Origin of the sequence: Patulibacter brassicae (assembly GCF_033949425.1) — a bacterium.
In the GTDB taxonomy this organism is placed as follows: domain Bacteria; phylum Actinomycetota; class Thermoleophilia; order Solirubrobacterales; family Solirubrobacteraceae; genus Patulibacter; species Patulibacter brassicae.
This window is the reverse complement of sequence record NZ_JAXAVX010000007.1, coordinates 56,053-112,090: the sequence shown is the minus strand read 5'-3', so window position 1 is coordinate 112,090 and position 56,038 is coordinate 56,053. Positions and strand designations below refer to the sequence as shown.

Annotated in this window: 52 protein-coding genes (2 of these 52 running past the window's edge); 28 read left to right on the top strand and 24 right to left on the bottom strand. The window is 76.5% G+C overall.

Features of this window, described 5'->3' with window-relative positions:
- The 4 genes in view from SK069_RS13865 to SK069_RS13850 are tightly spaced (each overlapping or abutting the next) and all read left to right on the top strand, a layout consistent with a single transcriptional unit that may run on beyond the window.
- Positions 1-327 carry the 3' end of a hypothetical protein gene (locus tag SK069_RS13865; protein ID WP_319954842.1) on the top strand. 1,323 nt of this gene lie to the left of the window's left edge, so 327 of the gene's 1,650 nt are visible here — the last part of the coding sequence; its start codon lies off the left edge, out of view; its stop codon occupies positions 325-327.
- The gene (locus SK069_RS13860; protein WP_319954841.1) at positions 324-947 is read left to right on the top strand and encodes a hypothetical protein; all 624 of its coding nucleotides are present in this window, start codon (positions 324-326) and stop codon (positions 945-947) included. Before SK069_RS13865 ends, SK069_RS13860 begins: the two co-directional genes overlap by 4 nt.
- Positions 944-1,876 carry a phosphotriesterase family protein gene (locus SK069_RS13855; protein ID WP_319954840.1) on the top strand — a complete coding sequence of 311 codons (933 nt, stop codon included), beginning with the start codon at positions 944-946 and terminating at the stop codon, positions 1,874-1,876. The genes SK069_RS13860 and SK069_RS13855 overlap by 4 nt, the downstream gene beginning before the upstream one ends.
- Entirely contained in the window at positions 1,864-2,952 is a 1,089-nt protein-coding gene (locus SK069_RS13850; RefSeq protein WP_319954839.1) for an LLM class flavin-dependent oxidoreductase, read from the top strand. Before SK069_RS13855 ends, SK069_RS13850 begins: the two co-directional genes overlap by 13 nt.
- A gap of 42 nt (positions 2,953-2,994) precedes the next feature.
- Here the strand turns inward: SK069_RS13850 and SK069_RS13845 are convergent, their stop codons facing one another.
- Positions 2,995-3,672, bottom strand: coding sequence for an HAD family hydrolase (locus SK069_RS13845; protein WP_319954838.1), 678 nt, complete (start codon positions 3,670-3,672; stop codon positions 2,995-2,997).
- 183 nt (positions 3,673-3,855) lie between these two features.
- Here SK069_RS13845 and SK069_RS13840 point away from each other — a divergent pair, with 183 nt between their 5' ends.
- The 3 genes from SK069_RS13840 to SK069_RS13830 all read left to right on the top strand — a co-directional run bounded on the left by SK069_RS13840 (position 3,856) and on the right by SK069_RS13830 (position 7,551).
- Positions 3,856-5,058, top strand: coding sequence for a CaiB/BaiF CoA transferase family protein (locus tag SK069_RS13840; RefSeq protein WP_319954837.1), 1,203 nt, complete (start codon positions 3,856-3,858; stop codon positions 5,056-5,058).
- Positions 5,059-5,230: 172 nt separating this feature from the next.
- Positions 5,231-6,790 carry a class I adenylate-forming enzyme family protein gene (locus SK069_RS13835; RefSeq protein ID WP_319954836.1) on the top strand — a complete coding sequence of 520 codons (1,560 nt, stop codon included), beginning with the start codon at positions 5,231-5,233 and terminating at the stop codon, positions 6,788-6,790.
- Entirely contained in the window at positions 6,787-7,551 is a 765-nt protein-coding gene (locus SK069_RS13830) for a crotonase/enoyl-CoA hydratase family protein (protein WP_319954835.1), read from the top strand. Before SK069_RS13835 ends, SK069_RS13830 begins: the two co-directional genes overlap by 4 nt.
- 64 nt (positions 7,552-7,615) lie before the next feature.
- Here the strand turns inward: SK069_RS13830 and SK069_RS13825 are convergent, their stop codons facing one another.
- Positions 7,616-8,245, bottom strand: a complete 630-nt coding sequence (locus tag SK069_RS13825) for an HAD-IA family hydrolase (RefSeq protein WP_319954834.1) — start codon at positions 8,243-8,245, stop codon at positions 7,616-7,618.
- A 186-nt stretch (positions 8,246-8,431) separates the two neighbouring features.
- Here SK069_RS13825 and SK069_RS13820 point away from each other — a divergent pair, with 186 nt between their 5' ends.
- Both SK069_RS13820 and SK069_RS13815 read left to right on the top strand, forming a co-directional pair.
- Positions 8,432-9,472 carry a phosphotransferase family protein gene (locus SK069_RS13820; protein ID WP_319954833.1) on the top strand — a complete coding sequence of 347 codons (1,041 nt, stop codon included), beginning with the start codon at positions 8,432-8,434 and terminating at the stop codon, positions 9,470-9,472.
- 43 nt (positions 9,473-9,515) lie between these two features.
- A complete protein-coding gene (locus SK069_RS13815) occupies positions 9,516-10,274 on the top strand; it encodes an SDR family NAD(P)-dependent oxidoreductase (RefSeq protein WP_319954832.1) in 759 nt (252 codons plus the stop codon).
- Between the two features lie 114 nt (positions 10,275-10,388).
- Here SK069_RS13815 and SK069_RS13810 read toward each other — a convergent pair whose 3' ends face one another.
- Both SK069_RS13810 and SK069_RS13805 read right to left on the bottom strand, forming a co-directional pair.
- The gene (locus SK069_RS13810; RefSeq protein ID WP_319954831.1) at positions 10,389-12,251 is read right to left on the bottom strand and encodes a helix-turn-helix domain-containing protein; all 1,863 of its coding nucleotides are present in this window, start codon (positions 12,249-12,251) and stop codon (positions 10,389-10,391) included.
- A gap of 107 nt (positions 12,252-12,358) precedes the next feature.
- Positions 12,359-13,150: an enoyl-CoA hydratase/isomerase family protein gene (locus tag SK069_RS13805; RefSeq protein ID WP_319954830.1), complete on the bottom strand. Its 792-nt coding sequence runs from the start codon at positions 13,148-13,150 to the stop codon at positions 12,359-12,361.
- Between the two features lie 231 nt (positions 13,151-13,381).
- Here SK069_RS13805 and SK069_RS13800 point away from each other — a divergent pair, with 231 nt between their 5' ends.
- Positions 13,382-14,467, top strand: a complete 1,086-nt coding sequence (locus tag SK069_RS13800; protein WP_319954829.1) for a phosphotransferase family protein — start codon at positions 13,382-13,384, stop codon at positions 14,465-14,467.
- A 139-nt stretch (positions 14,468-14,606) separates the two neighbouring features.
- Positions 14,607-15,512, top strand: coding sequence for an enoyl-CoA hydratase-related protein (locus SK069_RS13795; protein ID WP_319954828.1), 906 nt, complete (start codon positions 14,607-14,609; stop codon positions 15,510-15,512).
- Between the two features lie 137 nt (positions 15,513-15,649).
- On the opposite strand, the gene SK069_RS13790 is transcribed toward SK069_RS13795, so the two are convergent.
- Positions 15,650-16,207 carry a Uma2 family endonuclease gene (locus tag SK069_RS13790; RefSeq protein ID WP_319954827.1) on the bottom strand — a complete coding sequence of 186 codons (558 nt, stop codon included), beginning with the start codon at positions 16,205-16,207 and terminating at the stop codon, positions 15,650-15,652.
- Positions 16,208-16,352: 145 nt separating this feature from the next.
- Entirely contained in the window at positions 16,353-19,718 is a 3,366-nt protein-coding gene (locus tag SK069_RS13785; protein ID WP_319954826.1) for an isoleucine--tRNA ligase, read from the bottom strand.
- A gap of 163 nt (positions 19,719-19,881) precedes the next feature.
- Here SK069_RS13785 and SK069_RS13780 point away from each other — a divergent pair, with 163 nt between their 5' ends.
- Both SK069_RS13780 and SK069_RS13775 read left to right on the top strand, forming a co-directional pair.
- Complete coding sequence (locus tag SK069_RS13780; protein WP_319954825.1) at positions 19,882-20,298, top strand: hypothetical protein; 417 nt, start codon at positions 19,882-19,884, stop codon at positions 20,296-20,298.
- 220 nt (positions 20,299-20,518) lie between these two features.
- The gene (locus SK069_RS13775; RefSeq protein ID WP_319954824.1) at positions 20,519-20,980 is read left to right on the top strand and encodes a hypothetical protein; all 462 of its coding nucleotides are present in this window, start codon (positions 20,519-20,521) and stop codon (positions 20,978-20,980) included.
- An 83-nt stretch (positions 20,981-21,063) separates the two neighbouring features.
- On the opposite strand, the gene SK069_RS13770 is transcribed toward SK069_RS13775, so the two are convergent.
- Both SK069_RS13770 and SK069_RS13765 read right to left on the bottom strand, forming a co-directional pair.
- The gene (locus tag SK069_RS13770; protein WP_319954823.1) at positions 21,064-21,966 is read right to left on the bottom strand and encodes a MerR family DNA-binding transcriptional regulator; all 903 of its coding nucleotides are present in this window, start codon (positions 21,964-21,966) and stop codon (positions 21,064-21,066) included.
- Positions 21,967-22,333: 367 nt separating this feature from the next.
- Positions 22,334-22,993: a metal-dependent transcriptional regulator gene (locus SK069_RS13765; protein WP_319954822.1), complete on the bottom strand. Its 660-nt coding sequence runs from the start codon at positions 22,991-22,993 to the stop codon at positions 22,334-22,336.
- A gap of 112 nt (positions 22,994-23,105) precedes the next feature.
- Here SK069_RS13765 and SK069_RS13760 point away from each other — a divergent pair, with 112 nt between their 5' ends.
- A complete protein-coding gene (locus SK069_RS13760; RefSeq protein ID WP_319954821.1) occupies positions 23,106-23,888 on the top strand; it encodes a polyphosphate kinase 2 family protein in 783 nt (260 codons plus the stop codon).
- Positions 23,889-24,029: 141 nt separating this feature from the next.
- Here SK069_RS13760 and SK069_RS13755 read toward each other — a convergent pair whose 3' ends face one another.
- The 4 genes from SK069_RS13755 to SK069_RS13740 form a co-directional block, all read right to left on the bottom strand.
- On the bottom strand, positions 24,030-25,517 hold the full coding sequence (locus tag SK069_RS13755; protein ID WP_319954820.1) for a hypothetical protein: 1,488 nt from the start codon (positions 25,515-25,517) through the stop codon (positions 24,030-24,032).
- 180 nt (positions 25,518-25,697) lie between these two features.
- The gene (locus SK069_RS13750; RefSeq protein ID WP_319954819.1) at positions 25,698-27,038 is read right to left on the bottom strand and encodes an MATE family efflux transporter; all 1,341 of its coding nucleotides are present in this window, start codon (positions 27,036-27,038) and stop codon (positions 25,698-25,700) included.
- A gap of 190 nt (positions 27,039-27,228) precedes the next feature.
- Positions 27,229-28,161: a serine protease gene (locus SK069_RS13745; protein ID WP_319954818.1), complete on the bottom strand. Its 933-nt coding sequence runs from the start codon at positions 28,159-28,161 to the stop codon at positions 27,229-27,231.
- Between the two features lie 155 nt (positions 28,162-28,316).
- Complete coding sequence (locus SK069_RS13740; protein ID WP_319954817.1) at positions 28,317-28,439, bottom strand: hypothetical protein; 123 nt, start codon at positions 28,437-28,439, stop codon at positions 28,317-28,319.
- Between the two features lie 242 nt (positions 28,440-28,681).
- Between SK069_RS13740 and SK069_RS13735 the strand changes: the two genes are divergently transcribed.
- Positions 28,682-30,010, top strand: coding sequence for a class II fumarate hydratase (locus SK069_RS13735; RefSeq protein ID WP_319954816.1), 1,329 nt, complete (start codon positions 28,682-28,684; stop codon positions 30,008-30,010).
- A 334-nt stretch (positions 30,011-30,344) separates the two neighbouring features.
- Here SK069_RS13735 and SK069_RS13730 read toward each other — a convergent pair whose 3' ends face one another.
- A complete protein-coding gene (locus SK069_RS13730; RefSeq protein WP_319954815.1) occupies positions 30,345-31,025 on the bottom strand; it encodes a hypothetical protein in 681 nt (226 codons plus the stop codon).
- A 64-nt stretch (positions 31,026-31,089) separates the two neighbouring features.
- On the opposite strand from SK069_RS13730, the gene SK069_RS13725 reads away from it, so the two are divergent.
- From SK069_RS13725 to SK069_RS13705, 5 genes are all read left to right on the top strand, one after another.
- Positions 31,090-31,677, top strand: a complete 588-nt coding sequence (locus SK069_RS13725) for a mismatch-specific DNA-glycosylase (RefSeq protein WP_406628297.1) — start codon at positions 31,090-31,092, stop codon at positions 31,675-31,677.
- 114 nt (positions 31,678-31,791) lie between these two features.
- Positions 31,792-32,481, top strand: a complete 690-nt coding sequence (locus SK069_RS13720) for a VOC family protein (protein ID WP_319954813.1) — start codon at positions 31,792-31,794, stop codon at positions 32,479-32,481.
- 93 nt (positions 32,482-32,574) lie between these two features.
- Positions 32,575-33,945, top strand: a complete 1,371-nt coding sequence (locus SK069_RS13715; RefSeq protein ID WP_319954812.1) for a hypothetical protein — start codon at positions 32,575-32,577, stop codon at positions 33,943-33,945.
- Positions 33,942-35,768, top strand: a complete 1,827-nt coding sequence (locus SK069_RS13710) for a hypothetical protein (RefSeq protein ID WP_319954811.1) — start codon at positions 33,942-33,944, stop codon at positions 35,766-35,768. The genes SK069_RS13715 and SK069_RS13710 overlap by 4 nt, the downstream gene beginning before the upstream one ends.
- Positions 35,769-35,838: 70 nt before the next feature.
- Positions 35,839-36,570: a class I SAM-dependent methyltransferase gene (locus SK069_RS13705; RefSeq protein WP_319954810.1), complete on the top strand. Its 732-nt coding sequence runs from the start codon at positions 35,839-35,841 to the stop codon at positions 36,568-36,570.
- A 27-nt stretch (positions 36,571-36,597) separates the two neighbouring features.
- On the opposite strand, the gene SK069_RS13700 is transcribed toward SK069_RS13705, so the two are convergent.
- Together SK069_RS13700 and SK069_RS13695 are read right to left on the bottom strand one after the other, a co-directional pair.
- On the bottom strand, positions 36,598-39,369 hold the full coding sequence (locus SK069_RS13700; protein ID WP_319954809.1) for a LuxR family transcriptional regulator: 2,772 nt from the start codon (positions 39,367-39,369) through the stop codon (positions 36,598-36,600).
- 52 nt (positions 39,370-39,421) lie between these two features.
- The gene (locus SK069_RS13695) at positions 39,422-41,455 is read right to left on the bottom strand and encodes a glycoside hydrolase family 2 TIM barrel-domain containing protein (protein WP_319954808.1); all 2,034 of its coding nucleotides are present in this window, start codon (positions 41,453-41,455) and stop codon (positions 39,422-39,424) included.
- A gap of 125 nt (positions 41,456-41,580) precedes the next feature.
- Between SK069_RS13695 and SK069_RS13690 the strand changes: the two genes are divergently transcribed.
- The gene (locus SK069_RS13690) at positions 41,581-43,116 is read left to right on the top strand and encodes a SpoIID/LytB domain-containing protein (protein WP_319954807.1); all 1,536 of its coding nucleotides are present in this window, start codon (positions 41,581-41,583) and stop codon (positions 43,114-43,116) included.
- Positions 43,117-43,183: 67 nt separating this feature from the next.
- On the opposite strand, the gene ychF is transcribed toward SK069_RS13690, so the two are convergent.
- A complete protein-coding gene (ychF, locus tag SK069_RS13685) occupies positions 43,184-44,284 on the bottom strand; it encodes a redox-regulated ATPase YchF (protein ID WP_319954806.1) in 1,101 nt (366 codons plus the stop codon).
- Positions 44,281-45,054 (bottom strand): phosphatase PAP2 family protein, encoded by a 774-nt coding sequence (locus SK069_RS13680; RefSeq protein WP_319954805.1) that lies wholly within the window; start codon positions 45,052-45,054, stop codon positions 44,281-44,283. The genes ychF and SK069_RS13680 overlap by 4 nt, the downstream gene beginning before the upstream one ends.
- 102 nt (positions 45,055-45,156) lie before the next feature.
- Between SK069_RS13680 and SK069_RS13675 the strand changes: the two genes are divergently transcribed.
- Together SK069_RS13675 and SK069_RS13670 are read left to right on the top strand one after the other, a co-directional pair.
- Entirely contained in the window at positions 45,157-46,026 is an 870-nt protein-coding gene (locus tag SK069_RS13675; protein WP_319954804.1) for a diacylglycerol/lipid kinase family protein, read from the top strand.
- Positions 46,023-46,499: a hypothetical protein gene (locus tag SK069_RS13670; RefSeq protein ID WP_319954803.1), complete on the top strand. Its 477-nt coding sequence runs from the start codon at positions 46,023-46,025 to the stop codon at positions 46,497-46,499. The genes SK069_RS13675 and SK069_RS13670 overlap by 4 nt, the downstream gene beginning before the upstream one ends.
- Before the next feature lie 32 nt (positions 46,500-46,531).
- On the opposite strand, the gene SK069_RS13665 is transcribed toward SK069_RS13670, so the two are convergent.
- Together SK069_RS13665 and mce are read right to left on the bottom strand one after the other, a co-directional pair.
- A complete protein-coding gene (locus SK069_RS13665; protein WP_319954802.1) occupies positions 46,532-46,750 on the bottom strand; it encodes a hypothetical protein in 219 nt (72 codons plus the stop codon).
- A gap of 32 nt (positions 46,751-46,782) precedes the next feature.
- Positions 46,783-47,196, bottom strand: coding sequence for a methylmalonyl-CoA epimerase (mce, locus tag SK069_RS13660; RefSeq protein ID WP_319954801.1), 414 nt, complete (start codon positions 47,194-47,196; stop codon positions 46,783-46,785).
- Between the two features lie 82 nt (positions 47,197-47,278).
- Here mce and SK069_RS13655 point away from each other — a divergent pair, with 82 nt between their 5' ends.
- Complete coding sequence (locus SK069_RS13655; protein WP_319954800.1) at positions 47,279-48,214, top strand: hypothetical protein; 936 nt, start codon at positions 47,279-47,281, stop codon at positions 48,212-48,214.
- A 45-nt stretch (positions 48,215-48,259) separates the two neighbouring features.
- Here SK069_RS13655 and SK069_RS13650 read toward each other — a convergent pair whose 3' ends face one another.
- From SK069_RS13650 to SK069_RS13635, 4 genes are all read right to left on the bottom strand, one after another.
- Positions 48,260-48,853 (bottom strand): NYN domain-containing protein, encoded by a 594-nt coding sequence (locus SK069_RS13650; RefSeq protein WP_319954799.1) that lies wholly within the window; start codon positions 48,851-48,853, stop codon positions 48,260-48,262.
- Positions 48,854-48,894: 41 nt separating this feature from the next.
- On the bottom strand, positions 48,895-50,232 hold the full coding sequence (locus SK069_RS13645) for a M20/M25/M40 family metallo-hydrolase (RefSeq protein ID WP_319954798.1): 1,338 nt from the start codon (positions 50,230-50,232) through the stop codon (positions 48,895-48,897).
- Positions 50,233-50,294: 62 nt separating this feature from the next.
- Entirely contained in the window at positions 50,295-50,690 is a 396-nt protein-coding gene (locus SK069_RS13640; RefSeq protein WP_319954797.1) for a type II toxin-antitoxin system VapC family toxin, read from the bottom strand.
- Positions 50,687-50,923 carry a FitA-like ribbon-helix-helix domain-containing protein gene (locus SK069_RS13635; RefSeq protein ID WP_319954796.1) on the bottom strand — a complete coding sequence of 79 codons (237 nt, stop codon included), beginning with the start codon at positions 50,921-50,923 and terminating at the stop codon, positions 50,687-50,689. The genes SK069_RS13640 and SK069_RS13635 overlap by 4 nt, the downstream gene beginning before the upstream one ends.
- A gap of 95 nt (positions 50,924-51,018) precedes the next feature.
- On the opposite strand from SK069_RS13635, the gene SK069_RS13630 reads away from it, so the two are divergent.
- From SK069_RS13630 to SK069_RS13620, 3 genes are all read left to right on the top strand, one after another.
- The gene (locus SK069_RS13630) at positions 51,019-52,383 is read left to right on the top strand and encodes an AAA family ATPase (protein ID WP_319954795.1); all 1,365 of its coding nucleotides are present in this window, start codon (positions 51,019-51,021) and stop codon (positions 52,381-52,383) included.
- A gap of 89 nt (positions 52,384-52,472) precedes the next feature.
- Positions 52,473-53,453: a CAP domain-containing protein gene (locus SK069_RS13625; RefSeq protein WP_319954794.1), complete on the top strand. Its 981-nt coding sequence runs from the start codon at positions 52,473-52,475 to the stop codon at positions 53,451-53,453.
- A 97-nt stretch (positions 53,454-53,550) separates the two neighbouring features.
- Positions 53,551-54,723, top strand: coding sequence for a pyridoxal phosphate-dependent aminotransferase (locus tag SK069_RS13620; protein WP_319954793.1), 1,173 nt, complete (start codon positions 53,551-53,553; stop codon positions 54,721-54,723).
- Positions 54,724-54,828: 105 nt separating this feature from the next.
- Here SK069_RS13620 and SK069_RS13615 read toward each other — a convergent pair whose 3' ends face one another.
- Positions 54,829-55,686: an oxygenase MpaB family protein gene (locus SK069_RS13615; RefSeq protein ID WP_319954792.1), complete on the bottom strand. Its 858-nt coding sequence runs from the start codon at positions 55,684-55,686 to the stop codon at positions 54,829-54,831.
- Between the two features lie 113 nt (positions 55,687-55,799).
- Between SK069_RS13615 and SK069_RS13610 the strand changes: the two genes are divergently transcribed.
- On the top strand, positions 55,800-56,038 hold the 5' end (the start) of the coding sequence (locus SK069_RS13610) for a precorrin-2 dehydrogenase/sirohydrochlorin ferrochelatase family protein (RefSeq protein WP_319954791.1). It continues 511 nt past the right edge of the window; 239 of the gene's 750 nt are visible here — the first part of the coding sequence; its start codon is at positions 55,800-55,802; its stop codon lies beyond the right edge, outside the window.

The following is a 56,038-nucleotide window of genomic DNA, read 5'->3' as shown; positions in this document are numbered from 1 at the left end:
GTCCGGACCGTCACGACCCTGCCGCCGAAGACCGGCCGGCACCTCTTCGCCTCGGGCCGGCTGACGGAGGACGAGATCAACGCCCGCGCCCGCGCGTACGACAGCCCGCTGCTGCGCTCGCCGTGGCGCAACGTCGACGAGGCGACGGTGAAGTGGCACTGGCAGGACCCGGACGTCGACGCGCTCTACCGCTACGAGCAGGAGCGCTCGCGGCTGCTGCAGGACCGTGGCGCCGCGCTGCGCCGCGCCGACATCGACCGGATCCGGCGCGAGGCCGGCGAGCGGCCGTGGAGCGAGGCCGGCACGCCGGAGCGCCAGCCCGCATGAGCACGATCGAGGAGCGGAGGGACGCGATGCAGGAGCTCGACGCCTGGGACGTGCTGCACGCCCTGCGGGTGAAGGGGATCGCCGGCGTCGACGCGCTGGCCGCGGCGCTCGACGCCGAGCCCGAGGCGGTCGCCGCGGCGCTCGCGCGGCTGCACGACGACGGTCACGCGTTCGAGCGGCCGTCGCGCAAGCGGCCCGGCTGGGTCGTCAGCGAGGAGGGGCGCGACGCGCACGCCGCGTGGCTCGCGGCCGGCGCCGACGACGCCACGCGCGCCGCGCTGGACGAGCACTACGCGCGGTTCCTCGCGGTGAACGCCGAGGTGAAGGGCCTCGCCGCGAAGTGGCAGGCCGCCACGGACGACGCCGCGCGGTTCGACCTGCTGGACCGGGTCGAGGAGATCCACGAGGGCGTCGTCCCCGTGCTCGAGCGCGCCGGCGGGGTGATCGGGCGGTTCGGCCGCTACCCGCGGCGGCTGACCGCCGCCCTGGAGCGGATCGAGGAGGACCAGCGGTACTTCGTCAGCCCGCGGGTCGACAGCTACCACACGGTCTGGTTCGAGGCGCACGAGGACTTCCTCCTGACGCTCGGCCGGACCCGCGCCGAGGAGGGATCGGAGTGAGCACCGTCCACACCGTGCTGGGGGAGATCGCGCCCGAGGAGCTCGGCGCGACCTACGCCCACGAGCACCTGCTGACGAGCCCGGGCGAGCACCTGCTCGGCGGATCGGACGACACGATCCTCGACAGCCTCGACCAGTCGGCCGCCGAGATGGAGCTCTTCAAGCAGGCTGGCGGCGGCGCGATCGTCGAGCTGAGCGCCGCGGAGTACGGTCGCGACGGGGCCGGCCTGGCCGAGCTCTCGCGCCGCACCGGCGTCCACGTGATCGCCGCGACCGGCCACATCATGGAGGGCTACTGGCGCGGCGTCGTCGACGTCGGGGCGATGAGCGACACCGAGCTCGTGGACGAGATGCTCCGCGACCTCACCGTCGGGCTCCCCGAGGCGCCGGACGTCCGCGCCGGGGTCATCAAGGTCGGCACGTCGCGCGACCGCGTCCATCCGGACGAGGAGCGGATGCTGCGCGCCGCGGCGATCGTCCAGCGCGAGACCGGCGCCCCGATCACGACCCACACCACCGCGGGCACGATCCCCACCGAGCAGGTGCGGATCTTCGAGGACGCCGGGGCGAACCTCGAGAAGGTCGTCATCGGCCACCAGGACCGGCGCCTGCACTGGGACGACCACCTCGCGGTCGTCAAGAGCGGCTGCAACATCGGCTACGACTGCATCTCGAAGGAGCACTACGAGCCGGAGTCCCAGCGGATCGCCTTCACGAAGCGGATGATCGAGGAGGGCTACGGCGGGCAGGTCGTGCTGTCGGGCGACATCGCCCGCCGCAGCTACCTCACGAGCTACGGCGGCGGCCCCGGCTTCACGTACATCCTGTGGCGGTTCGTGCCGTGGCTCTGGCAGGAGGGCGTCAGCCGCGAGGCGACCGACCGCCTGCTGATCGACAACCCGGCGCGGATCTTCACGTGGGCGACGTGACCGCGGAGCGGGGGCTCGAGGTCGGCGTCTACGTCGACGCCCACCTCGGGATCGGCGAGCAGGCGCGGGCGCTCGAGGACGCCGGCTTCGACCACCTGTGGGTCTACGACAGCCCGCTCGTCTTCGGCGACGTCTACATGGCGATGCTCGAGGCGGCGCGCGCGACGGAGCGGATCGCGATCGGCCCCGGGGTCACCCAGCCGCTCGCCCGCCCGGCGGTCGCCGCGGCGCAGGCGATGGCGACGCTCGCGAAGGCCGCGCCCGGCAGGACGTTCTTCGGCACGGGGATCGGCAACTCGGCGCGCTGGTCGCTCGGGCAGAAGCCCGCGACCCAGGACGCGATGTTCGAGCACCTGCGGGTCGTCCAGGCGCTGCTGCGCGGCGAGGAGGTCGTCGCCGACGGCCGGCCGATCCGCTTCCTCAACCCCGAGGGGCGCTGGATCGACGTCGCGCACGACGTGCCGGCCTGGGTGTCGGCGTTCGGCCCGCGCGGCCAGGCGCGGGCCGCCGCGGTGGCCGACGGGATCCTCGTGCGCTGGGAGGGCGCCGAGGCGCTGGCGATCGTGCGCGAGCGGGTCGCCGACGCGGCGCGCGCCGCCGGTCGCGACCCGTCCGCGGTGAGGATCGGCCTCGTCACGGCGCTCTACCCGATCGGGTCCGAGGCCGAGCTCGAGGAGGAGGACGCGCGCCTGGCTCTGGGCCCGCTCGTCGTGAGCCGGATGCGGTACCTCACGGCGAACCACGCCTCGGCGGCCGAGGTCCCCGAGCCGTTCCGGCCCGGCTTCGACGCCTACCTCGAGCACCGCGCCGGGCTGCCGGAGGAGACGCGCCACGTCGACAACTACCGCGGCTACCTCACCCACGTGCCGCCGGACCTCGAGCCGTTCGTGCGGCCCGAGACGATGCGCACCATCGCGACGATCGGCAGCCCCGAGAGGATCGCCGCGGAGCTGCGCGCGATGCGCGACGCGGGCGCCGACGCGGTGACCCTGCAGGTCGCCGGCCCGCCGGCGTCCTGGTGCCGCCGGATGGGCGACGAGGTGCTGCCGGCGGTCGCGCCGGCGCTGCGCGGCTGAGCGCGCCGTCGGTCGCCTCGCGGCGACCGACGGCGAGGATCCTCAGGCCCGGCCGCGGGCGCGCCGGACGGCGTCGACGAGGTCCGACGGCCGCTCGACGACGAGGTCCGGGCCGGCCTCGCGGCACTCGTCGGGGTGGAAGCCCCAGGCGACGCCGACGGTGACCGCGCCGGCCGCGCGCGCGGCGAGGACGTCGTTCGGGCCGTCGCCGACGTAGAAGCAGCTCGCGGGCTCGAGGCCCAGCTCGTCGATCGCGCGCGTCACGGGCTCCGGGTCGGGCTTCGCGGCCGTCACGTCGTCGCCGGTGATCGTCACGGCGAAGAGGTCGCGGACGCCGGCGCGCTGCGCGTCGGACTCGAAGCGCGAGCGCGCCTTCGACGTCGCGACCCCGACCTGGACGCCGAGCGCGACGATCTCGCGCAGCGCGTCGGCGATCCCGTCGAAGGGGCTGGCGGACGCCTGGTTGCGCGCGTAGGCCTCGCCGAAGCGGACGCCGACCTGCGCGGCGCGCTCCTCGTCGCCGCGGGCGACGATGAGGAACGACTCCTTCGCCCGCAGCTGGATGAGCTGCTCGAGCTCGCCGTGCTCGGTCGGGTAGGGCTCGCCGTAGATCTCCGTGCTCGCCTCGCGGTAGCTGCGGAGGATCGTCTCCTTCGTGTCCATCAGGGTCCCGTCCCAGTCGAACAGGACGGCGTCGACGGTCGTGGTGCTCGTGGGCACGTGGCCTCCTCGTGGGGTCGTCGCGGTGCCCGCCGTCGGTCGCGCCGACCGGACCGGGCACGGGCGAGTGTCCGGCGCGGCGCCCCCGCCGCGGCCCGGATCCGGCGGCGCGGTTGGAGGCCGCTCCAAGCGCCTCGCGGGCGCGCGGGAGGCGTGCCGCGGGCCCGCGCCTAGCGTGGGCGCATGACCGCCGCCGCGCCGCACGACGACCACGCCGATCCCGCCCCGGCCCGCGGCGGCGCCGGCCGCGGGCCGCTCGCCGGCGTGCGCGTGATCGAGCTCGCCGGGCTCGGACCCGGGCCGTTCTGCTGCATGCTGCTCGCCGACATGGGGGCCGAGGTCCTGCGGGTCGAGCGCACCGCGCAGGTCGGCGGCGGGCAGGCGATCGACCGGCTGCTGAACCGCGGTCGCCGGGCGGTCGCCGTCGACCTGAAGCACCCCGAGGGCGTCGGCCTCGTCCTCGACCTCGCCGCGGGTGCCGACGTCCTCGTGGAGGGCTACCGGCCCGGGGTCGCCGAGCGCCTCGGCGTCGGTCCCGACGACGTCCTGGCCCGCAACCCGCGCCTCGTCTACGGCCGGATGACCGGCTGGGGGCAGGAGGGCCCGTACGCCACGGCGCCGGGGCACGACATCGACTACATCGCCCTCTCGGGCGCCCTGCACGCGATCGGGCCGGCGAGCCGGCCGGTCCCGCCGCTGAACCTCGTCGGCGACTTCGGCGGCGGCGGGGCGCTGCTCGCGCTCGGCATCGTCAGCGCCCTGCTCGAGGCGACCCGCTCCGGCGAGGGCCAGGTGATCGACGCCGCGATGGTCGACGGCGCCGCGCAGCTGGCCACGGCGATCATCGGGATGCGCCAGGAGGGCGCGTGGGCCGACGAGCGCGAGGCGAACCTCCTCGACGGCGCGGCGCCGTTCTACGGCACGTACGAGACGCGCGATGGGCGCTGGGTCGCCGTCGGCGCGGTCGAGCCGCAGTTCTACGCGGCGCTCCTGGAGGGCCTCGGGATCGACGACGAGGCGATCGAGCAGCAGAACGACGAGGCCCGCTGGCCGGCGGTGCGCGAGCGGTTCGCCGCCGCGTTCCGCACCCGCACCCGGGAGGAGTGGTGCGCGGCGCTCGAGCCGCTCGGCGCGTGCTTCGCCCCGGTCCTGTCGCTCGACGAGGCCCCGGGCCACGTGCACGCCCGGGCCCGGGACGCGTGGGTCCCGTTCGACCGCGGCCCGGTCCCGGCGCCCGCGCCGCGCTTCAGCCGCACGCCGAGCCGGATCGGCGCGCCCGCCGTCGACCCCGGCGTGGACAGCCGCGACGCGCTGGCGGCCTGGGGCGTCGCCGAGGACCGCGTCGCCGCGCTCGTCGCCTCCGGCGCCGTCGGCGTCGACGAGTGACGCCGGGGCCGGGGCCCGCCGCGCCTCGCGGCGAGCCGTCGACCGCGGCGGCCGCGACGAGGCCCCGGAGGCCGAGCGCGCCAGGGCACGGCGCGGGCCGAACTGGAGCCGCGCACAGGGGTCGCCGGCACCGGTCCAGCGCGGCGCGGGTCCCGGCGGCGAGGGTGCACCCATGACGCTCTCGCGCAACCTCATGGGGGTCCTCGAACGGCAGCGGGCGACCCGGCGCTTCGACGACGTCGCGGTCGAGCACGGCGGCGAGACGCGGACGTTCGCGCAGCTCGACGAGCACGCCCGGCGGCTGGCCGAGGGGCTGGCGCGCCAGGGCGTGCGGCCCGGCGACCGCGTCGCGGTGCTCCTGCCCAACCGCCACGAGTGGCCCGAGCTGCTCTTCGGCCTCGCGGCGCTCGGCGCGGTCTGCGTGCCGATCAACGTCCTGCTGCGCGCGGCCGAGGTCGACCACGTCATGAGCGACTCGGGCGCCCGCGTGCTCGTCGCCGACGGGCGGTCCTCGGGCCTCGTCGCCGACCTCGCCGAGCAGCCCGAGCTCGTCGTGCGCGTCGACGGGCTCGAGGTCCCGGAGGGCGTGCGCTCCGTGGCCTACGCCGATCTGCTCGCCGACGCGACCTCCGGCACGCCGGCGGTCGTGGACCTGCACGACCTCGCGTGCCTCTATTACTCCTCCGGCACCACCGGCAAGCCGAAGGCCGCCGCGCACACCCACGACGGGATCCTCTGGAACTCGTTCGGGCAGATCCCGGACTTCCGCCTCCAGCGCGACGACGTCTACCTCTGCGTGCCGTCGCTGTCGTGGGCGGCCGGCTTCCACGACGTGACGCTCGCGCTCTGGTGGCTCGGCGGGCGCAACGTCCTGGCGCCGACCGGCGGCACCGGACCGGAGGAGATCGTCGAGCTCGTCGAGCGCCACGGCGTCTCGCACACGCTGCTCGTCCCGACGCTCCTGCGGCAGTTCGCCGCGCGGCCGGACCTGCTCGCGCGCCTGCGCGACTCGTCGCTGCGGTGGGTCATCTCCGGCACCGAGCCGGTGCCCGTCCCGCTGATCGAGACGATGGCCGACGCCCTGCCGGACGTCGCGGTGCTGCAGGGCTACGGCCTCTCGGAGTTCCCGACGGCCGCGACCGTCCTGCAGCCCGAGGAGGCCGTCACGCACTTCGGCTCCGCCGGCCGGCCGATGTCCTACGTCGACCTCGCCCTGCGCGACGCCGAGGGCCGGATCGTCCGCGAGGGCGAGGGCGAGATCCTCCTGCGCTCGCCCGCGACGATGGTCGGTTACCACGAGCGTCCGGAGCAGACCGCCGAGGCGTTCCGCGACGGCTGGCTGAACACCGGCGACCTCGGGCGCGTCGACGCCGAGGGCCACCTGACGATCACCGGCCGGACGAAGGACATGATCATCTCGGGCGGGCTGAACGTCTACCCGAAGGAGATCGAGGAGGTCCTCTACCGCCAGCCGGGCGTCGAGGAGGCGACGGTCGTCGGGCTGCCGGACGAGCGCTGGGGCGAGATCCCGGTCGCCGTCGTCGTGCCGTCGGCCGAGGGGGTCGACGTCGAGGGGGTGCTCGCCGCGTGCCGCACCGGGCTGGCGTCCTACAAGGCGCCGCGCCGGGTGCTCGTGCGGGACGAGCCGCTGCCGCGCACCGCGACGGGCAAGGTCGTCAAGCGCGACGTGCAGCCGTGGGCGGCCGAGGCGATCGCGGGCGCGGAGGCGTGAGCGAGCCGCTGCGCAGCGAGGTCCGCGGCCACGTCCTGCTGCTGACGCTCGACCGGCCCGCGGTCCGCAACGCGATCGACCCGGCGCTGGCCGGGGCGCTCGCGCGGGCCGCCGACCGGCTGGACGACGACCCGGGGCTGCGCGTCGCGGTCCTCGCCGGCGACGCCCGCGCGTTCTGCGCGGGCACCGACCTGCGGGCCGCCGCGCGCGGCGAGCGGGTGTCCGTCGACGGCCGCGGCCACTACGGGATCCTCGGCCGGCCGCCGGGCGTGCCGCTGATCGCCGCCGTCGAGGGCTTCGCGCTCGGGGGCGGGCTCGAGCTGACGCTCGGCTGCGACCTCGTCGTCGCCGGCGAGGGGGCGACCTTCGGCCTGCCGGAGGTCCGCCGCGGCCTGCTGCCCGACGCCGGCGCGCTCTTCCGCCTGCCGCGCAGGATCGGCCGCGGCCGCGCGCTGCGCCTCGGCCTGACCGGTCGCCCGATCGATGCGGCGACGGCTGCGGAGTGGGGGCTCGTCGACGAGCTCGTGCCCGCGGGCGAGGCGGTGGACCGGGCGCTCGCGCTGGCCGAGGAGATCGCCGCGAACGCGCCGCTGGCGGTCGCCCAGACCCTCGCGGGCCTGCGCCGCGGCGGCGCGCTCGACGACGCCGCGGGCTGGGCGATGACCGCCGAGCTGCGCGCGCCGATCCTCGCCTCGGAGGACCTGCGCGAGGGCATCGCGGCGTTCACGGAGAAGCGCGAGCCGCGCTGGACCGGCCGCTGACCGGGGCGGCCATCGGCCGGCCGGCCGCCCCTCGCCGCCCGTCCCGCGCCGGTCCTCGGCGGGGTCAGGCGGCCGCTGCGCCGAGCGGCACGCCGAACGCTTCCTCGAGCGTCGCGACCGTCTCGCGGCTGTCGACGTGGTGGACCGGCAGGATCCCGAGCCGCTCCGCCGCACGGCAGTTCGCGGCCAGGTCGTCGACGAACACGGCGTCCTGCGGCGCCGCGTCGACGAGCGCCAGCGCGTGCTCGTAGATCCGGCGGGACGGCTTGCGGACGCCGAGCTCGTCGGAGAGGACGACGGCGTCGAAGAGCGCGTCGGTGTCCAGCCCGACGTAGGGCACCGGGCCCATGGCGTTGGAGACGAGCACCGTCCGCACGCCCGCGGCGCGCAGCGCCAGCACCGCGGCGAGCACCTCCTCGTCGGGGCGCAGCGCGGCGGTGAGACCGGCGATGAGGCCCTCGGCCGGCACCGCGGGTCCGAGCAGCGGCGCGAGGTCGCGCTCGAACGCCTCGGTCGTGCGCGCGCCCGTCTCGACCTCGACGAGCAGCCGCGCGGCCGCCGGGTCCTCGCCGGTCAGCAGGTCGACGAACCGCGTCGGCGGCAGCCCATGGCCCTCGCAGAACGCGCCGAACGCGTCGAAGACGCTCGTCGTCAGGACGCCGCCGAAGTCGATGAGGAGCACGTCGCGGGCCATCGGCCTCTCCGTGGGTCGGGGATGGGCAGGCGGGACCGCGGTCGCGGCGCGCCTCTCGGACCGGAGCCTCGCAACGGCCGACGCCGCTCCGGCGGCGGGCGCGGAGGGGCGGTGGAGGAACCTCCAAGGCCCGGTCCGCGCACGCGCCCCGGTCGCCCGGTCCTCCGCGAGACTCGGCCCACGAGCATGAGCCCTGCGTCGAGCACCGAGCACCCCGTCGTCCCCGCGTCGCTGGCCGAGTGGCTGAGCGACGCCCTGGGCGACCCCGGACCGTTCGGCCTGGAGCGCCTCAGCGGCGGCAACTCGAACGAGACGCTGCTGCTGACGAGCGACCGCGGCCGCTGGATCATGCGCCGCCCGCCCCAGGCCGCGATCGCCCCCTCGGCGCACAACATGGAGCGCGAGCACCGGATGCTCGTCGCGCTCGCCGGGACCGGCGTGCCGGCACCGGCGCCTGCCGCCGTCTGCGGCGACCACGACGTCCCCGGCGCGCCGTTCCTCGTCATGGAGGCCGTCGACGGTCACTCGCTGACCACCGAGCTGCCGCCGGGCTACGCGCCCGACGCGGCGACGGCCACCCGGATCGGCGAGGCGACGATCGACGCGCTCGCGGACCTGCACTCCGTCGACTGGCGGGCCCGGGGACTGGAGGGCTTCGGCCGGCCCGACGGCTTCCTCGACCGCCAGGTGCCCCGCTGGTCGAAGCAGCTCGAGCGCTACCGCCACCGGGAGCTGCCGCACTTCGACGAGCTCGCCGCGTGGCTGGCCGAGCACCTGCCGCCCGCCGGCGCACCGGGGATCCTCCACGGCGACTTCCACCTCGACAACGTCCTCCTGACGCCCGCGCCGGAGATCCGCGCCGCGGCGATCATCGACTGGGAGATGGCGACGATCGGGGACCCGCTGCTGGACCTCGGGCTCTTCCTCGCGTTCTGGGGCCCGGACCGCCCGGAGCGCCCGGCGCTCGCGAAGGTCCAGGCGATCACCCGCGTCGCGGGCGTGCCCTCCCGCCGGGCGCTCGCGGAGCGCTACGCCGTCCGCAGCGGGCGCTCGATCGAGCACCTCGACTGGTACCTCGCGTTCGGCTTCTGGAAGCTCGCGGCCATCATCGAGGGCGCCTACGCCCAGTACGTCGACGGGCGGCTCAGCTCGCCCTACGCCGCCGGCCTCGAGCACGACGTGCCCGCGCTGCTGCGCGAGGCCGCCGCCTTCGCCCGGATCGCCTGATCGGCGCCGGGCCCCCGTCCAACGACCGAACGGAGCAGCGACGATGACCCACGACCTCGAGGGCAAGGTCGCCCTCGTCACCGGCGGCAGCCGCGGCCTGGGCCGCGAGACCGTCCTGGCCTTCGCGCGCGCGGGCGCCGACGTCGTCATCGCCAGTCGCGACGGCGACAGCTGCGCCGCGCTCGCCGAGGTCGTGCGCGAGGAGACCGGTCGCCGGGCGCTGCCCGTCGCCACCCACGTCGGTCGCTGGGCGGACCTCGACGCGCTCGTCGACGCCGCCTACGGGGAGCTCGGGCGGGTCGACGTGCTCGTCAACAACGCCGGCATGTCGCCGCTCTACGACGACGTCGCCGACGTCTCCGAGGCGCTCTGGCACAAGGTCATCGACGTGAACCTCACCGGTCCGTTCCGCCTGACGGCGGCGATCGGCCGGCGGATGGCCGACGGCGACGGGGGCTCGATCATCAACGTCTCGAGCGTCGCGTCGGTCCGGCCGACCTCCGACGTCATCCCGTACGCGGCGGCGAAGGCCGGCCTCAACGCGCTGACCGAGGGGTTCTCGCGCGCGTTCGGGCCGTCGGTGCGGGTGAACGCGATCCTCGCCGGGACGTTCCTCACCGACATCTCGACCCACTGGGACATGGACGCCTTCGAGCAGGACGCGAAGGCGTTCGCGCTGCAGCGCGGCGCGCAGCCGGAGGAGATCGTCGGGACGATGCTCTACCTCGCCACGGACGCGTCGAGCTACACGACCGGCGCGCTGCTGCGCGTCGACGGCGGGCACACCCACCCGCCGCGCTGAGCGAAGGGCCGGGCCCCGCCCCGCTTCTCGTCTCGGCCGCGGGCCCAGCGTTCGGGAAGCCCCGGCGCAGGGCACCCGGGAGGGGCCGGGTCCCGCCCTGCTTCCCGTCCCGGCCTACTCGTCGTCGCCGTCGGCCGCCCCGGCCGCGGCGACCTCCTGCGGCACGGTCCACGAGAGGCGGCCCTGCAGGCGCAGGATGAGCAGCGCGAGCTGGACGCTGAACTGGTCGTCGGAGCCGCTGCCGACCGCGAGGTCGGTCAGGTCCTCCACCCGGGCGAGCCGGTAGCGGATCGTGTTCTCGTGCACGCCCATCGCGCGCGCCGAGCGCCGCACGCTGCGGTCGTGGTGGAAGAACACCTGCAGCGTGTCGAGCAGGTCCGCCGCCGAGCGGTCCTCGAGCAGCCGGCCGAGCGTGTCGTCGACGAACTGCGCGGCCTCGGCGGCGTTCGAGGTCGAGAGGAAGAGCCGCCCCGCGCCGAGCTCGGTCGCCGTCAGCACGCTGAGGCTCGCCTCCGTCGCGAAGGTCTCCAGGCACTGCACGACCTGCGTGGCCTGCTCGAACCCGCGGACGTAGTCGCCGGGCCGCCGGCAGACGACCGAGACGCCGGCGATGAGGCCGCCGGACGGGTCGAGCCGCCGCAGCGCCGCGGCGACGCGGTGCTTGATCCGCTCGAGGCCCATCGGGCCCTCCTGGCCGGCGGGCACCGGCAGGATCACGGCGACGCCCTCGGTCACGCCGGTGGCCAGCGGGCCCTCGTCGAGCCCGTCGTCGGCGATCGCCTCGGCGAGCGTCCGCGCGTCGGGCAGCTCGGCGGCCGACCCGCGCGACGTCGTCACGAGGCAGAGCACGTGCGGCCCGTCGATCCGCATGCCGACGTGCTCGGCGCGGCGCTCGATCGCGGCCGTGTCGCGGTTGCCGCGGATGAGCTCCGCCGCGAGCGCCCCGCGGACGTTCCACTCGGCGGCGACGGCGCGCCGCTCGGCGCTCATCTCCCAGGCGATGATCGTCGCGCCGCGGCGGGCGACGATCATGTCGTGGCTCGTCAGGCGGGCGCCGTGCTCGAGCAGCACGAGGTAGCCCCAGTGGCCCTCGGCGGTCGCGACCGGCGCGACGAGGTAGCGGTGCTGGACGTCGGCGTAGGGCATCGGCCCGACGACGGCCGGCTGGTTGTCGGAGAGCCCGTCGAGCGCCGCCTGCACCTCGGGGTGGCTGCGCACGTCCGGGTGCAGCAGCCGCGGGCGCGGCGCGTCGGCGGCGCCCTCGGGCCGGGCGACGGCGAGCAGCCGGAACTGCGCGTCGTGGATCGCGCACGGCTTGCCGGTGAGCTGCGTGAGCTCCGCGGCGATCTCCCGCATGTTGCGGCCCTCGAGCACGAGCGCCGTGAGCCGGTCGTCGACGACGGACGCGCGGCGCATGACCGCGTTCTGCTTCGCGACGGTCGCGAGCCGGTCGCGCAGGTCGGTCGTCAGCCGGGCCTGCTGGATGGCGATCGCCGCGAGGTCCGCGAACGCCGAGGCGATCGCGGCGTCGCTCTCGCTGTAGCGCCGCGGGCGGTCGTGGTCGTCGAGGTAGACGATCCCGATGACCTCGCCCTGCAGGACCATCGGCACGCCGAGCATCGAGCGGACCTCCCAGGTCCGCATCGTCGAGCGGATCGGGCGCGGGTCGTTGCGCGGGTCGGTGAGGACGACCGGCGCCTTCGTCTCGACGATCTCGCGCGTGAACGCGTCGCCGGGGCCGCCGCTCGTCAGGCGCTTGACGCCCTCGTCGATGTCGTGGCGCCAGTGGCCGACCTGGCCGCGGTACAGGCGGCTGCGCTCCTCGCGCAGGTAGAGGCTGCAGCGCTGGACCCCGATGAGCCGGCAGATCCGCTCGGCGATGAGGTGCAGGAGCTCGTCGCGGTCGCTGATGTCGCTCAGCGCGGTCGTGACGTCGCTGAAGGCCGCGATGACCTCGGCGTAGGTGGCGCGGGGCATCGCTGCCTCGGCGTCCGCGGCGGCGTCGTTGGTGGCGAATCGCACGGCAGCTCCCGCGTCGACGGTACCAGCAGGGGATCGGCTCACGGTCGGGCTCCGGGGGTGGGTCAGACGTTCGTCGAGAAGCGCGCCGGCCGCCGCTCCAGGAAGGCCGCGAGCGCCTCGCGCTGCTCGGCGGTGCCGGTGGTCAGCACCTGGGTCCGGTTCTCGAGCTCGATCGCGGCGCGCAGCGACGGGGCGTCGACGTTCACGCCGAGCACCTGCTTCGTCATCCGCACGCCGAACGGCGCGTTGGCGGCGATGAGCCCGGCGGTCTCCAGGGCCGAGTCCAGGAGCTCCTCGGCGGGCACGACGCGGTTGACGAGCCCGATCCGCTCCGCTTCGTCGGCGGGCACGAGGCGGCCGGTCAGCAGCATCTCCGAGGCGTGGCCGTAGCCGACGATCCGCGGCAGGAGGTGCGAGGTCCCCATGTCGCAGCCCGACAGCCCGATCCGCACGAACGCGGCGCCGAAGCGGGCCGTCGGCGCCGCGATCCGGACGTCGCAGGCGAGGCTCAGCGCCAGCCCGCCACCGGCCGCCGGGCCGTTGACCGCCGCGATCAGCGGCAGCGTGAGCTCCCGCATCTCGACGATCGTGCTCGCGAACAGCTCCTGGTTGTCGAGGACCTTCTCGCGGTGCGGCGCGAAGGTCTCGTCCTGCTGCAGGTCCAGGCCGGCGCAGAAGCCCCGGCCGGCGCCGGTGAGGATCGCCGCGCGGACGCTCCGGTCCTCGGCGAGCGTCGCCAGCTCGTCGCGCAGCAGGCGCAGCGTGTCCCACTCGAGCGCGTTGAGGCGCTCGGGCCGGTTGAGGGTGATGAGGACCACGCCCTCGGCGGGCCGGGTGAGCAGCAGGTCGGGCACGTCCGCACGCTCGCAGGAGGCTCGGGGCACGCGCGAGAGGGGCCGGCGCGGCCTTCGTAGAACTCGACAAACGACGGCCCGAACGCCCGCCGACCGTTGTCGCGTCGTACGACAAGCTGCGCATCGCCGCCTCGCCGGACCTCGGCCGGCAGCCCCGATCACCATGTGCCCGACTCCCTCGCGACCTCACCGCTCCCGCCGCTCGTCGGCCGTCGACCGAGGGGCAAGCCGGTGACCGCCCCGGACGCCGTGGTCGACGTCGTCCGGCGCCGCGCCGACGTCGCCGGTCCGGTCGAGCCGGTGCTCGTCCTCGACGAGCTGGAGCGGGTGCTGGACGCCCACGGGCTGGGTCACGGCCCCGTCGACGCCGCGCCGATCGGCGACGGCCACTCGAACTTCACGTTCCTCATCCGCCGCGGCAACGACGCCTGGGTCCTGCGTCGCCCACCCCGCGGCCCGCTGCCGCCGTCCGCGCACGACGTCCTGCGCGAGCACCGCGTCCTGGCCGCCGCCGGCGGCACGGCGGTGCGCGTGCCCCGCGTCGTGCTCGCCCACGAGGATCCGGCGGCGATCGGCGCGCCGTTCTACCTCATGGAGCACGTGCCGGGCCGCGTGCTCTCCGACGAGCTGCCGGAGGACCTCGGGGCTCCGGAGGACCGTCGCCGGATCGGCGAGGAGCTCGTCGACGCGCTCGTCGAGATCCACGAGCTGGACTGGCGCGCCGCCGGCCTGGAGCGGTTCGGCCGCGCCGACGGCTACCTCGAGCGGCAGGTGAAGCGCTTCCGCGGGCTGTGGGAGCACAACGCCACCCGCGACCTGCCCGACGTCGCGACGGTCGCGGCACGGCTGGAGGCCGCGATGCCGACCTCGCCCGCCGCGACCCTCGTGCACGGCGACTTCCGGCTGGGCAACGTCATGTTCGCGCCCGGCGTCCCGCCGCGGCTCGTGGCGGTCCTGGACTGGGAGATGGCGACGATCGGCGACCCGCTCGCCGACCTCGGCTGGCTCGTGGCCAACTGGGCGATCCCGGGCGACGCCGACGGCGTGCTGCTGCAGCTCAACGCCGCCTCCGCGGCCCCGGGGTTCAGCACGCGCGAGGAGCTCGCCGCCCGCTATGCGGCGCGCTCGGGCCGCTCGACCGATCGCGTCCAGTGGTACGTCGCCTTCGCGCTGTGGAAGAGCGCGATCTTCATGGAGGGCTCGTACCGTCGCTGGATCGAGGGCCGCGCGTCGGATCCGTTCTTCGCGGCGCTCGAGGAGGGCGTGCCCGAGCTCCTGCGGGGCGCGCTCTCGGCCCTGGACGTCGACCGGGCATGAGGTCCCGGCGGCCGGCGTTGGCCCGTTCGCCGCTCCGCCGGCCGGGACACCGCGAGCGAGCGTGGCTCCGGCCGGGAGCGGGACGGGCCTGACGTCGACGCCGTCGCCGCGCGGCCTCAGCGATGCACGGAGGACCACCATGGAGTTCCGAGAGATCGACCTCGACGTCGCGGACGGGATCGCGACGATCACGCTCGACCGTCCCGACAAGCTCAACGCGTTCACGCACCGGATGGGCGCCGAGCTGCTGGCGGCGCTGGACCGGACCGACGCCGACGACGCGGTCCGCGCCGTGATCGTCACCGGGCGCGGGCGCGCGTTCTGCGCCGGCGCCGACCTCTCCGGCGGCGGCGCGATCCTCCACCGCGACGAGGACGCGTTCCGCGAGCACGGCGACCTCGACCTCGGGGGAACGCTCGCGCGGCGCCTGCTCGAGAGCGCGAAGCCGGTGATCGCCGCGATCAACGGCCCGGCGGTCGGCGTCGGCGTCTCCAGCACGCTGCCGATGGACGTGCGCCTGGCGTCCCACGACGCGCGCTTCGGCTTCGTCTTCACCCGTCGCGGCGTCGTGCCGGAGGCGGCCTCGTCCTGGTTCCTGCCACGGATCGTCGGGATCTCGCGGGCGGTCGAGTGGGTGCTGTCCGGTCGGGTCTTCGAGGCCGAGGAGGCACTGGAGTCCGGCCTCGTGCGGAGCCTCCACGCCCCGGACGAGCTGCTCCCTGCCGCCCGGGCGCTCGCGCACGAGATGACCGACCACAGCGCGCCGGTCGCCAACGCGATCGCGCGTCGGATGCTCTGGACGATGCTCGACGGCTCGCCGGCCGACGCCCACCGCCTCGACTCGCTGGGCCTGTTCCACCTCGGCCGCACGCCCGATGCCGCGGAGGGCGTCGCGTCGTTCGTGGAGCGTCGCCCGCCGCGGTTCCCGATGACCGTCTCCGGCGACCTGCCGGCCTACGTCCACGAGTGGCGCGCGGCGACCGACCAGCGCGCCCCCGAGGGCGCGACCTACGTCGTCGAGGCCCCGGCGGACGACCCGCGGTAGCCGCCCCGTCGGACGGGGCTGGGGCACGGAGCCGTCCGCCGCGACCCGTCGACGGCACGCCGCCCTCGTCCCGCACGGGGCCGACCGGCCGAGAAGGCGCCGAGCGGCGTGGCCGGGGCCCTCGCCAACGCCCGCGGTCAGCGGTCGCGCAGCGCGGTGAGCGGGAGCGCGAACCCCGGCAGCAGCGGCGAGCGCAGGACGCCGTCGGCATCGAGGGCCGTCTCGCCGCCGGGGCGCACGAGGCGCGCGCCGAGCGGGTCGGGCGCGACGAGCCAGACCTCGCGGGCCCCGGCGGCGAGGTACCGGGCGAGCTTCGTCCGGGCGTCGTAGCGCGACGTCGACGGTGACGCGACCTCGACGACGAGGTCGCCGACCGGCCACGGCCGCTCGCTCGTCGGTGGCAGCTCGCGGTCGGCGGCGAACCACTGGAGGTCGGGGCCGAGGATCGTGTCGCGGCCGACGTCGGTGTCGATCGAGAGCAGCACCTGGCCCCGATCCGCGGCCTCGCGCGCCCAGCCGAAGAGCGCGGCGCCGAGCGCCATCACCACCATCTGGTGCCGCGGCAGCGGGTCGTTCATCGTGACCAGCTCACCGTCGAGCAGCTCGAACCGGAACCCCGGCGAGGACTCCGGCAGGCGCAGGTACTCCTCGCGGGTGAAGCGCGCGATCGGCAGCGACGCGGTCACGGTGCTCATCGTAGGTCGGCTCCTCTCCGGTGTCCATCGGCGCCGGGGAGGCTCCTCCGAGCGCCCGTGCCAGATCTGGGGCCGGTCCGCGCCGGCGTCGCGACAGGAGCGCGACGATCCCGCCGGCGCGCGTCGCCGGCGGGGCGCGGGGCCGTCAGTCGGCCTTGGCGACGTGCACGAGCAGGCGGAGGTCCTCGATCTCCGTCGCGTGCGCCTCGTCGCCGAGCCGGCCGCTCGCGTGCTCGACCGCGGTGGCGAGGGTCTCGCCGCTGACGTAGTCGGCGTGCTCGGTCGCGGCGGCCAGCAGCTCCTCGTCACCGTCGAGGACGAGGTGGATCCGGTCGGTGATCTCCAGCCCGGCGGCCTTCCGCGCGGCCTGGATCGCGTGGACGACCTCGCGGGCGAGGCCCTCGCGGCGCAGCTCGTCGTCGATCTCGAGCTCGAGGGCCACGGCGTGGCTGCCCTCGCGCTCGAGCTGGTAGCCGGGCAGCGGCTCCATCCGCAGCAGCAGGTCGTCGGCGGTCAGCTCGTGGTCGGCGCCCTCGACCGTCACGCCGACGGTCCCGCCGGCGCGCAGCGTCTCGGCCACCCGGTTGCCGTCGAGGGCGGCGATCGCGGCCGAGGCCTGCGGCATCGCCTTGCCGAACCGCCGGCCGAGCGTCCGGAAGTTCGGCTTCACCTCGAACGAGCCGAGCTCGTCGGCGTCGGCGACGAACCGCAGCCGATGGACGTTCAGCTCGTCGCGCACGACCTCGCCGAGGCGCTCGATCGCCTCGCGCTCGCGATCGGCGGCCACGACGACGGCCTCGCGCAGGGGCTGGCGGACCTTGAGCTTCGACTGGCCGCGGGCGCCGAGGCCGAGCTGGACGGTCTCGCGCGCGATCGCCATCTGCGCCTCGAGCGCCTCGTCGCGCTGCAGCGCCGGGCCGTTCGGGATCGCCGGGACGCCGATCCGCGGCCAGTCGGTGAGGTGCACCGACGGCTCGGTGCCGTCGAGGTTGTCGTAGAGCTCGTCGGCGACGAACGGCGTGTAGGGCGCCAGCAGCTGGGCGACGACGACGAGGCACTGGTGCAGCGTGGCGAGCGCGTCGCGGTCGCCGTCCCAGAACCGGCGGCGCGAGCGGCGCACGTACCAGTTGGAGAGATCGTCGACGAACGCGGCGATCGCGCGGCCGCCGAAGGTCACGTCGAAGTCCTCGAGCCGTGCGGTGACCTCCTCGACCGTCGCCGCGAGCCGCGACGTGATCCAGCGATCCAGCAGCGCGCCGCCGTCGTCCCCGCCGCCCTCCGGCGGTCGGCCGCCGCCCCGCCGCTCGGCGATGTCGGCGTACGTGACGAAGAACGAGTACGTGCTCCACAGCGTGCGCAGGAACAGCCGCACGCCCTCGCCGATCGCCTCCGTCGAGAAGCGGTAGCCGTCCCACGGCTGCTTGCTCGTGAAGAAGTACCAGCGGAAGGCGTCGGCGCCGTAGCGGTCGATGACCTCCCACGGCACGACGATGTTGCCGCGCGACTTCGACATCTTCTGGCCGTCGCCGTCGAGGATGAGGCCGAGGCAGACGACGTTGCGGAACGGGGCCTGCCAGTCCGCGTCGGCCGGGGCGTCGGCCGCGCGGACCGTCGTCGCCGTCGCCCGGACGGTGCCGTCGGCGTCGGGCCGGTCCGGCTGCTGCAGCAGGACGGCGATCGCGAGCAGGGAGTAGAACCACCCGCGGGTCTGGTCCTGCGCCTCGCAGATGTAGTCCGCCGGCCAGCGGCCCTGGGCCTTCGTCGTGGCGAGGTCCTGCCCGTGCTGGGCGAAGGGCATCGAGCCCGAGTCGAACCAGACGTCGATGACCTCCGGCACGCGGCGCATGGTGCCGCCCTCGCAGCCCTCCGCGGTGCAGGGGAAGGTCAGCTCGTCGACGTACGGGCGGTGCGGATCCGGCAGCTCCTGGCCCGACAGGCCCTCGAGCTCGTCGAAGGAGCCGATGCAGTGCAGGTGGTCGCAGCCCTCGCCGTCGCAGCGCCACACCGGCAGCGGCGTCCCCCAGTACCGCTCGCGCGACAGCGCCCAGTCGACGTTGCCCTCGAGCCACTTGCCGAAGCGGCCGTCCTTCACGTGCTCGGGGTACCAGGAGACGTCGTCGTTGGCGGCCACGAGCCGGTCGCGGATCTGCGACGTGGCGATGTACCAGGACGGCTTGGCGTAGTAGAGCAGCGCCGTGCCGCAGCGCCAGCAGTGCGGGTAGCTGTGCTCGTAGGGCTGCGCGCGCCAGAGCGCGCCGGAGCTGCGCAGGTCCTCGACGAGGTCGGGGTCGGCGTCCTTCACCGCGCGACCCGCGTAGCCGGTGATCCGCTCGTCGTACGTGCCGTCGAGCCGGACGGGGTTCTGGATCGTCAGGCCGGCGGCCGTGCCCAGGGCGTAGTCGTCGGCGCCGAAGGCGATCGCCGTGTGGACGACGCCGGTGCCGTCGGTGGCGGTGACGAAGTCCGCCTCGAGCACCGTGTTGCCGCGCGGGCCCCAGTCCTCGGGCGCGATGAAGGCGAACGGCGGTCGGTACCGCGCCCCGGCGAGCTGCGCGCCGGTCAGCGTCTCGAGCACCTCGACGGTCACGCCGTTGTCGACGAGGTCGTTCGCGGGCCCCGGCTTGCGGATCGGGACGACGCGCTCCAGCAGGTCCTTCGCGACGACGATCACCTCGGCGTCGGCCTGCGGCTCGCCGGCGTCCTTGCTCGCCCCGGCCCACGGGGCGCTGCGCGGGCGCCCCGTCACGCGGGCCCGCACGTACTCGAGCTCGGGGTGGACGGCGAGCGCGGCGTTCGCCGGCAGCGTCCACGGCGTCGTCGTCCAGGCGAGCAGGCTGTCGCCGGGCTGCAGCGCCGAGCCGGCCGGGTCCTCGACGGGGAAGCGGACGTACGCCGAGGTGTCGACGACGTCGGCGTAGCCCTGGGCCACCTCGTGGCTGGAGAGCGCGGTCCCGCAGCGCGGGCAGTACGGGACGACCCGGTGGCCCTCGTAGAGCAGGCCCTTGTCGTTGATCGCCCGGATCGCGCCCCAGACGCGCTCGACGAAGCTCGGATCGAGCGTGCGGTACGCGTCGTCGAGGTCGACCCAGAACGCGATCCGCTGCGTCAGCGCGTCCCAGTCCTCGAGGTACTCCGAGACCGACGCGCGGCACTTCGCGTTGAACTCGGCGATGCCGTAGGCCTCGATCTCGGCCTTCGAGCTCAGGCCGAGCTCCTTCTCGACCGCGATCTCGACCGGCAGGCCGTGCGTGTCCCAGCCGCCCTTGCGCTCGACGAGCTTCCCGCGCATCGTCTGGAAGCGGGGGAAGATGTCCTTGAAGGCACGGGAGAGGACGTGGTGGCTGCCAGGTCGGCCGTTGGCGGTCGGCGGCCCCTCGTAGAAGACCCACGGCTCCGCGCCCTGCCGGCGACGGAGCGACTCGCGGAAGACGTCGCGCTCGCGCCAGCGCTCCAGGACGGCCTCCTCCAGCGCGGGGAACGACTGGTTCGGGTCGACCGGGCGGCGGGGCATCCCCTCCGATTCTAGGAACCGCCGCGTCGGTGGGCCGTGCCGGCCGGGGCGGACGGCCCGGGCCGGTGGAGCGCCGCCCGTCGCGTGTCGCGGCGGGTCCACCGCCCGGTCGCGGACCGGCACGCACGCCGGCGGCGTCCCGAGGGTCGGCTATACAGCGTCCATGCTCCGTCGCCGACCAGCCCCGCGAGCCCTCGCCGCCACCGTCGCGCTCGTGCTCGGCGTCGCCGCGCCGGCCGCCGCCCGCGACCAGGCGCCGCCGGGGTTCCAGCTCGACCTGCGCGGCGGCGTGCACGTCGAGTGCTGGGTCCAGGGCGGCACGCTGCGGTGCCTGGACTACTCGCGCGCGACCTCGCCCGGACGCTGCGACGCAGGCGGCGACGTCCCGACGACCGTGCTGCGCCGGACGGGCCCGATCCGGCGGACGTCGACCTGCGTCGACGAGGGCTACCACGGCTGGTCGCGGCTGCGGGCGACCCGGACCTTCCGCAGCGGCGCCTTCACCTGCCGCGTCCGCGACGCCCGCCGGGCCCTGCGCTGCTCCAACCGCACCGCGACGGTCACGATGGCCCGCGCCTGACCCGCGACCCGGGAGCGGGAGCGGTCGTCGCGGGGCTCCCGCCCCGCGTCGATGCGTGCCTGCGCGTGCTGCGGGGCCGACCCGCTCGAACGTGACGGAGGTCGCGCTCGGGGGATGACATCCGGCCAGGACGGCTCCGCGACCGGGCGCGACGATTGCGTTCCGCCGCCGCAGCGAGGATGCTGCGGCAGCCCCCAACCCCAACGAGACAGGAGCCCCCTTGTCCACCGTCCAGCAGGACTTCACCGCCCTGCCCCTACACCGCAAGCTCATCCTCGGCGCCGGCGCCGTGCTGCTCATCGCGTCGTTCCTGCCCTGGTACAAGGTCTCGATCGGTGGCTTCAGCGCCAGCGCGTCCGGCTGGCACGAGCTCGGCACCGTCGCCTGGCTGTTCCTCATCGCCACCCTCGCCTTCGAGGGCGCGCGGCTGGCGAAGGTCGCGCCGGTCGGCGAGAAGCAGGGCGATCAGATCGGCACCGGCCTCGGGGCCGCGACGGTCCTCTTCGCGATCATCTTCGTGATCCAGCGGATCTCCGACGGGCACTTCGGCTTCGGCTTCTACCTCGGGGTGCTCGCGCTGATCGCCTTCGCGTACGGCGTCTTCCTGCTGTTCCAGTCGATCGGCGGCAAGCAGGCCCTCCGCGACCTGCAGGCGCAGGCGGAGTCCCGCCGCAACCAGTAGTCCCCGCGGCCGGTCGGCGTCCGACGCCGGCCGGTCTCCGCGTCGACCCCGGTGACCCCCGGCCGGTCCGGCGGCGTGGCGCCTCAGCGACCGCGCCGCACGCGGAACGGCTCCTCGCCGTCCAGCAGCTGCAGCAGCCGCGAACGGGCGACGAGCGGCGCGGGGTCCAGGCGCTCGACGCCCTGGGCGCGGCGCTCCGGCAGCGGGCCGTGGAAGTCGACCACGGCCAGCTCGCCGCCGGCCGCTCGCTGCGCCGCGAAGACGAGCCGGCCGAGCCGGTCCAGCGGCACTGCGCGACCACTGAGCACGAGCGCGTCGGGCGTGATCCGCTCGAGCGCGCGGGTGAGCTCGGTCGCCGGCAGGTCGGCGCCGACGTTGATCGGCAGGACGCCGGAGCGGCGCAGCGCGAGCTCGAGGGCCTGCACCCGCAGCGCGTCGAGGCTGCCGGTGGTCGTGCCGTCGAGCAGCAGCACGATCGGCGGTCGATGCACCGGCGGGGCGGTCCGCGCGGCGGCCGCGAGCCAGCGCGACCCCCAGCGCCAGCCGAACGCGTACTCGGCGGACCCCGGGTGGTCCCGGTCGAGCCGCTCGATCGCCGGCAGCAGCACCTCGTCGACGGAGCGCTCGAGCGAGCGCAGGTGCAGCGACTCCTCGACGACGTGGTCGGCCTGCGCCTCGTCGAAGCGCCGCAGCGCGCGGCGCAGGCGGTCGACGCTCGACGGCTCCCGCCCCCCGCCGCTGCTGCGGCCCGCGACCCGACCGCCGTCGTAGGCGTGGTCGCGCCGGGCGAGGGCGACCGCCGTCGCGGCGTCGGAGGCGTGGCCGAGCGACTCGCGCAGCGCCTCGATCTCCTCGAGGTCGTACTGCCGGTGCCCGCCCCCCGTCCGCTGGGGGGTCGGGAAGCCGTAGCGCCGCTCCCACGACCGCAGCGTGCTGGCGGAGACGCCGAGCAGCTCCGCCGCAGCGGTGGTGCGGATCGCGGTCATGACCGCCGGATCCTCCGCTGGGACGCCCACGGAGGCAACCGCGGCAACGAACCGTGCGTGCCGTCCGGACGGGCTGGGACCCGCGCCCCGTGGAGCGGCAGCGGTCTTCGCGGGACGTCCGCGCCGCGCCGAGGCGTGCCCGCGGGTGGTGACGGCCGACGCGCGGGCTGGGGCCCGCGCCCCTTGGAGCGGGAGCGGTCTTCGCGGGACGCCCGCGCCGCGTCGACGCGTGCCCGCGGGTGGTGACGGCCGACGCGCGGGCTGGGGCCCGCGCTCCTTGGAGCGGGAGCGGTCTTCGCGGGACGCCCGCGCCGCGTCGACGCGTGCCCGCGGGTGTGACGGCCGACGCGCGGGCTGGGGCCCGCGCTCAGTCTCCCGTCGGCGTGGACCAGACGGTGATCGTGCCCGCCTGGTCGACGCCGACGGTGGCGTCGCCGCCGTCGTCCAGGCGCAGGACGACCTGGTCCTCGTCGCTCGTCGCGACGGTCGCGGCGATCCCGCGGCGCAGGCCGGCGTCGGCGATCGGGGTGAGCGTCGCGTCGCGCTCGTCCTCGAAGCGCAGGACGGTGACCCGGGTGCCGGGCTCGACCTCGTTGAGGCGGGTCGCGCAGCGCACCCGGGCGCCGGCCTCGATCGGGTGCCCGTGCGGGCAGGTCGTCGCGTTGCCGATCGCCGCGCGCATCCGCTCGGCGACCTCGTCGCTCAGGGTGCGCTCGATCTTCTCGGCCTCGCTGTGGACCCGGTGCCACGGGATGTGGAGCACGTCGGTGAGGAACCGCTCGACGATCCGGTGCCGGCTGGCGGCCTCGCGCGCGATCTCGCCGCCCCGCGCGGTGAACGCGATCCGCTTGCGGGCGTCGCGCTCGATCAGGCCGTCGCCCTCGAGCCGGCGGACCATCTCGTGGACCGTCGGGGCGGACACCGACAGCTCCCGGGCGACGTTCGCCGCCGTCATGTCCCGGCCGGCCTCCTCGAGCTGCAGCAGGGCCATGAGGTAGTCGACCTCGCCCGCGGTGACCTTCGCCATCGCTCGATCGTATCGGGGGCGGCCTCACCGGACCGGTCGATCGCGGGACCACCGGCGCGCGAGCGGCCCGGTGCGGTGGAACGGGGCTGGGGCGCCCCGTAGCCTCCCGCCGATGGGACGCCTCGACGAGCTCGACCTCAGCCTGCGGCTCTCCCGCAAGGAGCAGGATCAGCGGCTCGCGGCGGCCCAGCTGCGCCTGAGCCAGCTGCGCCTGACGCTCGGCGGGCAGACCGGCGCGCGGGGCGCGGAGGGCACGCACCCGCTCGGACCGCCGCTGCTCGTCGTCTTCGAGGGCTGGGACGCGTCGGGCAAGGGCGGCGCGATCAAGCGGCTCACGATGGAGCTCGACCCGCGCCACTACCGGGTGGTCCAGTACGCGGCGCCGACGCCGGACGAGCTGCGCCACCACTGGCTGCACCGGTTCTGGCTGCCGCTGCCGGGCCGCGGCGGCATGGCCGTCTACGACCGCACGTGGTACGGCCGCGTGCTCGTGGAGCGCGTCGAGGAGCTCACCCCGGAGCCGGTCTGGCGACGGGCGTATCGCGAGATCCGCGAGTTCGAGCGGATGCTCCACGACGACGGCACGATCCTCGTGAAGTGCTGGATGCACGTGAGCGACGAGGAGCAGCTGCAGCGGTTCCGCAAGCGGCGCGACGACCCGCTGAAGGCCTGGAAGCTCACCGACGAGGACTGGCGCAACCGCGAGAAACGCGGGGCCTACGAGGCGGCGATCGAGGAGATGCTCGAGGAGACCGATACCGAGGACGCGCCGTGGGACCTCATCCCGGGGGACTCCAAGCGCTGGGCGCGCGTCGCCGTGATCGAGACGGTCGTGCGCCGGATCGAGGAGCGCTGCGCGGAGCTGGGGTTCGCGTTGCCCGATCCGCTCGACTGAGGCGGCGCGGCTCCGGGCCTCCGGCCGTGCGTCGGCGATCCGCCGGCGCGGACGCCCGCTGCGGGTCGCGGCCCGGGATCGCCGGGGAGGACCGGCCGGCGCCCCGGGTGGGCGGGCGCCGGCCGGACCCCGGGTCCTGGATCAGCGGACCCGGATGGTGCGCCGCAGCGTCGTGACCTTGCCGCTGGTCGGGCGCAGGGTGATGCGCAGCACGAGGCGCCGACCGGCGACGGCGCGGGCCTTGCGCCCGGCCGCGGTCAGGCGCAGCGTCGCGCGGGTCGTCCCGGCCTTCGCCTTGGCGCTGCCCCGGCCGAGGATCGTCTTCCCCCGCAGGAGCTCGACCGTGAGCGTGCCGGCGGTGCTCGTCCCGACGGCGATCCGCTGCCCCCGCCGCAGCGTCGACGCGCGCAGGGTCGGGGTCCGCGACAGCGTCAGCCGGGCCGTCGCCGCCGCTCCGCCGTCCTGGGGCGTCTTGCCGTCGCCGCCCTTCCCGCCGTCCGGGGTCGTGCCGCCGTCGGGCGTCGTGCCGCCGTCGGTGCCGGGCCCGGTCGTGCCGCCCGGCTTCTCGGTGCCGGTGCCGGTGCCGGGACCGGGACCGGGCTCCGGCCCCGGACCCGGTCCGGGGCCCGGATCGGTCTCGGGATCGGGATCGGGATCGGGGTCGCCGGGACCGGGACCGGGCGTCGGCAGCGTGTACTCGCTGAACGACGGCATCCCGCCCGTCGCGCTGAGCCGGACGCGGTCGGTCAGGCGGCACGGCGTCTCGGGGGTGTCGGTGCGCTCGACCGTCGCGACGTGGACGCCGGACGCGTCCGACCAGGCGACGCGCCGCCCGTCCGCCGACAGGGCCATGCGCGGGAGGCCGGAGAACGCGTCGTTGCCGTTGGGCTGGATCTGGCAGGCGGTCACCGGACCGCCGGCCGGCGGCTGCCGGCCGTCGAGGGTCGTGAGCTCGAGCACGCCGCTGCCGAACCGCACGAGCACCCGCCGGCCGTCGCGCGACAGGTCGCCGCCGGTGATCGACTGGCCGCCCGCGACGAGCCACGGCTGGAAGGTGCCGTTGACCTCGACGTGCAGCTGCGTGCCGTTCGTGGCCAGCAGGCGCGAGCCGAACCAGCTGCCCTCCGTCCAGCCGGCGATGTTCACCGTCGGCGAGGTCGGGTTGCCCGGCGCGCGCGGGTCGACGACGGCGAGCGTCGGGGTCAGCGCGCTGAAGATGTCGCGGTTGTAGAGGTACCCGTAGGCGAGCGACGTGCCGCTGGGGCTCACGCGCGACCACGTCGGTCCGGCGTTCACGCCCGAGCCGATCCTCCACGGCATGACGTTGCGCTGCGGCGTGGACCCGTCGACCGGGAACCGGACGATCATCCGCGAGGTGCCGCTGCCCTGGATGGCGACGACGTTGCCGGCGTCGTCGGCGGACGGCAGCGTGTAGTAGGCGCTCGCGGATCCGTCGGTCGTGACCTGGCGACGCAGGGTGCCGTCGGGGCTGGCGAGGTGGACGTCGTTCCCGTCGCGGTAGACGACGGTCGTGGCGCCGGCCGGGACGGCGGCGCCGAGGGGGAGCAGGACGCCGACCGCGAGCGACACGGCGGTCGCCCGTCGGCGGACGGGAGCGCAGCGGGACATGGCATCACCCTCGGGCCGGGCGGCGGATCGCGCATCGGGGACCTCCCGCACGTCGAGACCGGTGGTCGTCCGGCGGGCACCGCCGACCTGACCGCTCCACCGCCCGCGCGGCGCGCGCCGGCACCCAGCCCGGAGTGCGCCCGCGTCGGCCGTGCCCTCGGCCGCGGCGCGCGCGGCGCGTCAGCCGCGCCAGGCGCCGGGCCGGGCCCAGCGCCCGCCGCGATAGCGCCACCACGTCCCGGCCAGGCGCGCGGCCATCACCACGACGATCCCGGCCCACACGCCCCGGATCCCGGCACCGGCCGCGTGGAGCGCGAGCATCGACGGGATCCCGACGAGCGCCGCGGCGACCATCGCCAGGCCGAGGAACCGCGCGTCGCCGGCCCCGATGAGGATGCCGTCGAAGGCGAACACCGCGGCCGCGAACGGCAGCATGAGGCAGAGCAGCGGCCACATCGCGCGAGCGCGATCCAGCACGTCGGCCTCGGTCGTGAACGCGTGCAGCAGCGGCTCGCGGACGGCGAGCAGCACGAGCGCGACGAGCGTCCCGCCGGCGACGGTGAGCTCGACCATGCGACGCGACGCGTCGCGCGCCTCGGCGACGCGGGCACCGCCCAGCGCGCGCCCGATCAGCACCTGCCCGGCGATCGCGACCGCGTCGAGCACGAGGGCGAGGAAGAGGAACAGCTGCCAGCCGACCTGGTGCGCCGCCAGCGACGGGTCGCCGGAGCGCGCCGCGACGGCCGAGGCGACGGCGAACGTCGCCAGCAGGGCGCCGGTGCGCAGGAGGAGGAACAGGCCCGTCGTCCCGAGCCGGCGCAGGAGCGCCAGCGACGGGCGCCGCGACGCCGGCGCCATGCCGTCGGGACCCGCGCCGCCGCGCCAGAGCAGGCGCGCGAACAGCAGCCCCATCGTCGCCTGGCCGGTGAGGGTCGCCAGGGCGCTGCCCGCGAGGCCGAGGTCGGCGCCGTAGACGAGGACGGGGTTCAGGACGACGTTGATCGCGTTGCCCAGCAGCACGACGAGCAGCGGCGTGCGCAGGTCCCCCGTGCCGCGCAGCCATCCCTGGGCGGCCATCCCGAGCAGCGCGAACCCGAGCCCCGGGGCGGCGATCCGCAGGTAGGCGACGGCGTCGTCGGCGGTCTCGCCCGTGCCGCCGAGCGCCGCGACCCACGCCGGGCCGGCGAGCACCGCGACGAGGGCGCCGAGCACGCCGAGCCCCGCGCCGAGCCACAGCGCCTGCGCCGCGATCCGGCGCAGGTCGTCCTCGTGGCCGGCGCCGGACAGGCGGGCGACCGCGGCGGTCGTCGCGTAGGTGGCGACCGTCCCGAGGCCCGTGAGGGTCGCGAGGACCGACGCCGCGAGCCCGAGCGCCGCGAGCGGGCGCTCGCCGAGGTGCCCGACCATCGCCGTGTCGACGAGCAGGTACGTCGGCTCCGCCGCGAGCGTCAGGAGCGCCGGGAGCGCCAGCCGGAGGATCTGCCGGTCGTGCGGCGAGCGCAGGCGGGGACGGGCGACCACCGCGGGTCCGTCCCTCAGCGGCCGGCGCGGGCCGGTCCGGGGTCGACGAGCACCGCGCGAGCGTAGGGCGTCCCACCGCACCGCGCGGACGTCCCGGGCCGCGGTCGGACGTCCCGGCCTCGCCCGGGCGACCGGCGCCGCGGTCGGGGACGGCCCGCGGACGACGGTGCGCGCGGCGCTCCGGACCGGGTCAGCCGGCGACGCCCACGATGCCGAGCAGCCGCCCGACCGTCGTGCCGTCGAGGACGTGCGCGACGTCGCGCTCCAGCCGCGACGCGACCTCGCGCGCCGCGCGGTCGGCGTCGAGCGTCGCGAACCGCTCGGTCCCCTCCGCGAGCGTCAGCCCGCTCATCCCGTGCGCCCGGGCGTAGGCCACCTCGCGCGCGAGGTCCCCGACGCCGTTCGTGCCCGGCAACGGCAGGAGCTGCAGGGTGCTCAGGGTCCCGAGCGCGCGGCCGTCCTGCGAGAGGAACGCGCTGCCGGAGTCGCCGGGCACGCCGGGGGTGAGCGTCAGCACGCCGTGGCTCCAGCCGCCGCCGCTCTGGCCGAGGCTCACGCCGGCCTTCGGCTTCAGCAGCTCGAGCCCGGCCCGCAGCGACGAGTTGCCGTACGAGAGGACCGGGTCGCCGGCGGACGTCGTCGCTCCCAGGCCGGTCGGGCCGCCCCAGAACGGCACGCTCGGGTTCACCCGGCGCGCGTCGGCGGGGTCGAGCTCGATCAGCGCGAGGTCGTTGAAGGCGCAGGCGTCGGGGTCGGTCTCGCCCTGCTGCTGCATCGCCAGCCAGGAGCTGTAGGCGATGCGCCCGGGGCGGGTGGCCCCCTCGACCGCGACGGTCGTCCCGAGCGGCAGGCTCTTCGCGTCGCAGCCGTCCGTCTCGGTCGCCTCGCCCGTGCCGGCGCAGTGCGCGGCCTGGCCGAGCAGCACCCGGTCGCCGATCGTGAACACGACGTTCGAGGTGCACTGGCCGCCGCCGGTCGTGCGGGTCTCGGACCCGGGACGGATCGGCGCCGCGTCGGCGGGCGCCCAGGTCGGCGCGGCCGCGGCGAGCCCCGGCGCGGCGAGCGCCGGCGCGGCGAGCGCGCCGGCGAGGACGGCGGCGGGGGCGAGCAGGCGACGCAGCATCGGGGGGTCCTCCGGACGTTCGCTACCGGCGGTAGGCCGGTGCGCCGACCATACCCCGGGGCCGGGCGCCCGTGGGCCGGCTTCCGCGGGCGCCGTCGCGCGCCGGAGCCGGTGGAACGGGCGCCGCGTGGGCGCCCGCCCGGACCGGAGCGTCCTCAGCCGCCGACCGGCCCCAGGCCGAGGAGCCGGACGATCGGCCCCCGGGCCCCGCTCGGGGCGTGGGTCGCGTCGCCGGGGAACTGCGCGTAGTACCCGAGGTCCAAGCCGACGGCGAGCATCGTGTCGCGTGCGTCGTGCGCGATGTCCGGTCGACGATAGGCGCCCGCCCTCGCGGGCGCAACGCGCGGACGCGCGAGCCCGACGGTCGCGGGGGCGCGGCCCCGGCGAGGAGGCGGCGTTCCGGGGGCCGGGAGTAGGCTCCGGCGGTCCGCGCCGGGACGGGCCCGCTGGCCCCGGTCGCGTCGCGCGGCGCCCAACCGATCCGCACTCGGGATCGGGACCTCACGACCAGGGACGAGCGATGGCAACGGCAGAGATCCTCTACGGCGGCGAGACCCAGAAGGCGGTCGAGAACTTCCCGATCTCCGGGGAGCGCGTCCCGCTCCAGGTCGTGAAGTGGCAGGCCCGGATCAAGGGCGCCGCGGCGAAGGCGAACGCCGACCTCGGCAAGCTCGACGCCGAGATCGCGCAGAAGATCCAGGACGCCGCCGCGAAGATCGTCGCCGGCGAGCACGACGACCAGTTCCCGATCGACGTCTTCCAGACCGGCTCGGGCACGTCGACGAACATGAACGTCAACGAGGTCATCTCCTCGCTGACGGGCGGCGCGGCGCACCGCAACGATCACGTGAACATGGGGCAGAGCTCCAACGACACGTTCCCCTCCGCCGTCCACCTCGCCGCGCTCGACGACGCGACGAACAAGCTCCTCCCGGCGCTCGAGCAGCTCGAGGCCTCGCTCGCCGCGAAGGCGAAGGCGTTCCACGACGTCGTGAAGTCCGGCCGCACGCACCTCATGGACGCCGTCCCCGTGACGCTCGGCCAGGAGTTCTCCGGGTACGCCGCGCAGGTCCGCCTCGGCGCCAAGCGCGTGCGCAACGCGCTCCCGCAGGTCGGCCAGATCCCGCTCGGCGGCACCGCGACCGGCACGGGCCTCAACACGCCGGCCGCCTTCGCGCCGAAGGTCCGCGAGATCCTCAAGGCCGACTCGGGCCTCGACCTCATCGCCGCTCCGGAGGATCCCTTCGAGGCCCAGGGCAACCGCGACGCGCTCGTCGAGCTCTCCGGGGCGCTGAAGGTCGTCGCCGTCTCGCTGACGAAGATCGCCAACGACATCGCGCTCATGGGCTCGGGCCCGCGCGCCGGCATCGGCGAGCTGTTCCTGCCGGAGCTCCAGAAGGGCTCCTCGATCATGCCGGGCAAGGTCAACCCGGTCCTGCCGGAGGTCGTCCTGCAGGTCTCCGCCCAGGTCATCGGCAACGACACGGCGATCACGATCGCCGGCACCCAGGGCCAGTTCGAGCTGAACGTCCGCGTGCCGCTGATCGCGCGCAACCTCCTGCAGTCGATCCACCTGCTCTCGACGGCGTCGGTCGCGTTCGCCGAGAAGTGCGTCGACGGGATCGAGGCGAACACCCGCGGCACCGACGCGTCGGCCGGCGCGACGCTCGCCACCGCGACCGCCCTGAACGAGGCGATCGGCTACGACAAGGCGACGGACATCGTGAAGAAGGCGACCGCGTCGGGCGAGCCGCTGCGCGACGTCGCGATCGCCGAGGGCGTCGACCCCGACCTCTATGACAAGACGATCGACCTGCGGAAGATCGCCGCGGGCAACCTCGAGGACTGAGGACCCCTTCCTGCAGGAGCCGCGGCTCCGACGGCCGTGGGACCACGGCGGCGCCGGTGGGCGCCGCCGCCCGGCGCCGGGCCGTCCCGCTCGGCCCGGCCGCTCCGGCCTCGTGCGCGCGGACGGCGACCGCGACGCTCGGTCTCCCGCAGCGAGGGCGGGGCTCGGGCCTCTCCCTGGAGGGCCCGCGGTCCGTGGCGGCCGCTGACCGGCGGATCTCGCCCCGCGGGGACGGGGGATCGTCCCTCCAGGCCGCCAGCCTGATCTCGGGACCCGGGAACGACCTCCTTGGTCACCGACCACCACGACTCCACGCGCCCTCCAGGGAGAGGTCCTAGCGGGGTCCCGACGGCCCGGGGCCCGTGGACGGCGTGGACCTCGCACCACGCCGCTCGGTCGGTGGAGGGCCCGTCGCGCCGGCCGCTCGCGCCGGCCGCTCGCGCAGGGCCCCGTCCCCGCCGTCGGGAGATCCCAAGAGCGCGTCCGGCGGCCCGCCGGCATGCTGGACCGCGATCGCGTCCAGGGCGGCGAGCAGCCGCCGCAGCAGCTCCTCGCGGCCCACGGCCTCGGCCTCCAGCCGCCGGCGGCGCGCGCGCCGGGTGAGGTGGATGCCGTAGGCGGCACCGCCGGCGAGCGCGGCCCAGCGCAGCACCTGGCCGAGGACCCCGAGCACGTCGCCGAGGACGCGCGCCACGTCGCGCAGCCATCCCGGCGCGTCGACGGACGGCACGCTGGGCAGCGAGATCGACGGCAGGTCGAGGTCGAGGACGTCGAGCAGCGCGGCGAGCGCCGCGAGCAGCGCGAGCAGCGGGGCGAGCAGCACGAGGAGGACGGCGGCGCCGATCAGCGGGCCGAGCAGCCGGCCCACGCCCTCGACGGCGTGGCGGGCGTCCCACAGCGCCGGGTGCCGCCGCTCGAGCCAGCGCTCGAGCCGGGCGCGGCGGTGGAGCAGCGCGTCCCGCGCGCGGAGCAGGCGTCGCGTCCCGCGGCGGCGGTGACGGGGCTCGGCGGGCATCGCCCACGACAGCCAATCACTCCGGGGCGTCGAGCGCGCGTCTGCGACAGGATCCCCGCCGATGGTGCGCTTCACCCGTGCCGAGCTCGAGGCCTTCCGGGACGAGGAGGTCCCCGACCTCCTCGGCCCGCCCGACGGTCCGTCGCTGCGGCTGCTCTTCGTCGGCATCAACCCGGGGCTCTGGACCGCGGCGGTCAAGACGCACTTCTCGCACCCGGGCAACCGGTTCTATCCGGCCCTGTACCGCGCCGGCATCACGACGTACGAGCTGTCGCGGACCGACGGCGTGCGCGACGCCGACCGGGAGCACCTGATCGAGCGCGGCGTCGGCATCACGAACCTCGTGCGACGGGCGACGGTGCGCGCTTCGGAGCTGTCGCGGGACGAGCTGCAGGCGGGCGGCGCGCGGCTGCTGGAGCTCGTCGCGCAGCGGCGGCCGCGGGTCGTCGCGATCGCCGGGATCACCGCCTACCGCGACGCGTTCGGCGAGCGCACCGCGGCCGCGGGCCGCCAGCCCGACCGGATCGGGGGGCCGTTCGGCGACAGCGCGCTCTGGGTCGTGCCGAACCCCAGCGGGCTGAACGCCCACGAGACCGTCGACTCGCTCGCCGCGGCCTACCGGGCCGCTGCGGCCGAGGCGGGCGTCGTCTGACGCCGAGGCTCCGCCAGATCGTTCCAGGGGGTGGAACGATCCGCCCGAGCTAGGCTCCCGGACGTGCCGATCGAGCTGCCACCGACCTCGTCGGCGCCTCCGAGGATCCGCTGGGTGACGCTCGCGACGGCGCGGATCCAGGAGGAGCGCGCCTTCTGGTGCGGTGCGCTGGGCCTCGAGCGCACTCCGGGCGCGCCCGACGGCGGGTTCGCGGTCGCCGTCGGCGACGGCGTGCTCGCGTTCCGCCCGGCGCCCGCGTCCGCGGCGGCCCCGGCCCACCACGTGGCGCTGGAGGTCGCGCCGGAGCGGCTCGTCGACGCGGCGGCGTGGCTCGCCGCGGCCGCGCCGCTGGTCGAGCTCGACGGCCCGGAGGGGCCGGAGCCGATCGTCGACTTCCCGGCGTGGGCGGCCCACAGCGTCTACGCGGTCACGCCCGGCGGTCACGTGGTCGAGCTCATCGCCCGTCACCGCCGCCCGTGGACGCCCCCGCCCGGCGACGGCGGTGCGCTCGTGCGCGGGCTGAGCGAGGTCGGCGTCTGCGCGCCGGACGTCGCGTCGCTCGTCGATCGCCTCCACGGCCTCGGGCTCGAGCGCTGGTTCGGCGATCCGGCGAGCGGGTTCGCGGCGGTCGGGGACGAGTCCGGCCTGCTCATCTGCGTGCGCGAGTGGCGCCACTGGTTCCCGACGGCGCGCCCGGCGGTGCCCGGCAGCGTCTCGATCGTCCTCGAGGCGGTTCCGGCGCTGCACCCCGAGGACCCGGTCGCGGTGGGCAGCGCGACCGAGCTGCGCGCCCTGCCGACCTGACCGGCGCCGCGGACCGCCGGCGGGCGACATCGCGGGTGAACCTTCGGGGAGGTCCCCGATGCGGCGTCGGGGTGGCGCGCCTACGGTCGTCGGGTGCGTCGTCCCGTCCCCGTCCTCCTCGCCGTCCCCGTCCTCGCGCTGGCGCTGCCCTCAGCCGCCGGTGCCGACATCACGTGGGGCTCGGACCCCGGCAGCACCGGCGAGTCCGTGACCTGCGCGGGATCGTGCACCGTCGCCCAGGCGCGCTCGGCGAACCAGGAGCTCGCCGAGGTGCTCTACGACGGCCGGGGCGTGGTGACGCGCTGGCGGGCGACGGTCACCGGCGGCCAGGTCCGCCTGCGCGCCCTCGGCGGCGCGGGCGCGGGCGACTGGGTCGCGCCGGGCGGCACCGTCGACCAGGCGGTGCGGATCCCCGTCGGTGCCGGGCAGCTCGTCGGCCTCGACCTGCGCGACGGCGCGCAGGTCGGCTTCCAGGCGCCGTTCGTCCCCGACGACGCCGAGGTCGTGCACCAGTGGACGCCGGCGCTGCCGGACGGCGGCGGTCCCGGTGGCGCCGAGGCGCGCCGCGGCTCGCTCGCGCTGGCGCTGACGATCGAGCCGGACGCCGACGGGGACGGCCTCGGCGACGAGACCCAGGATCCGGACGGCGGCCGCCCGGTGCCGCCGCCCCCGCCGGATCCCGATCCGGGCGGCCCCGGTCCGGATCCGGACCCGGGGCCGGGCACGCCGCAGCCCGACCCGGCGCCGCGGGTGCCGAAGGGCGGCCCGCGGCTCGCCCTGCCGCGGACGCTGAGCGCCACGCGCTCGGGCGTCGTGTCGCTGACGGTCGCCAACCCCTACGGGCAGGCGCTCAGGGGCACGGTGACCCTGCGCCAGGGCAAGCGCCGCGTGGCGCGGGCGACGCTCGCGCTGGGCCCGGAGGGCGGCCGGACCGTGAAGCTGCGGCTCTCCTCCGCGGCCCGTCGCACGCTCGCGCGCCGTGGTCGCCTGTCGCTGCGGGTCGAGATCCGCGCGAAGGCGTCCGGCACGAAGACCCGCGCGAGCGTCCGCACCGCCACCGCCACCGCCCGCCGGTCGAGCGGCTCGTCGGGCGGCGGGGCGACCGGCGGCGGCCTCGACGGCACCTATCGCGCGAGCGACGGGCAGGTGCTCGTGATCCGCGACGGCGTCGTCCAGAGCTTCAACGGCTCCCTGACCCTCTACTGCACGCGCTCGAAGCGCCAGAAGCTCGTGAGCTACTCCATGATCGGTGACGATCCCAAGCCCAAGGTGGGCGGCGATGGCCGCTTCGCCTGGGAGGCGACCCGCAACTACGGGTTCCAGAAGCTGAAGTTCGACGGTCGCGTCGCGGGCGACACGGCGACGGGCAACCTCGTCGTCGAGGACCGGTCGCCGCTCCTCGGCACGGGCCGGTTCGAGTTCGACTACTGCTTCGCCGGCAAGCAGTGGGGCCTGAAGCGATGAGCCGCCGCCCGTTCCTCGTCGCGGCGCTCGTGGCCGCGGCGCTCGCCGGCGCCGGGTCGACCCCGGCGTCCGCGGCCACGGTCCGCAGCATCGCCGACGGCCTGCCGATCCTCTCGGCGGAGGCCGCGGGCGCGAAGCTCGACGCCCAGCGCCCGCAGCTCTGCGCCGCGAAGCCGTCGAAGGCGCGCACGCCCTCGCTGCGCGCCGCGCTCGCCCAGGCGCGCAAGGTCGTCCGCCGCGGCAAGGGGGCCGCCGCCGACCGCCGGTTCCGCAAGAGCCGCGACGGCCGGTCGGTCGAGCGGGCGCTTGCGGCCGCCGGAGCGGCCGCCACCGCCGGCCGCTCGACGGCGGCGCTCGCCGCGCTCCTGCGGGCCCACGAGCTGCGCCCCCGCGACCAGCGGCCGCTCGTCGGCGCGGCGACCGTGCTCGTCGGCATCGGGCGCGCGCCGGCGGCGCTCGCGCTGCTCGACGCCGCCGCGAAGCGCAAGGCCCCGAAGGGCGCGCCGCTCGGCAGCCCGCGGCGCGCTCTCCTGGCGAACGCCCGCGGTCACGCCCTGCTGGCGCTCGGACGCTGGAAGGACGCCGAGCGGGCGCTGCGCCCGGCGGTCGCGTCGGCGCCGCTCCTGCGCGAGGCGCGCGCGAACCTCGCGCACGCGCAGCTCTGCGCCGGGAACCGGGCGGCCGCGGCGAGGACCGCGGCGGCCGCCACCCGTCGCGCGGGCGCGCCGAGCGCGACGACGAGCTCGGATCCCGACAGCGGGGGGCCGGTCGTCGTCCAGGCCGCGACGCCGCTGTGGCTCGACGTCGCGCCGGGCGTCCTGCCGACGCTGCCGACCTGGCGGATCCCGGCGAACGAGGCCGAGGCCCGTGCCCTGCGCGACGCGCTGCGCGCGCAGCACGACGGCGACCTGCCGGCGATCCGTCAGGCGGTCGCCGCCACGAGCGCGGCGTCGCAGGCCTCGCGGCCGGCGCGCCAGGCGCTCTCGGCCGCCGGCACGAGCTACCTCCGCGCCCTCGACGTCGCGTTCGCGCGGCCGGAGCGCCAGCCGGGGCTGCGCGAGCGGTGGGAGGCGATGGGCGCCCGCTGGCGGGTCCTGAACGACTTCCACACCCGCTTCGGGGCCGGGCAGGCCGGTCCCACGTGCGGCGCGTTCGCCGGCTGGCGTCAGGCGTACCTCGACTACGAGGACGCCGCGCGCCAGTACATCCGCGAGCAGTACCGCTACCACACGGGCATCGCGGCGAACGTCGCCGATCCCCGCCTGCACGCCGAGTTCATGGCCCGGGCGCGGCAGAGCCTCGTCGTCCCGATGCAGAACCTGCACCAGGCCTCGTCGTTCCTGGCGGAGTACGGGTCGAACTGCTTCGAGGGCGAGGCGGCGGCGGTCGGCCTCGACGAGACGCCGGGCGACACCCCGGAGAGCGCGAAGTGCCCGACCGGCCTGACCAGCGTCGCGTTCCGGTGGGCGCTGCCGGGCGTCGAGGTGTCGGTGAGCTGCGAGGCGATCGGGGTCGAGCTCGAGGCCGGCAGCGCGTGGCTGACGGGCTTCCTCAACGTCTCCCACCGGCCGGGCACCGGCGAGACGACGGTCGTCGTCGGGCCGCGCGCGAAGACGCCCTCGGGCCCGTTCGGGCCGAGCGCGCAGGTCGAGGACGGGCTCTACATCACCGTCGCGGGCGACGGCACGATCCGGGACGTCGGCGCGCGGGTCTCGCACACCGCGGTCCTGCAGGTCGGGCCGGGGAGCGTCGCGCTCAGCGGCGAGTCGATGGACTTCTCGCTCGTCGGCGTGAGCCCGCTCGGCGCGATCCTCGGCGACTGACCGCTGCGGGGCCTTGCCGCTTCGGCAAGGCCCCTCGCCGTCCGCGCCGGTCGCTCGTACGATCGGCGCCATGGACGAGCCGCCGCCCCGCGCCCCGCACGAGGACGGGCACCGGTCGGCGGCGCGGGCGTTCTCCGACCCGGCGGTCGTCGCCTCCTACGTCGAGCGCACGCGCCGCGCGGTCCCGGGCCTCGAGGTCCTCCACGACCTCGCCGACCGGCTCCTCGACGAGGCGGTGCCGCGCGATGGCCGGGTGCTCGTCGTCGGTGCCGGTGGCGGGCTCGAGCTGCGCCACTTCGCGGCGCACCATCCGGACTGGCGCCTCGACGGCGTCGACCCCTCGGGCGAGATGCTCGACCTGGCGCGGACGACGCTCGGAGCGCACGCCGAGCGGGCGGCGCTGCACGAGGGCGTCGTCGACGATGCGCCGGAGGGCCCGTTCGACGGGGCGACGTGCCTGCTGACCCTCCACTTCCTCCCCGCGGCGGAGCGGCTGGCGACGCTCCGCGGGATCCGCCGGCGGCTGCGGCCGGGCGCGCCGCTGCTGACCGTCCACCACAGCGTGCCGGCCGGCCCCGCGCGCGACGCCTGGCTGGCGCGGTACGCGCGCTACGCGGCCGCCCCCGGCGCCGACCCGGAGCGGATCGCCGCCTCGGCCGCGGCGCTCGGCGCCCACCTGCCGCTGCTCGCGCCGGAGGAGGACGAGGAGCTGCTGCGCCGGGCCGGGTTCCGGACGCCGGCGCGCTTCTACGCGGCGCTGACGCTGCAGGGCTGGCTCGCCCACGCCGACGGGGCGCCGTGACCCGGGCCCCGCCGGCCGGCGCGCGCGTCAGGCGCCGCCGCGCGCGCCGGGCTCCACGAGCGCGCGCGCCAGCTCGGTGCGCGAGCGCAGGCCGAGCTTGCGGTAGATCTGCGAGAGGTGGTGCTCGACGGTCTTGCGCGACACGAAGAGCTCCGCCGCGATCTCCGGGTTCGTCCGGCCGTCGGCGACGAGCAGCGAGATCCGCAGCTCGTGCGGGCTGAGCTCGTCGGCCGGGCCGCTCCGCCGCTCCCCGGTCGGACCGCCGGTCGCGCGCAGCTCCTCCCGTGCGCGCTCGGCCCAGGGGCCGGCGCCGGCGCGCTCGAGGCGCTCGAGGGCGAGCTGCAGCGGGGCGCGGGCCTCGCGTCGCCGGCGCTCCCGCCGCAGCCGCTCGCCGAGCGCGAGCCGCGCGAGCGCTGCCTCGAGCGCGTCGCCGGCGGCGTCGAGCCGCGCGATCGCCCGCACGAGCGACGCCTCGCCGGCCGGGCCGGGGGTCAGCAGCGCGTGGGTCCGCTCGACGGCGGCGCGTCCCCACGGGGTCGGGGAACGCGCGACGCGGGCCTCGAGCTGCGCGTGCGCCGCCTCGGCCTCGCCGCGCGCCCCGGCCCGCACGAGCGCCTCGACGAGGTCGACGCCCCAGCGCGCCATGTTCGGCTGCGCGAAGCCGGTGCGGGCCGCGGTCGTGGCGCACAGGCGCAGCGGCACGAGCGCGTCCTCGGGCCGGCCCACGGCGAGCTCGATCCGCCCGAGGGCGGTGTGGGCCTGCAGCGTCGTGAGGACCGCCCCGGACCGCTCCGCCTGCTCGAGCGCGAACTGGGCGTGCGCGCGGCAGGGCTCCTCGCGGCCGAGCGTCGCCTCCGTCTGCGCCAGGAGGGCGGCCGCCAGCCCCGCCAGCAGGTCCTGCTCGGTGTCCCGGGCCAGCTGCAGCGCCTCGCTGCCGGCCGCGAGCGCCGGGGCGTGCGCCCCGCGGCGCAGCTCGAGCTGCCCGAGGACCGTCAGCGGGTAGACGAGCTCGGAGACGGCGCCGATCCGCCGCGACCCCGACAGCTGTCGCTCGAGGAGGACGTCGGCGAGCTCCGTCCCGCCGCACCAGAGCGACGCGTGCGCCGGCGAGGCGAGCGGCTCGTAGCCCGTCGGCGGCAGCTCGCGGCCCTCGAGGGCCGGCAGGTGCCGGTCGAGCTCCTCGAGCGCGCCGTCCGTGCCCCCGATCGAGGCGGCCAGCAGCGTTCGCAGCAGGGCCGACAGCGCTCGGTGGACCGGCAGCCGGTCCGCGGAGAGCGCGTCGACGCGGTCCAGCGTCTCGGCGAACGCGTCGGCGTCGCCGGTGAACCAGTAGGTCGGCGTGGCGCTGAGCAGCAGCGTCGCGGCGCGGCCGGGGTCACGGTCGGCGACGACCTCGACCTGGCGCAGCAGCGACGAGGTGCCGGCGGTCGCCAGCCCCATCCGTCCCATCGCCGTGCCGCGCACGCGCTCGAGGTCGGCCCGCACGAGCGCGTCGGCCGGGGGATCGACGAGGGCGCGCTCCGTCAGGTCGCGGGCGTCGGCGAGCGCCCCGACCTGCAGCGCCATCTCGGCGGCGGCGAGGGCGTGCGTCGCCGCCCGCGCCGGGTCGTCGGCGAGCCGGACCGCGGCGGCCGCGTCCCGGGCGGCGGCGGAGAGGTCGCCGCGCTGGCGGGCGACGACGGCCGCGTCCATCAGGGCGTCGGCGAGCGCCGGGTCCGGTCCCTGCGCCGCGCCGGCGCGATGCCACGCCGAGCGATCGACGGGCAGGGCCGCGGCGAGCGCGAGGTGGGCCGCCCGTCGCTCCTCGGCCGAGGTGTCGTGCAGCACGACCGCGCGCAGCAGCGGGTGGCGGAAGCGCAGCCCGTGCCCCTCGGGCACGAGCAGCCCGCGGTCGACCGCCTCCGCGAGCCCGTCGTCGCCGGATCCGCCCCCGAGCGTCGCCGCGGCGACGGCGAGCTCGGCCCGGGTCGCGCGCTCCTCCAGGGCCAGCAGCACGAGGCCGCGCGCGGCGGCCGGTCCCACGGCGGTCAGCTCGTCGCGGAAGGCCCGCTCGATCGCGCGCGACGGGCGCCAGCCCGCGGTGGACGGCGCCGCCAGCGCCTCGCCGGACGCGCGCGCGAGCTCGACGAGCGCGAGCGGCAGCCCGGCGGCGAGCGCGAGGACCCGGTCGATCCGCTCCTCGGCCGCGCCGGCGCGCCGGGCGAGGGCGACCGCCGATCCGCGGTCCAGCGGGCCGAGGTCGATCCGCTCGGCCTGTCCGTCGTCGAGCTCCCGGCCGGCCTCCGGCCGCGCGGCGAGCAGGACGAGGGCGCCCTCGTGGTCCAGCCGGCGTGCGGCGAACCGCAGCGCCTGCAGCGACCCCGCGTCGAGCCACTGCGCGTCGTCGACGGCGAGCAGGAGCGGCCCGCCGCGGTCGGGCTCGACCTCGAGCATCGCCAGCAGCGCGACGCCGACGGCGAACGGCGTCGGCGGCGGTCCGGTCGTGCGGCCGAGGGCGACCTCGAGCGCGGTGCGGTGCGGGTCGCCGAGCGCCGTCAGGAACGGCAGCGTCGGGCGCAGCAGCTCGTGCAGGCCGGCGAACGGCAGGTCCGACTCCGCCTCGACGCCGCGGGCGGTGAGGACGGTCCCCTGCCGTGCGCGACAGCGGCCGGCGACCGCGCGCAGGAGCGCCGACTTGCCGATCCCCGGCTCGCCGACGAGGAGGGCCGCGGCGCTGCGACCGTCGGCGGCGCGGTCCAGGAGCGCGTCGAGCCGACGCAGCTCGGCGTCGCGTCCGAGGAGGTCGCTGGGGGACGACACGACTCGATCGTAGGCGGCCGGTCCGCGCGCTGCGGAGCCGGCCGCGGCGTCCTCAGCGGCGGCCGGCGCCGGTCTGCGCGGCGCGGGCCAGCGCGGCCTTCGTCACCGCGACCGCCGGCTTGGGGCGGTTCTCGTAGGTGAACAGGCCCTTCTGGTTGAGCCCGCGGACGAGGCGGATCGGGTGGCCCTTGTAGACGTTGCGGATCGAGCCGCCGAGGAACGCGGGCGAGACGCCGAAGTCGCGGAGGTTCCAGACGAGGAAGCCCTGGACGTTCGGGTCCGACGCGTACGCGTCGATCGTCGTCCGGATGAGGTTCGACTGGTAGCCGTAGCCGCCCGGCTTCGACGAGGGGTTCTCGCCGTTGGCCTCCGCGCCGAACTCCGTCAGCACGAGCGCCTTGCCGCGGTAGACCCGCTCGGCGAGCTTCAGGTACGCCTTGATCCGGCGCGCGATGTAGGACATCGGCTGGCCCGGCTCGCTGTACCAGCCCTCGTAGTTCGTGATCCCGATCGCGTCGATGTACTGGTACACCGGGCCGACCTTCTCGGGCAGGCGCGTCTCCCAGACCATCCGGCCGCGACGGCCGCCGCCGAGGTCGCAGCGCTTCGCCGTGCCGCGGCGGACCTTGAGCTCCACGACGCCGCGGGCGCTGGACATGCAGAGCTCCTTCGGCGTGCCCCAGAGGTCGAGCGCCACGAGGCGGTTCGGGTCCTTCTCCTTGAGCATCCGCGACATCGCCCGCACGTACGGGACCTGCCCGTGCCGGTTGCCGTTCTTCGCGATCTCGTTCGCGAGGTTCCAGACGATCGTCGAGGGGTGCGTCTGCTGCTCGGCGAGCGTCACCGCCACGCGCTCCCGCGCGCGGCGCTGCTGCGCGGCCGTGCGGTGCGTCCACGAGCCGGGGGAGTCGAACGGGCCGATGCCCTGCCAGACCATGATCCCGGCCTCGTCCAGGCGCTCCAGCAGCGCCGGGTCCAGCGGGTGCTGGGCCCGGGTCGCGTTGGCCCCGATCGCCTTCAGGTCGTCGATCAGCCCGTCCATCTGCTCGGGCCGCAGGCCGTCGCCGACGCCGGGAGCGTCCTCGTGGATCGACGCGCCGCGCAGCTGCACGCGGGTGCCGTTGACGTAGATCGCGCCGTTGCGCACGCTCACGACCCGCAGGCCGGTGCGCGTCTGGTAGGCGCTCTCGGACGCGACCCCGACGACCATGTCGTAGAGGTTCGGCGCGGTCGAGGACCAGAGGTCGGGCTTCTCGATCACGACGCTCGCCGCGAGCCGGCGGGTCTGGCCGCCCGTGAAGCGCTGCGACGGGAACCGCAGCGTGAACGTCCGGTCCCCGCGACGCAGGACGCCGACCGGGGCGATCGCGCGCGTGCCGGCGCGGTTCGTGAAGTCGGCCGAGACGGTGACCTTCGCGCTGCCGCCCGGCTGCAGCTCCGTGACGACGGAGGGGGCGGCGGTGTCGCTGGCCCCGAGCGGGCGCAGGGTCACGTCGCGGGTGATGCCGCCGTAGTTGAACCAGCCGCGGTGGTAGCCCTGCTTCTTCATCGTCTCGGGATCGCGCCAGTCGGCGCGGACGACGATCGTGTGCTCGCGGCCGGCCTTCAGGCCCGCGCGGGCCTCGAACGGCAGGAACTCGCCGAGGTGCGAGGCCACCTGGCGGCCGTCGATCCAGACGGTCGCCTCGTGGTTCACCGAGCCGAAGCCGATCGCGTAGTCACCGTCCTTCGGGACGGTGATCGTCTTGCGGTACCAGGCGATCGAGCCGCGGTGCCCGAGGACGCCCGCCGCGCCGGTGATGTTCTTCGCGTTCGGGACGTACGGCAGGTCGACCGTCGACCCGGTGAAGTCGCCGTCCTTCCAGCCGAGCCCGCGGCCGCTGTCGCGCGGGTCGTTGCGCACGGTCCACCCGGCGCTGATCGACGTCCGGCCGAACGGGCCGCCGACCGCGACGGGCGCGTTGGACGGCGCGTCCTCGGCCGCGGCGGCTGAGCGTGGCCCGTCGCCGAGCTCGCTGACCGCGACGGGCGCGGCGGCGAGGGCGAGGACGAGGAGCGGAACGGGGAGGAGGCGGCGACGGAGCATGGCGGACCCACGGCCGCCTCTGGCGGCCAGGTCGCGCGAGCGTAGCGGAGCGGGCCGGGTCGGCGAGCCGGGCACCGGGCCGGTCTCGGCGCCGCGACGGGGCCCGGGCGCTACCGTCGTCGGCCGTGCTCCGGCTCGCACCGTCGCACGCCGTCGTCGCCACGGCGCTCGTCGCCGCCTGCTCCGCGGGACCCGCGGTCGCGCCCGAGCGCGCCGCCGCGGCCAGCCAGCTCGTCGTCCGCGGCGCGGGCTTCGGGCACGGCGTCGGCATGAGCCAGTGGGGCGCGCGGGGGATGGCGGCGCGGGGCGCCGACGCTGCGCGGATCCTCGGCCACTACTACCGCGGCACCCGCGTCGGCCGGCTGACGCGCAGCCCGGTCGTCCGCGTGGCGCTCCAGTGGGGGCGTCGCGAGACGACGATCGCCGGGGCGTCGAGCATCGGCGGGGTCCGCGTGGATCCGGGGCGCAGCTACCGGCTGCGGCGGACCGGGCCGGGGATCGTCGCGTGGACGACCGGCGAGCGGCCGCGCCGCGTCGCCCGCGCGGCGGGGGCGGTGCGCGTCAGCGGCGGTGGGCTGCTGCGCGTGGCCGGCCGCGCTGCGGACGGCGTCGTGGACGGCGCGTTCCGCGGCGTGCTCGACGTCCTGCCCGACGGCGCGGGCGTGCTCGTCGTCGAGGAGCTCGGGCTGGAGGAGTACCTGCGCGGCGTCGTCACCGGCGAGTCGCCCGCGAGCTGGCCCGCGGCGGCGCTCCAGGCCCAGGCGATCGCGGCGCGGACCTACGCGATCACGACGAGCATCGGCGGGCGCCCCTTCACCCAGTGGCCGGACACCCGCTCGCAGGTCTACCGCGGCGTCAGCGGCGAGAGCGGGCCCGGCGATGCGGCGGTCCGCGCGACCGCCGGCCAGGTCGTCACGCGTCGGGGACGACCGGTGACGACGTACTACTTCGCCGCGAGCGGCGGGCGGACCGAGGACGTCGAGCACGTCTTCGGGGGCGCGGCCCGCCCGTGGCTGCGCAGCGTCGCCGACCCGGCCGAGGGCGATGCGCCGCTGCACCGCTGGACGCGCCGCTTCGACGCGGTCTCCGCCGACCGGCGGATCGGGCGGATCGCGCCCGTCGGCGCTCTGCGGCGGATCGAGGTCCTGCGGACGGGCTCCTCGCCGCGCGTCGTGCGGGCCCGGGTCGTCGGCGACCGCGGGCGCCGCGACGTCACCGGCGAGCAGCTGCAGCGGGCGCTCGCGCTGCCCGACCGCTGGGCGACCTTCACGCGCACGTCGATCTCCGGCTGCCTGCGCCCGCGGCCGGCCGCGCCGCGAGCCGGCACGGCGCTCCGGCGGCCGCTCGCGGCCGCCGACCCGGCCGGCGGGGCGCTGCAGCTGCTGCAGCGCGGCGCGAGCGACCTCGCGGTCGGCCTCGACCGGCGGGCGCGGGCGGAGCGGATCGTGCGCGAGCGCTGCCGGCTCGTCGGCGGCGCGGCGGGCGACGGCACCGCGGAGCGGGCGGCGCGCCTGCAGCGCCCGGACGGCCGGCGCTGGCGGACCGTCCGGCGGGTGCGCACGGACCGCGCCGGGCGGTTCGACCTGCTCGTGCCCCGCGGTGGGCGCTGGCGCGTCGTCGTCGGGGTGGCACCGACGCCCGAGACGCGCGCCGAGCGCTGATCCGCCGCCGGCCCGGCCCGGCGCACCGGTGCGTCACGCCGGACCCGTGCCGGACCGCGCGACCGGGTCAGGGCGTGAACTTCACGGTGATGACGTCGCCGTCCTGGACGACGTAGTCCCGGCCCTCGACGCGCAGCGTGCCCTGCTCGCGCGCCTGGCCGTAGCCGCCGGCCTCCAGCAGCGCCTCCCACCCGACGACCTCGGCGCGGACGAACCCGTGCTGGATGTCGGAGTGGATCTCGCCGGCGGCGTGCCACGCCGACAGGCCGCGGCGCAGGTGCCACGACTGCCCGCGCTTGCCCGAGCCGACGGTGAAGAACGTGATGAGGTCGAGCAGGTCGAACGCGCCGCGGACCACGCGCTGCAGGCCCGACTCGGCGAGCCCCAGCTCCTCGCGCATCGCCGCGGCCTCCTCGTCGTCCATCTCGGCGAGCTCGGCCTCCAGCCGCGAGGAGACCGCGACGACCTTCGCGCCCTGCGCGGCGGCGTGCTCGACGACGGCCGGCGGGATCGCCGCGTCGCCCTCGGCGAGCTCGTCCTCGCCGACGTTGACGACGAAGAGCACCGGCTTGGCGGTCAGCGGGAAGAGGTTGCGGACGACCTCGGGGTGGTCCTCGGGCGCGGGCACCGTGCGCGCGGGACGGCCGGCGTCCAGGGCGGGGATGAGCTCCTCCAGCCAGGCGAGCTCGGCCTTCGCCTCGGCGTCGCCGCCGCGCGCCGCGCGCACGACGCGGTCCTTGCGCCGCTCGGCCTGATCGAGGTCGGAGAGCACGAGCTCCGTCTCGATCGTCTCGATGTCCCGGACCGGGTCGACCGAGCCCTCGCTGTGGACGATGTTCTCGTCGGTGTGGGCCCGGACGAGGTGGACGATGGCGTCCGTCTCGCGGATGTTCGCGAGGAAGGCGTTGCCGAGGCCCTCGCCCTTGTGGGCGCCCGCGACGAGCCCCGCGATGTCGTGGAAGTCGATGTGGTCGTAGACGGTCTCCGACGCGCCGAGCATCTCGCTGATGCGCGCGAGGCGGTCGTCCTCGACCGGCGCGACGGCGATGTTCGGCTCGATCGTCGTGAACGGGTAGTTCGCCGCCTCGGCCCCGGCCTGCGTCAGCGCGTTGAAGAGCGACGACTTGCCGGCGCTCGGCATGCCGACGATCCCGATCTTCATGCTCATCGGACCGGGTCCTCCTGGGGGTCGGTCGCGGGGGCGCTCGGCTCCGCGGACGTCGGGTGGTGACGGGCGTCCTGGCGCTCCTCCGCCCAGCCGGCGAGCCGCGCGGTCGTCCGCACGGCCTTCGCAGCGACGGTCCCGAGCGCGGCTCCGATGAGGATGTCGCTGGGGTAGTGGACGCCGAGGTGCACCCGCGAGGTCGCCATCGCGCCGGCGACGACGTAGAGCGGCGTGGCGGGCAGGACGCTCGAGTACGCGCTGGCGGCCGCGAACGACGACGCGGCGTGGGAGCTCGGGAAGCTCAGCTGCGTCGGGGTCGGGATGAGCGGCGGCAGGTCGCGCAGCTGCGGGCGGGGGCGGCGGGCGACCTGCTTGATCGTCGTGTTCGCGACGTAGGCGACGGCCACGGAGCTGAGGCCGAGCGCCCACTGCTCGCGGCGCCGCCGGTCGAGCGTCACGCCGGCGGCGCCGAGCGCGAGCCAGAGCGCGCCGTGCTCGCCGGTGCGGGAGAACGCGACGATCGCGCGGGTCGACCCGTCCGAGACGGCGGTCGAGCGGATGAGGCGCATGCCGGCGAGGTCGACCTTCGCCAGCGCGCGCCAGTGCGGGCCCCGCAGCGCGCGGGCCAGGAGGCTGCGCCGCGCGTCGATCGCCTCGCGCCGCAGCGCGGCGTCGTCCAGCAGCGGGTGCGGCCGGCGCCGGCGGCCGCGCGCGGGCAGCAGCGGCAGCGGTCCCGACGGGCGGGAGCGATGGCGGGAGGCACGGCGCGGCACGCCGTGCAGCGTAGGCCCTCGCGCCCGCCGGCGGTCCGGCGGGGCCCGGTCCGCCGGGCGCGATCGACGTCTTGACGCGCATCTGACGCGCGCTCGGGCACCATGTCGGTCGTGCAGCTCGCGCTCGTCGTCAATCCGCGGTCCGGCGCCGGCCGCAACGCCGACGAGATCGTCGCGCTGCTGGAGGGCGACGGGCGGAGCGTCGCGACCTTCGAGCTCGACGACGTCGACGCCGCCGCCGCGTCCGGCGCCGACCGGCTCGTGATCGCCGGCGGCGACGGCTCGATCGGCTGCGCGTTCGAGGCGGCGGCGCGCCACGGCGTGCCGCTCGCGGTCCTGCCCGCCGGCACGGCGAACGACTTCGCGCGGGCGATGGGGATCCCGCCGTCGATCGAGCAGGCCGCGCCGACGGCCGTCGATCCCGACGCCGAGGAGCGCGCGGTCTGGGGCGGCCTGATCGACGGCCGGCCGTTCGTGAACGTCGCCTCGATCGGGCTCGGGGTCTACGCCGCCGAGCAGGCCGCCCCGATGAAGTCGCTGCTCGGCCCGGTCGCCTACGGCGTCGGCGCGGCGGTCGCCGCGTTCCGGGGCCGCTACGCCCGGGCCCGGGTCCTCGTCGACGGGGAGGAGGTCTTCGACGGCGACGCCTGGCAGGTGCTGATCGGGGCGTCCGGGTCGTTCGGCGGCGTCGCCCAGCTGCCGCTCTCCGACCCCGACACGCCCGAGCTCGAGGCGTTCGTGCTGCCGTCCGGGCCGCGCGCGTCGCTGCTGCGCCGGGCGTGGGGGATGCGCCACGGCGGCTCGCGCGGCGGCGTCCAGGTCTCCCAGGGACGGGAGATCGTCGTCGACCTCGACCCCGACCGGCAGTGGAACGTCGACGGCGAGGTGCTCGACCTCGGGGACGTCACGGTCCGGCCGCTCGGTCCGGCCCGCGTGCTCGTCCCGCCGGGCGCGCAGGGGGACGCGCGATGAGCGACCGGCGCGACGACGACGCGGCGCCCGAGGACGCGCCCGCCCCCGCGGCGCCCGGCGCCGGCCGCGACGCGCCCCCGGCGGGGGGACGTCCCGCCGACGATGGGCACCCGCCGCTGGCCGACCACCTGCAGCGCGCCCGCGACGGCTTCGCCTCGGCCGACCGCGACCGCTCGCGCAACAAGCTCGTGCTGCTGCTCCTCTTCGGCGCGCTGCCGATGATCGTCGTCTTCGTCGCGGTGCTCGGCTCGCTCGCCAGCGGGCCGCCCGACGACAACGGGGGCAGCGAGCGGCTGGGCGAGGTGACGCGGTACTGCGTCTACGTCGCGAAGGACACCGACGACAACGCCGACTGTCTGGACCGCACCGACCCGCGGATCGTCGAGCGGGAGAACTCCAACGCCGGGCGCTACGCGCGCGGCGAGCTCCTGCGGTGCCTCGACGACTCCGGGCCGCTCTGCCGGCTGAAGTAGCGCCGCGCCCCCGGGGGACGCGGCGCCGGGTCCTACAGGCCGAAGCCGATCTTCGGCTCGTCCTTGTCGACGCGCACGAAGACGACCTTGTCGAGGTTCAGGTGGACGGTGGCGTCCTCCGCCTCGACCTCGGTCCAGCCGCCCTGGTCGAGCGCCTTGCGCAGCGTCGCCAGCCCGTCCTCGGTCAGGCGCACCGCGACCGGCGGGGCGCTGTCCAGGCCGATGCTGACGCGGAGCTTGTCGTCGGACACGGGGTTCTCCTTCGGGGGTGCGGGATCGCGGCTCAGTGGTGCGCCGGCTCGGTGAGCTCGGTCAGCACCTTGCCGGTCGACTTCGGATGGACGAACGCGACGCGGCTGTTGCGGATGCCGCGGCGGGCCTGCTCGTCGATGAGCGCCACGCCGCGCACCTGCAGCGTCGCCAGCGCACCGTCGATGTCGGTGGTCTGGTAGGCGATGTGGTGCAGGCCGGGGCCGTTCTTCGCGATGAACTTCGCGACGCCGGTGTCCGGGCCGAGCGGCGAGATGAGCTCGACGTGGTTCTCGCCGACGTCGAAGAGGACCGCCTCGACCCCCTGCTCCTCGATCGTCTCGCGGTGGACGAGCTCCAGGCCGAGCACGTCGCGGTAGAGGGCGATCTGGTCCTCGAGGTCCTCGGGGGCGACGGCCACGCCGAGGTGGTCGATGCGGTCGAACATGGCGGGCAGCTTAGTGCGCGACCCGCGGCGGCCCGTCCGGCGCCCGCATCGGCCGCCGTCCGGGCGGGTAGCGTCGGCTCCGATGGGACCGCTCGCGCTCGCCCTGCTCCCGGTCCGCGTCGGCGTGGCGGCCGGCCGGATCGTCCTGGCCACCGGTGACGCGCTCGCGCCGAGCGGACCGCTGCGTCGCCCGGACGGGCTCGGCGAGCGCGTGCAGGAGATCCTCTCCGCGGGCGGGGCGCTGGACCAGCTCGCGCGGCTCGCCGATCCGCAGGGCCCGCTCGCGCGACTCGAGCAGCTCGCGGTGCTCACCGCCGACGACAAGCCGCTCGGCCGCGCGCTCTCGGGCGGCGGCCCGCTGGATCGGCTGCTCGCGCGCAACGGCCCCCTCGACCGGCTGCTCGCCGACGGCGGTGCGGTCGAGCGGCTCATCGGGCTCGACGGGCCGCTCGAGCGGCTGCTCGTCCCCGGCGGCCCGCTGGACCGCCTGCTCGCCGTCGACGGGCCGCTCGACCGGCTGACGCGCGAGGACGGCCTGCTGGACCGCGTGCTCGACGAGGACGGGATCGTCGAGCAGCTCTTCGCCCCGAACGGGCTCGTGGAGCGGCTCGCCGCGAGCGAGGGCACGCTCGACCGCGTGCTGGAGCCCGGCGGCCTCGTCCACCGGCTGATCGAGCCCGCTGGCGTCCTGGACCGCCTGCTGGCGGAGGAGGGCGCCGTCGAGCGGCTGCTCGCCCCCGGCGGGCCGGTCGAGCGGCTGGCCGAGATCGCCGACGTCCTGCCCGAGCTCGTCGACGCCGTCCGCGTCCTGCCCGAGCTGCCCGAGCGCGTGCGCGCGGTCGAGGAGGAGGTGCGCGGGATCGACCACCACCTCGTGCACCTGACGCCGCTGCTGCACGGCCTGGAGGGCGTCGTGTCCGACATGCACCAGGCCGCGGAGAGCCTCGGTCGCGCGGTCGGCCCGCTCGCCCGCGTCGCCGATCGCCTCCCTGGCGGCCGCAAGCGCCTCGAGGGCTGACGGCGGCCGCGGCCGTCCGGTCCCCGCGCCCCCGGCGCCGGCCCGCTACAGGTCGCCGAGCGGCTCGAGCCAGCGGCCCTCGGCGGGCAGCGTCGCGAACGTCAGGCGCGGCAGCGGCTGCTCGAACAGGCCGGGGACGTCCTCGAGGTCGACGACGTCGATCCCGTCGACGCTCACGAGCTGCGTGGCGTGCTCGGGGAAGACGAGCGCCGTCACGCGGATCCCGTCGGCGAGCAGCTCCCGCGCGAGCTCGGCGAACGCCATCCCGTCGTGCGACATGAGCACGACCTCGCGGAGCGCCGGCGCGACCTCGGCCGCCCGCTGGCGGACGAGCGCGAGGATGTCCTCGTCGACGTCGGAGCCCTCGGTGAGCTTCGGCTTGAGGAACATCCGGAAGCCGGACTGCCGCACGACCTCGGCCCATCCGAGGACCCCGTTGAACGTCCGCTCGGTGACGTTCGCGAAGACGGCGGCCTCGAGCGCCAGGTCCTCCTCCGCGCCGCGCTCCCGCAGCCAGGCCCCGAGGGCGTCGATCCGGGGCCGCTCGCGCCCCGTCGGCTTGCGGCGCAGGATGAGCTGCCCGAGCACCATGTCGATGTTCGGGGAGTCCCAGGCCAGCAGCACGCGTCCGTCGCTCACGCCGCCATCCTCCCGCAGCAGCCGGGGCCGGTCCAGGCCGCTCAGCCCAGCAGCCGCAGGATCACGTCGTGGTAGCAGCGGGTGGCGAACGCGAGGTCGCGCTCGTCGATCCGCTCGTCGCGCGCGTGCATCCGCCCGGCCTGGGCCGGCAGCTCGAGGTGGCGGTGCGGGAAGAACCCGTAGGCGACGCACTCCGGGAAGGCGGCGCGCCAGGTGCGCGAGTCGGTGAAGCCGGGCAGGAAGCTCGGCACGAGCCCCGCGTCGGGGTCCTCGCGGCGCAGCCAGTCGCGCAGGGCGTCCATCAGCGGGCTCTCGGCGGGCGAGCTGTTGCCCGGGATCGCCTCCGTCCACTCCAGGTCGACGCGGTCCCACGCGACGTCGTCGCCGGTGCCCCATCCGAGGGCCGCCCGGATCCGCTCGCGCGCGCCGGCCTCGTCGATCCCGGGCGGGACGCGGCAGTCCACGCGCAGCTCGGCGCGTGCGGGCAGCACGTTGAGCTTGCGTCCAGCGCTCACGATCGTCGGGCTGAAGGTGATGCGGCCCATCGGCTCGATCGCGGCGGCGAGCTCGGGCGCGTCGGCGCGCAGGCGCGCGTAGCTGGCGGCCGGATCGCGGCCGTCGAGCCCCAGGCCGTCGAGCATCGCGACGATCGGGGGCGCCAGGTCGTAGGGCAGGTCGGCGGCGACGACCCGCCGGAGCAGCGGCAGCAGCACCTCCAGCGCGTTGACGCCGAGGCCCGGCGTGGCGGCGTGCGCGGCCTCGCCGCGCGCGTGCAGCACGAACCGCACGGGGCCCTTCTCGCCGACGCCGACCCCGTGGTGGCGCCGGCCGTCGACGGTCATCGGCGCGCCGCCGCCCTCGTTCAGCAGGAAGTCGCAGCGCGCGAGGTCCGGGTGGTCGCGCGTCAGGCGGACCGCGCCCTCGTAGCCGCCGACCTCCTCGTCGACGACGACGACGACCTTCAGCGCCCCGCGCGCCGGGCGCCAGCCGCGCTGCGCCAGCGCGACCGCCGCGGTGATCTCGGCCGCGGTCTGCGACTTCATGTCGATCGCGCCGCGGCCCCAGATCTCGCCGTCCACGAGCTCGCCGCCCCACGGGTCGCGCCGCCAGTCGACCGGGTCGGCGAGCACCGTGTCGACGTGGCTCAGGAGGCCGAGGACCGGGCCGGCGTCGCGCGCGGCGGGATCGGCCGCCGCGAGCTCGGCGACGAGGTTCGGTCGGCGCGGCGCGCCCGGCACGAGCGTCGTGGCGAAGCCCGCCTCGCGCAGGACGCGCTCGCACAGCTCCACCGCCGGCTGCTCGTCCCCGGGCGGGTTGACCGTGTCGATCCGGACGAGCTGCTGCAGCAGCGGCGTCGCCGAGGGAAGGTCGTGGCCCATCGCCTCAGGCTACGGGCGGGCACGGCGCGCGACGGCAGGGGGCCGCCCGCGCTCGGACCGGCTCACGTCACGTGGACGACGCGCTCGCGGCCCAGGGCGGCTCGGCCGCGTCGGGCGAGGCCGCGGTCGGCCGTCACGAGGTGCGCGCCGAGTGCCTCGGCCGTCACGAGGTAGGCGGCGTCGTAGGCCGTGAGCTCGTCCCGTCGTGCCCACACGGCGTCGATCGTCGGGCGGTGATCCCAGAGCGTCACGGGCAGCTCGTGGAGGAGCTGGATGCCGATCTCGGCCGCCTCCGCCTCGACGACGCCGGAGCGCCGGAGCCCACGCAGCGCGTTGATCGTCTCGAGGACGAGGAACTGCGGAGCGTGTGCCTCCTCGACCGCGGCGAAGCGCTCCACGGCATCGGGAACGCCGAGGATCGTGCCCAGCGCGACGCTCGCATCGACGACCGCGATCACGGTGCCGGGCGCGAGGCGCGGACCGCGGCCGACAGCTCGTCCGGGGTGAGCGTCGGAGGCACGTCCTGGGCACGCCGGACGCGCGCGGCGAACTCCGCCGGCGTCGGCTGCGCGGCCGCGCGTCCCAGCGCGCGGACGATGACCTCGTTCACCGAGCGCCCCTCCATCGCGGCGCGCTCCTTCAGCGCGAGGTGCAGCGCGTCGGGGAGGTCGCGGACGTGCACGTTGGCCACGGAGGGCACGATATCACCGTGGTATCACGCGTCGGCCCGGGGAGGCCGACGCGCAGGACGGTGCCGCCGGGCGCAGGTGCGATCCTCCGGGGGCGGTGGATCGCCTCTTCGCCCCCGACCCCGACGACGGCGCCGCGCCCGACGACGACGCGCCGCCGGCCGACGCGCCGCTCGCCGCGCGCCTGCGCCCGCGGACGGTCGAGGACGTCGTCGGCCAGCCGGAGCTCCTCGGGCCGGGCCGGCCGCTGCGGGCGACGATCGAGTCCGGCCGGCCGCACGCGATGCTCCTCCACGGCCCGCCCGGGTCGGGCAAGACGACGCTCGCGCGGATCGTCGCCGCGGGCGCCGGGGCGGCGGTCGAGGCGCTCCAGGCCGTCGACGCCGGCAAGGCCGAGGTCCGCGCGGCGCTCGAGCGGGCGCGCGCCCGACGCGACCCGGCCCGGGCGGAGCCCCGTCCCACGGTCCTCTTCATCGACGAGATCCACCGCTTCAACCGCACGCAGCAGGACGCCCTGCTGCCGGCGGTCGAGGAGGGCCTGGTCACGCTCATCGCGGCGACGACCGAGCCGCCGTGGTCCGCGGTCAGCCCGGCGCTGCGCTCGCGGCTGCGGATCTACCGCCTGCGGGCGCTCGGCGAGGCGGACGTCCTGACGCTCCTGCAGCGCGCGATCGACCGCCGGCTGCTCGAGCGCGAGGGCGAGGAGGTGCGCGCCGAGCCCGAGGCCCTGGCCCTGCTGGCCTCCCGCAGCGCCGGCGACGCGCGGACCGCGCTCGGGGCGCTCGAGGCGGCGGCCGGCCTGGCGCGCCCGTCGGCCGAGGCCACCGGCGAGGGGCTGCGCCTGACGATCACCGCCCGCGAGGTCTCCGGCGCCCTGGACCGCTCGGTGATCGCCGCCGGCCCGGACCAGCCGCACGACCTGCTGTCGGCCTACATCAAGTCGATCCGGGGCAGCGATCCCGACGCGGCCGTCTACTACCTCGCCGGGATGCTCGCGGCGGGCGAGGACCCCCGGACGATCGCGCGCCGGCTCGTCGTCTCGGCGAGCGAGGACGTCGGCCTCGCGGATCCGCAGGCGCTGCCGCTGGCGATCGCCGCGGCCGAGGTCGTCGACCGGATCGGCATGCCGGAGTGCCGCATCGCCCTCTCCCACGTGACGATCCGCCTGGCGCTCGCCGGCAAGTCGAGCGCCGCGTACCGGGCGATCAACGAGGCGCTCGACCACGTCGAGCAGCACGGGGTCCAGGCCCCGCCGCCCTACCTGCGCGGGCGGCTCTCCGACGGCGCGCGGCCGCAGGACTACGACTACCCCCACGACCGGCCGGGCGGCTACAGCGCGCAGGAGCTGCTGCCCGACGAGCTCGCCGCGGCCGACCACCGGTTCCTCCGGCCCGCGGAGCACGAGCAGGTGCTGCTGGAGCGGCTCGCGGCGGCCCGCCGCGCGCGCGGGCGGACGCCGTGAGCACCGTCCGGCGGTGGGACGTGCGACGTCCGTCCACGGGCGACGAGGCGGCGCGGGCGCGACGACGGGGGCGACGATGCACGTCGAGCATGGTCCTCCGCATCGCGCGCCCCACGTCCCGCCCGGCCGGCCGCGCCGCGGCGCTCGGCGTCGTGCTCGGCCTGGCGCTGGCCGGTCCGGCCGCGGCCCAGGGCACGCCGTCGGGCTGCGCGGACGCCGACCTCCCCGCGACGAGCGCGAACGTCCCGCAGCTGCGTGCCGCGGTCCTCTGCCTCGTGAACAACGAGCGCGTGGCCCGCGGCGTCGCGCCGCTGGCGCAGCACCCGGCGCTGGAGCTCGGGGCCCAGCGCCACAGCGACGACATGCTCGCCCGGCGGTACTTCGACCACACCGCGCCGGCGCCCGCGCCGCACGGCGCGACGATCGCCGACCGTGCCGCGGCCGCCGGCTACGCGCCGTGGACGCGCCTCGGCGAGAACATCGCCATGGGCAACGACACCGCCCGCCGGACGGTGCTGCAGTGGCTGCGCAGCCCCGGGCACTGCGTGAACATGCTCCGCAGCTCCTCCACCGAGCTCGGCGTCGGGATCGCGACCGGCCCGCGCGCCGGCTCGATGTGGCCGCCGGTCTGGACGCAGAGCTTCGGCGCCCGCACGCCGACGACGATCACGCCGGCGTCGCAGGCCGCGATCGACGGCTGCAACGCGCGGAGCTTCTCGGATCTCGTGACCCCCGAGGGCGCGGGCACGACGACCCCCGGCGCCGGGACGTCCGGCTCCGACACGACGCCCGGCGCCGGCGGGTCGAGCGCGGCCCCCGGGGCAGGGTCGGGCACGCCCCCGCGGGTGCGGGTCACCTCGAAGCTCCGCCGGCTCAGCGGCGGCCGGTACCGGATCACGGGCCGCGTGACCCCGCGGGGTGCGACGAAGCGCGTGCGCGTCCGGCTCGCGCGCGGGACCCGCAGCCGGTCGGCTCGGGTGGCGGTTCGCGCGTCGGGGGCCTACCGGGCGACGCTCCGGGCTCCCGCGGGCCGCGGTCGCGTGCGCGTCACCGTCGTGACCGTCCGCTGAGTCCCGAGCGCCGCCGCGACACCGGCCCGGGCCGCCCGCCCGGGCGAGGAGGGCCGTGCGACCGCGGGCGACGGGGCGGGTGCGTCACCATCGCGCCATGCCCTCGTCGCGCTCGCAGGTGCCGCCGTTCGCCGTGATGGAGGTCCTCGACGCGGTCCAGCGCCGCCGCGACGCGGGTCGGCCGGTGTTCTCGCTCTGCGCCGGCGAGCCCGGGGGCGGCGAGCCCGCGGCGGTGCGCGAGCGGGCCGCGGCGCTGCTGGCCGGCGGCGCGCCGCTCGGCTACACGCCGGCGCTCGGCCTCCCGGCCCTGCGCCGCGCGATCGCGGGCCACTACGCGCGCTGGTACGGCGTCGCGGTCGATCCGGAGCGGGTCGCCGTCACGACCGGGTCGTCCGGGGCGTTCGTGCTCGCGTTCCTCGCGGCGTTCGCGCCGGGCGACCGGGTCGCGCTGGCGCGGCCGGGCTACCCCGCGTACCGCAACATCCTGCGCGCGCTCGGCTGCGAGGTCGTCGAGCTGCCCGCCGGCCCCGACGAGCGCTACCAGCCGACGCCCGCGCTGCTGGACGCCGCGGTCGCGACGGGCGGCCCCCTGCGCGGCGTCGTCGTGGCCTCGCCCGCCAACCCGACCGGGAGCATGGTCGACGGCGCCGAGCTCGACGCGCTCGGCGCCTGGTGCGCCGACCACGGCGCGACGCTCGTCAGCGACGAGATCTACCACGGCATCACGGCCGGGACGATCGAGGCGCGCAGCGCCTGGGAGCGCGACGACCGCGCGATCGTCGTCTCCTCGTTCTCGAAGTACTGGGGGATGACCGGCTGGCGCCTCGGCTGGGCGCTGCTGCCGGAGACGCTCGTCGGTGCCGTCGACGCGCTCGCGGGCAACCTCGCGCTCTGCCCGCCGACGCTGCCCCAGCTCGCGGCGCTCGAGGCGTTCTCCCCGGCCGCGTACGCCGAGCAGGACCGGGCCGCGGAGCGCTACCGCGAGCTGCGCGGCCTGCTGCTGGACCGCCTGCCGGCGCTCGGCTGGGGCGCCACCGCGCCGGCCGACGGGGCGTTCTACCTCTACGCCGAGATCGGCGAGCGGCTCGACGCGCGCGGACTGGACGACAGCGTCGCCTGGTGCGCTGCGCTGCTCGAGGAGACCGGCGTCGCGCTGACGCCCGGCAGCGACTTCGACGCCGTTCACGGCCGCCGCTGGGTCCGCCTCTCCTACGCCGCGGAGGAGGCGATCCTGCGCGAGGGCCTGGACCGGATCGCCGCCTGGGGCTGACCGCAGCGCGGGCCTCGACCGCTGGGCCGGTCCGGACCGCCCGCGCGCGAGCGGGGTGGCGCGTCCGTGGCGGCGGGCTCGCCCCGGCGGTCGTCGCGGCGCGGCTCAGGCCGCCAGCGGGGCCGGCGAGCCGTGCGGCGTCCACGCCAGGCCCGTCGGCAGCACCGGGCGCAGCACGTGCCGCGACCACGTCGCCAGCGCGCCGGTCGCCAAGCCGGTCCCCGGCGGCGTGCGCAGGCCGAACGCGCGTCGCAGCCCTCGCGGCAGGAGCGTCGCCGTCACGAGGTTCGCGACCTCGACCGCAGGGCGCAGGGCCGGCGGCACGGGCGGGTCGAGCACGATCCGCCGCGCGGCCTCGCGCGCCTCCGGCAGGACCACCATCCGGTCCGACGCGAGGGTCTCGGCGACGTACGCGTCGAACGCCCCGATGGTGCGCGGCACGGCGGACGAGTCGAGCCCGAAGAGCTCGCCCACGACGCGGTAGTCGCGCCAGAACGCCGCGCGCTCCTCCGGCCGCAGGGGACGCACGAAGCGGTCGTGGACGAGCATCGCGGAGTCCACGAGGGCCGCGAGGATCCAGAGCAGGAGCTCCGGGTCGTCGGCCCGCCACCGCGTGCCCGCCGGCCACGGGCCGGCCGCCTCGCTCAGTCGGCCGCCGATCCGGGCGTGCACCGCGCGGATCCGCTCGCCCATCCGCTCGGCGTCGCTCGCGCTGCCGAACACCGCGGTGGCCATCGCCTCGGCGGTGCGCCGCAGCCGCGCCTGGGCCAGCGCCGTCTCCTGCACCTCCGTCGCCGACCAGAACCCGCGGAACGCCAGCGGGTGGGCGGCCTGCAGGAGCAGCGCCCGCGGACCGTGCAGCATCACGAGCCGCTCGCGGTGCACGCGGCGGATCATCGCGTGGTCGTCGAAGAGGCCGTCCGGGCTGGCGTGGGGCGCCGCAAGGGGGGAGCGTCCGTCCATCGTCCCTGCCGACGGTAGCTCGCCGTGCCCGTCGCCCGCGGCAGGCGGGGGCTCTCGGGCGGCGACCCGTCGGCGCGGCGAGCTCCCCGCGCCGACGGTCTACCCTTGGGGCCATGCCTGCTGCCGCCTACCCCGGGAAGGAGTGCGTGTGCCAGTTCAAGCGCGGGATCTGCGACCAGACCTGCGTGCAGGACATGCTCGACACGCCCTTCTACATCGCGTGCCTGAAGCTGCGCGACCGCGTCGGGCTCGTCGTCGGCGGCGGGGAGCTCGGGCTCGAGAAGACCGAGGGCCTGCTGGCCTGCGACGCCAACGTCGTGGTCGTCTCGCCCGAGGTGCTGCCCGAGGTCGA

Bases quoted from the DNA above. Each gene is read 5' to 3' on its own strand.
- SK069_RS13860 (WP_319954841.1), top strand. From the start codon at position 324: ATGAGCACGATCGAGGAGCGGAGGGACGCGATGCAGGAGCTCGACGCC.
- SK069_RS13840 (WP_319954837.1), top strand. From the start codon at position 3,856: ATGACCGCCGCCGCGCCGCACGACGACCACGCCGATCCCGCCCCGGCC.
- SK069_RS13835 (WP_319954836.1), top strand. From the start codon at position 5,231: ATGACGCTCTCGCGCAACCTCATGGGGGTCCTCGAACGGCAGCGGGCG.
- SK069_RS13825 (WP_319954834.1), bottom strand. From the start codon at position 8,245: ATGGCCCGCGACGTGCTCCTCATCGACTTCGGCGGCGTCCTGACGACG.
- SK069_RS13820 (WP_319954833.1), top strand. From the start codon at position 8,432: ATGAGCCCTGCGTCGAGCACCGAGCACCCCGTCGTCCCCGCGTCGCTG.
- SK069_RS13815 (WP_319954832.1), top strand. From the start codon at position 9,516: ATGACCCACGACCTCGAGGGCAAGGTCGCCCTCGTCACCGGCGGCAGC.
- SK069_RS13810 (WP_319954831.1), bottom strand. From the start codon at position 12,251: ATGCCCCGCGCCACCTACGCCGAGGTCATCGCGGCCTTCAGCGACGTC.
- SK069_RS13795 (WP_319954828.1), top strand. From the start codon at position 14,607: ATGGAGTTCCGAGAGATCGACCTCGACGTCGCGGACGGGATCGCGACG.
- SK069_RS13790 (WP_319954827.1), bottom strand. From the start codon at position 16,207: ATGAGCACCGTGACCGCGTCGCTGCCGATCGCGCGCTTCACCCGCGAG.
- SK069_RS13785 (WP_319954826.1), bottom strand. From the start codon at position 19,718: ATGCCCCGCCGCCCGGTCGACCCGAACCAGTCGTTCCCCGCGCTGGAG.
- SK069_RS13780 (WP_319954825.1), top strand. From the start codon at position 19,882: ATGCTCCGTCGCCGACCAGCCCCGCGAGCCCTCGCCGCCACCGTCGCG.
- SK069_RS13770 (WP_319954823.1), bottom strand. From the start codon at position 21,966: ATGACCGCGATCCGCACCACCGCTGCGGCGGAGCTGCTCGGCGTCTCC.
- SK069_RS13765 (WP_319954822.1), bottom strand. From the start codon at position 22,993: ATGGCGAAGGTCACCGCGGGCGAGGTCGACTACCTCATGGCCCTGCTG.
- SK069_RS13760 (WP_319954821.1), top strand. From the start codon at position 23,106: ATGGGACGCCTCGACGAGCTCGACCTCAGCCTGCGGCTCTCCCGCAAG.
- SK069_RS13755 (WP_319954820.1), bottom strand. From the start codon at position 25,517: ATGTCCCGCTGCGCTCCCGTCCGCCGACGGGCGACCGCCGTGTCGCTC.
- SK069_RS13745 (WP_319954818.1), bottom strand. From the start codon at position 28,161: ATGCTGCGTCGCCTGCTCGCCCCCGCCGCCGTCCTCGCCGGCGCGCTC.
- SK069_RS13740 (WP_319954817.1), bottom strand. From the start codon at position 28,439: ATGCTCGCCGTCGGCTTGGACCTCGGGTACTACGCGCAGTTCCCCGGC.
- SK069_RS13735 (WP_319954816.1), top strand. From the start codon at position 28,682: ATGGCAACGGCAGAGATCCTCTACGGCGGCGAGACCCAGAAGGCGGTC.
- SK069_RS13730 (WP_319954815.1), bottom strand. From the start codon at position 31,025: ATGCCCGCCGAGCCCCGTCACCGCCGCCGCGGGACGCGACGCCTGCTC.
- SK069_RS13710 (WP_319954811.1), top strand. From the start codon at position 33,942: ATGAGCCGCCGCCCGTTCCTCGTCGCGGCGCTCGTGGCCGCGGCGCTC.
- SK069_RS13705 (WP_319954810.1), top strand. From the start codon at position 35,839: ATGGACGAGCCGCCGCCCCGCGCCCCGCACGAGGACGGGCACCGGTCG.
- SK069_RS13695 (WP_319954808.1), bottom strand. From the start codon at position 41,455: ATGCTCCGTCGCCGCCTCCTCCCCGTTCCGCTCCTCGTCCTCGCCCTC.
- ychF (WP_319954806.1), bottom strand. From the start codon at position 44,284: ATGAGCATGAAGATCGGGATCGTCGGCATGCCGAGCGCCGGCAAGTCG.
- SK069_RS13675 (WP_319954804.1), top strand. From the start codon at position 45,157: ATGTCGGTCGTGCAGCTCGCGCTCGTCGTCAATCCGCGGTCCGGCGCC.
- SK069_RS13670 (WP_319954803.1), top strand. From the start codon at position 46,023: ATGAGCGACCGGCGCGACGACGACGCGGCGCCCGAGGACGCGCCCGCC.
- mce (WP_319954801.1), bottom strand. From the start codon at position 47,196: ATGTTCGACCGCATCGACCACCTCGGCGTGGCCGTCGCCCCCGAGGAC.
- SK069_RS13655 (WP_319954800.1), top strand. From the start codon at position 47,279: ATGGGACCGCTCGCGCTCGCCCTGCTCCCGGTCCGCGTCGGCGTGGCG.
- SK069_RS13645 (WP_319954798.1), bottom strand. From the start codon at position 50,232: ATGGGCCACGACCTTCCCTCGGCGACGCCGCTGCTGCAGCAGCTCGTC.
- SK069_RS13625 (WP_319954794.1), top strand. From the start codon at position 52,473: ATGGTCCTCCGCATCGCGCGCCCCACGTCCCGCCCGGCCGGCCGCGCC.
- SK069_RS13620 (WP_319954793.1), top strand. From the start codon at position 53,551: ATGCCCTCGTCGCGCTCGCAGGTGCCGCCGTTCGCCGTGATGGAGGTC.
- SK069_RS13615 (WP_319954792.1), bottom strand. From the start codon at position 55,686: ATGGACGGACGCTCCCCCCTTGCGGCGCCCCACGCCAGCCCGGACGGC.